Below are 57671 nucleotides of genomic sequence, written 5' to 3'. Positions count from 1 at the left end.
CATTCTCTATTTTTACCATATCAACCCATAAAAAATCCGCCCAGTTTTTACACTGGGCTGATTTCAATTTGAATGAAATTTATAACAACAACATTCAAATATAGTTCGGTCTTACTTTGAATCTACTTGACTTTAAAACTATCTTTTAAATCAAGAATACGGTTGAACACAGGCTTTTCAGCTTGATGATCATGTTGATCCGCAACAAAGTAACCTTCACGTTCAAACTGGAAACGATCTTCAGGTTTCGCTTGCGCTAAAGCTGGTTCAATCACCGCCTGTACCACTTTCAATGATTCAGGATTAAGATTTGCTAAGAAATCATCATCTGCATCTGGTGCAGCTTCGGTAAATAAACGATCGTAAATACGAACTTCAGCAGGTACACCTTTCGTCGCAGAAACCCAATGAATCACACCTTTTACCTTACGACCTTCAGGATTTTTGCCTAAAGTTTCAGGATCAATTGAACATTTAAGTTCAACCACTTCACCATTTTCATTTTTGATCACTTCATCGCATTTGATCACATAAGCATGGCGTAAACGTACTTCGCCTTCAGGAATTAAACGCTTAAAACCTTTAGGTGGTACTTCCTCAAAATCTTTACGATCAATATAAAGTTCACGCGTTAAGGGAATAATGCGTTCGCCCATATCCACGTTTGGATGACGTGCGTGAGTTAAATCTAATTCTTCGGGTAAATTGGTTAAGGTCACTTTCAACGGATTCAGTACTGCCATGCCACGAGCTGCGGTATTTTCCAAAGACTGGCGAATACAGAACTCCAGCATTGCCACATCAACAATACCATCCGTTTTCGATACACCAACTCGCTTACAGAAATCGCGTAAGCCTTCTGCAGTAAAACCACGACGACGCATCCCAACGACTGTTGGCATACGCGGATCATCCCAGCCATGTACATGATTGCCTTCAACCAATTTACGCAATTTGCGTTTAGAGGTAATGGTATAATCGATGTTTAAACGAGAAGACTCGTACTGACGTGGTACAGCTTGCGAGTGTACTTTCTCTACAATCCAGTCATAGAATGGACGGTGATCTTGGAATTCTAAAGTACAGAGTGAATGGGAAATACCTTCAATCGCATCAGACAATGGATGAGCGTAGTCATACATTGGGTACATTTTCCATTTATCGCCCGTTTGGTGATGTTCTGAATGCAATACGCGATAAAGAATCGGATCACGCATATGTACATTCGGGCTTGCCATGTCGATTTTGGCACGCAGTACAGCACCACCTTCTTGGATTTCACCATTACGCATTTGTTCAAAACGTGCAAGGTTCTCTGCAACATTTGCATCACGGTATGGCGAGTTTTTACCAGGCTCAACGAAATTACCGCGGTTCAGCTTGATTTCTTCTGGGGTTTGCAAATCAACATAAGCATCACCTTGTTCAATTAATTGAACAGCCCATGCATAAAGTTGATCAAAATAGCCAGAAGCATAGCGTGGCTCACCATTCCAGTTAAAACCTAACCATTTCACATCGTTGGCAATACCATCAACATATTCTTGTTCTTCAGCATCTGGGTTTGTATCGTCAAAACGTAAATTACATACGCCGTCGAATTCTTCAGCAATACCAAAGTTTAAACAAATTGCTTTGACATGACCAATATGCAGATAACCATTTGGTTCAGGTGGGAAACGTGTTACTACTTTTTGGGTACGCCCTTCTTTAAGATCGTCGGTAATCACTTGACGAACAAAATCTAAGCCTGCCTGTTGTTCTTGCTGCGCGGCATCGACAGAGGCATGGGTATTCGGCGTCGGGGTCTTTGGCAGTTCAGAAACAACATCATTTGGCTTCATAGGGTGTAAATCACTTCTTACAGTTAAAAATGGGAAATAAAAACGCAATCTTTACTATTTATGAAAGATTTTAACGTTTTTTACTTGCCTTGTAGTTTACAGTTTGCTTATGCTTCTCTCAACCAAAAACCCATGGTCACAAGACCATGTTTAGGAGATTAATGTAATGAGTTTTCCTCAAGTCGAATTAAATACCAACAAAGGTCGTATTGTTCTTGAGCTTAATGCTGAAAAAGCACCAAAAACGGTTGCAAATTTCTTAGAATATGTACGTGACGGTTTCTATGACGGCGTAATTTTCCACCGTGTGATTGATGGTTTTATGATCCAAGGTGGTGGCATGGATGAAAACTTCAAAGAAAAAGCAACGCGTGATTCAATCGAAAACGAAGCTGATAACGGCTTAAGCAACGATGAAGGCACAATTGCAATGGCGCGTACTCAAGCTCCACACTCTGCATCTGCTCAATTCTTTATCAACGTAAAAAACAACTCTTTCTTAAACCACACTGGTAAAACAGCACAAGGCTGGGGTTATGCAGTATTTGGTAAAGTTGTTGAAGGTCTTGATATTGTAGAAGCGATCAAAGGCGTACGTACTGGTAACCGTGGTTATCATGCAGATGTTCCTTTAGAGAACGTTGTGATTGAATCTGCTAAAATTATTTCTGAGTAATAATCTCTCCTGAGTAGTATCGCTACGCAAATCCCTTATAAAGGGAGGAAAATCCCTCTTTGTTAAAGAGGGATTTAGGGAGATTAAAAAAGGATAAAAATGTGACCTACCTGTTTATCTCAGATCTACATTTGTCACCTGATCACCCTCGACTCGTTCGAGGGTTTTTGGCTTTATTGGAACAATATCAAGATAAAAACACACAACTCTATATTTTAGGTGATTGGTTTAATGCTTGGATTGGTGATGATTACACTGCCCCATGGTTAGATGAAATTATAACTGCCTTACAAAAATTCACTGACGCAGGCAATCGAATTTACTTCCAAGTGGGTAATCGCGATTTTGCTTTGGGTCGAAAATTCTTAAAGCAATTCGATGGGATTTTATTACCTGACGTTTATACCCTAAATATTCATCAGCATAGATTCCGACTGGAACATGGCGATGCACTCTGTACTGACGATGTTGCTTATCAGCGTTTTCGCAAAGTGATTCGTAATCCTATCTTATTAGGGCTAATAAAACGTACCCCTCTCAGCTTTAGACAAAAACTTGCAAATGGTTTCCGTAAAAAAAGTAGCGAAACCAAACAACTGAAAAGCTATGACATTATGGATGTAAATGCTCAAGCAGTAGAATCTGTCATCACACAAGTTGATTATTTAATTCACGGTCATACCCATCGTCCAGAGATTCACCATATCCTCAACAAACAACGTATTGTTTTGGGAGATTGGCGTGCAGATTCAGCTTGGATTTTAGAGATCAATGAGCAACAAAATGATCAATTAGATTTTAAACAGTGGTTCTATTGATCATTATTGAATAGTCGTACTTATCTGTTTCTTCATCTTCAACCATTTTATAAAACATTTGTTATTACTTCGCTAAACCTTCAGTCGGTTTAGTGATCATAGCTCACTCACATACGACTTAAATCTATATAGAAATCACATTTAGCTACTTTTCGTGAAATTTATATCAAGTAAAATAAATTAAAATTTTAAATCGAGTTAGTGACGGATGGATACTTTAGCTACAGCAAAAACACGTTATGCGACAAAAGCTTATGATGCAGAGAAAAAAATTCCTCATGCACAATTTGAAAAACTACTGGAAATTCTACGCTTCAGCCCTTCTTCGGTAAATATTCAACCTTGGCATTTTATTGTCGCTGAAACAGACGCTGCAAAACAAAGAATCGCAGCAGGTTTAACAGGCAACTATATCTATAACTCAGCCAAAGTTCTCAATTCATCTCACACTATCATCTTTTGCACACGTACAGATATCTCTGCCGAATATTTAGAACAATTATTACAGCAAGATGAGTTAAGTGGTCGTTTTAAAGATGAAACTGCCAAACAAGGTCAACGTGACACACGCCAAGGCTATGTTGAATTTTATCGTAATGAATTGAAAAATCTTCCTGCATGGATGGAAAATCAAACTTATCTAGCACTTGGACAACTGCTTTTTGCTGCAGGTCTAGAAGGAATCGACGCAACACCAATGGAAGGATTTGATAGAGACCTCATTAATCAAGAATTTGATTTAGCTGAAAAAGGCTTAAAAGCATCTGTAATTGTATCGCTTGGTTATCGCAGTGAAACGGACTTTAATGCAAAACTTCCTAAATCACGCTTGACGGATGACGTCATTTTTACGCGTTTATAAATTTTAGGCAAATGGCTGTAATCTAAGCAAAATATTAGAAGATTGCAGCCATATTCCATCAACAACAACTGAGCTATTTTATCACTAAAACATCTTGATCTAATTGATTGAAAAAGTCCTGTAAACCATCTGATTGTATAAAATCTGCTCCATAAAGAACTGATGTTTGCACATCCTGAAGCCCGCAAAAACCAAATATACCTTCTACGATTTGTGTTTGTATTGCCTGAGTATAACCATGTTTATCGTAACCAGCTTTATCCCCTGTTCCTGTAGCAATCAGTTTGACTGGAATATTTTTTAGACTCCCCAATAGATTCCCCTGTTCATCATATTTATAGGCCCAGCCCTGACTAAATACACGTTCAAACCAGCCCTTTAAGAAAGCAGGAATCGACCACCAATACACAGGAAAAATAAAATAGACCACATCCGCACGATCAAAGCGTGTCTGTTCAAATTGAACATCAGCATCCAAAGCTTGACGACCACGATAAGCTTCAACATCGGTAAGCATCATCGCAGCTTGAAAACCTTCCTTATACAAATCTGCAATTTCTACTGAAATTCCCTTTCCAGTTAAATCATTAGAAATATGCTGTGCAATCTGGTGAGAAAGTGACTCTGTATCTGGATGCGTTATGACTATCAAAGCATTTTTATATTGTTTAGAAATTGGCATGAGATTTCTTCCAAGTGTTATTATAATGTATAAGTTACCATTAGTAACTTATGCAAGCAATGTTCTTGGTTATTTTTGTCTAGTATTTAAATAATCATTTAATATGAGTAAAGTTGATTTTTCCATAACACACTGTGCCATCTCGACATCAATCACACCATTACTCGCTGCCACACAAATTGTTTCCATCAAACCTGTTATCGCAATGATGATAGCTTCACCTTCTTGACCTTCAAGAAAAACAAAAGGATGAATGCTATGTCTAAAAATTTCGATAAACTCCTGCTGACATTGCAGCAAATAGTTTTGCAACAGATCTGTACCAGAGAGTGCAGCAACGACCAAACCAACTTCAGGACCTGTTGCGATATAATAATTCAAACAAGCATTGCAGAAAATATGAATGGTATGGTCTAAACTAGCAATATTTTGTTCCAAGGAAGTAGATAAGTCCTGCTTCTGCTTGTCACTAAACTCTTGATAAATTGAAATCAGTAACCCTTCTCGGTCAATAAAATGTCGATATGCTATTGGCTTAGTAATACCAGCTTGCTCTGCTAAATATCCAAGAGTTAAAGCTTCTACGCCCTCTGTGCGAATAATTGAACGGGCTACTTGCAACAATTGTTGTCTGCGCTCTTCTTTAGTCAGTCTCTTACCCGTCATAATTCTACTTCCATCAAATTTAACCAAATCGCTTTACATCATTGCTTTGGCTAAACACATTACTGCAACTACACCACTAATCAGTCCAATCCATGTATATGCTTTTAAACGTTCTTTGAATAAAATTACACCACTTAATACACCTAGAATAACCACTAGTATATTCATCCCAGCAAAAACAATGGCTGGCGTTTCTTTGAAAATCATATGTGCTTTGACATATAAGGCGATATTGGCAAAATTCAGTACACCTAAAAATAAACCTGTAAAAATATTTTTAGGCTGCCAATTGGGTTGAGTAATTGCGATATAAGCGATGGATAAAATAAAGGCTGCAATAAACGTTAAATTCAGTGTGACTGCAAACTGTAAACCTAAACTACTACTATATTTAAGTAATATATCTACAGCAGCATAACCTGCCCATACACTAAACAGAAATAAGGCTGATTTTAAATTCATGCCTTTACTTGCCTGCTCAGTGGCCTGTCCGATAATAATCACTAAAATTGCAATAATCCCTAGTACGGCACCAATTAATTTTAATTGGCTAAATTGCTCCCCAAAAATAAAATAGGCAGCTAATAACGACAGTATGACTGCAAGTCGCTGAGCAATTTCTGTTTTCAGAATGCCTGCAAACTGCAATGACTTTGCCAAACATAAAAATATGCTGGGTAATAACACGGCTAAAATAAGAATTAACCACCAAGGGGTATAATTCAAAGAGATATGCGTAATATCGGTTTTAAACCAATAAAAACATAAAAGACTTGCGCTCAAATAATTCCACGCAATCATTTGAAAAACATCAAATCCCTTTGCCTTTAAGTATTTAAGCAAAATCGAGACCAATACACTACAACACGCCGCCGCAACAATCATTTCCATAATATTTATTCTAGCTTTTGAATAGACAAAAAAATGCCAGTCTAGCGTGAGACTGGCATTTTCTTAAAGATCATTAATCAATTAACGATTATTTTCGTCTTCTTGACCATCTTCAAATTTAGTTTCGCCATCGAAGCCACCTTGATGACCAAAGCCACCTTGACCACCGAAGCCGCCACCTTGACCACCGAAGCCGCCTTGACCACCGAAGCCGCCGCCTTGACCACCGAAGCCGCCTTGACCACCGAAGCCACCACCTTGACCACCGAAGCCACCTTGACCACCGAAGCCGCCACCTTGACCACCGAAGCCGCCAGTCGTACCTTGACCACCGAAGCCACCAGTCGTACCTTGAGCTGGGAAGCCACCAGCAGTACCTTGAGCACCAGCTGGACGAGGGTTGCGTGCAGGAACAACAGTAGAAATCGCGTGTTTATAAACCATTTGACTTACAGTGTTTTTTAATAAAACAACATATTGATCAAAAGACTCAATATGACCCTGTAATTTAATACCGTTCACAAGGAAAATAGAAACTGGAATACGTTCTTTACGGAGAGAATTTAAGAACGGATCTTGTAAAGTTTGACCTTTAGACATTTTTAACTCCAAAAATTTTTAAATCAGCGCAAAAAAACTATCTTTATTTTTCAACTAAAAATTATAAAAAGACAGTTTGCGAATTTTGCTTTATCCAAAGAAGTTTCGCAAGTCTTCTTTCGCCTGCTTTATCGTCACGTAAGTTTTAAAATCGTGTAATTCTTGCAAAGAACGTAACCATGTGTATTGACGCTTTGCAAGTTGTCGTGTCGCAAATAGCGACTTATTCTCCATTTCTAATTTACTTTTGAGACTCAAGTCACTTTTTAATAAAAATTCTAAAGCTTGGCGATAACCAACAGACCGCATGGATGGTAAATTATCATCTAAATCGTATTTTCTAATTAACTCCTCCACTTCATTTAAAAAACCAATGCTCCACATTTTGCTCAATCTTTGCTCTATGCGTTGATGTAATTCTACCCGATCTGGCATCAAAGCGTAGTTATGAAATGTGTAACGATAAGGCTGATTTTTTGGTTGCTCAGCTTGTAATGTAGTGATTGGCTGACCCGTTATTTTATAAACCTCTAATGCGCGAATAATTCGTTGTTTATCAGAAACTTTAAATTTTTGACCTGCAATAGGATCAACTGCAACAAGTTCATCATACACAGCTTGCCAGCCTTGTTGTTCAGCTTTCGTATTTATTTCATCACGTATTGTCTGATCAGCATTAGGTAAATTATCGGCTAAACCTTCCAACAAAGATTTAAAATACAGCATCGTTCCTCCCACTAAAATCGGGGTTTTACCACGAGCATGCATTTCATCAATTAATGGACAAACATCTTCAACAAATTGTGCGGCTGAATACACTTCTAAAGGTGTAATAATATCAATCAAATGATGCGGATATAGTGCTTGTTCTTCCTGTGTAGGTTTAGCTGTTCCAATATCCATGTCTTTATAGACGAGTGCTGAATCAACAGAAATCAGTTCAAAATTACCGCGCTCATAGAGTTCACATGCCAATGCTGTTTTACCACTTGCGGTAGGCCCCATTAAATTGATGACGGGCAATTGATTTGACATGTAAAACTACTCTCCTCGAGCAAATAATTTATCTAGTTGATTTAATGGAAAAGCACGCCAAGTCGGACGGCCATGGTTACATTGACTCGCAAATTCGGTTTGTTCCATTTGACGTAATAAGGCATTCATTTCTGAAAGGCTAAGTTGACGATGAGCACGTACTGCACCATGACATGCCATACCTGCTAACAATTCATCACGTTTTTGCAGTAAGCCTCTCGCCTCATCATTGGGGTCAAGATCATTTAATAGTTCAGGAATTAAATTACCAAAATCGGCTTTATGCAAAATAGCAGGCACGCCGCGTACAATTACCTGATCATCACCACATTGATCAATTTCCAAACCCAAGCGTTGTAACTGCGGTTGTAAATCTTCAACACGAGTGGCTTGCATACGGGTAATTGATACAATTTTCGGAATCAATAATTGCTGTGAAGTCCAAAACTCTGGCTTATCCCAAGCAGTTTTCATTTGCTGCAACAAAATACGCTCATGCGCCGCATGCATATCCACAATAATTAAGCCCTCTGTATTTTGGGCTAAAATATAAATACCATGAAGTTGAGCGATCGCAATACCTAATGGAAACTCATCTACACGAGAAGATAAAGCTTGATCGTCTATTTCAGTATTTTGAGGAATTTCTACATCTCGTAAAGGTGCTAAATAGGTTTTTAAAGCATTATTTAGTTGAGCTGAATTATTATAACGAGGCTGTTGTGGTTGCGCTGAATGATATTGAACTGCTTGAGGACGACTTTTTTGAAACTCATCCAGTAAATTTGTTGATACGTCTAATTGCTGATTTAATTTTGGTTCTTGCTCTAATGCAGCCCGGTGTAAATTAAATTGTTCTTGATATTTAGGTTGCGGCTGATGATTAGAATTTTCTGCACTATTGTCATCCGATTTCATGGCTTGAGCTAAATCTGCGCTCGCAGTCTGAAATTGAGACAAAGTCGCTTTGGCATAATGACGTACAAACTCATGTACTTCACGCTGATTTAAAAATCGAATTTCGTGCTTAGTTGGGTGAACATTCACATCAATATTTTCAGGATCAACTTCTAAAAACAAGAGATAAGAAGAATGTTGATGGCCATGCAAAATACCGTCATAAGCCATTCGTAAAGCATGCGAAATGGTTTTATCTTTGACAATACGACCATTTACATAAACATATTGCATATCAGCTTGCGCACGGGCATCTGAAGGATGCCCTAACCATCCAGACAAACGCATATTGATACTATCAGAATCAATCCAATAAGCATTTTGAATAAATTGCTGCCCCAATAACTGTTGCACCCGCTGATAACGTAATTCACCACTATCAGCGACAGGCAGGTTTAAACGAATATTATCATTATGCTCCAATACAAAACGAATATCGAAATGGGTTAAAGCCAAACGGCGGACAATTTCTTCAATATGATTAAATTCTGTGGTTGGTTTTTTTAAGAATTTACGGCGTGCTGGCACATTGAAAAATAAATCCTGCACACGGATATGCGTACCTTTTTGCGCTGCAACAGCTTGGATTTGTTGGTGATCAAAAGCCGTTCCATTCACTTCAACTTGATAGCCTACGCCTTGTTCATCTTGGCTACTGGTTAACGTTAAACGAGATACCGCAGCAATCGAGGCTAAAGCTTCTCCTCGAAACCCCAAACTCACAATTGCATGTAAATCCTCAGCTGTTTGAATTTTGCTAGTGGCATGACGCATCACAGCCAAAGGTAAATCTTCTGCATGAATACCTTGACCATTGTCAATAATCTCAATTAATGTCGAACCACCTTGTGCCACCCGAATAATCAGCTCAGTCGCTCCAGCATCAATCGAGTTTTCTAATAATTCTTTGACTACAGATGAGGGACGCTCAATCACCTCACCCGCAGCAATTTGGTTCGCTAAAGCAGCATCGAGAGTATGAATACGACGCTTTGAATCATGCACCATTCAATTGTTCCTGCAACGTTTGTGCTAGCAATTCTGAATTTACAGTTAAAGTGACTAATCGAATCAATTCATCATCAGACTTTTGAATATCAATCACAACATCAGGTTGCGGAATTTCATCACCACCTTTTGACGGCCATTCAAATAAAAAAAGCCCGTCAGGTGTATCTAGATAATCTCGAATTCCCATTAATTCAAGTTCATATGGATCGTTTAAGCGATATAAATCGAAATGGAAGATTTCTTTGCCTTGTATGGTGTACGGCTCAACCAAGGTATAAGTTGGGCTTTTTACTGAACCTTGATGTCCAAGGCTTTGTAGAAAATAACGTGTAAAAGTTGTTTTCCCAGCACCTAAATCACCGATTAAATAAATAATCCCTGAATGTACTTGCTTTGAAAGTACTTGTGCAAAATGTTGAGTGTCTTGTTCATGATTTAGAGTAAATTTCACTGAATACGACATGGCAAATAAAACAAAATTGGGATGTCAGCTATGATAACATTGCCCTGCTTTAAAGCCTAATAAAGTCCTTTTAAAGTGTTTTATTACATCATTTTATTAAGTTGATTTCGTTGTATGCCATCAATCATTGAGTTTACACCGCCATTAATCAATGGCGTCAGTGCGAGTAAAGTCTTTTTGCCCAATGATGTTTCAGCAGTGACTATTTTTGATTACTTATGCCAGCACTTTCCACATATTCAGGTTAACGAATGGCAACAGCGTTTTACGGATGAGTTAATCTACTCTGCGCAGGGAGAAAAATTAAAATTAAATAGTGTCTACACTCCCAATACCCACATTTATTATTATCGTTTTCTGGCGCATGAAATACATGTGCCATTTAAGCATCAAATTCTATTTGAAAATGATGATTTGCTTGTTGTCGATAAACCACACTTTTTGACTATGAGTCCTACAGGTCAATACGTTCAAGAAACATTATTGGTAAGACTAAAAAAACAAACTGGCTATGACGATTTAACGCCAATACATCGACTAGACCGTGAAACTGCCGGCGTTGTGTTATTCTGCAAAAAAGCATCATCAAGAAATGCATACCAACAACTTTTTGCAGAGCGCAAAGTTCAGAAAACATATCATGCGATTGCAGAATATAGACCAGAGATTAATTTTCCTTTGACTCTTGAGTTACATTTAGAAAAAGGACATCCTTTTTACACCATGCAAATCAATTCTGAGAAAAAAAGTAATACTGAGACTATTATTTCTATCATTAAACATAATGAAAATTATGCAAAATACCAACTACAACCAAAAACGGGAAAACAACATCAGTTGCGAGTGCATTTAAATTTTTTATGCATTCCCATCCTTAATGATACTTTTTATCCAAAGGTCAAACACAAGGCTGATGATGATTTTAGTCAACCGCTACAACTACTCGCCAAGCAAATTCAATTTATAGATCCATTTACAAATCAAGAAATGAACTTTAGTTCACTTCAAGAAATTTCATTGTAAACACAACGTAATGACAAAAAAAACCACTTTTCACTGCAAAAATATTGAAATTACATTACGATCGTTTAAAATACATGACGATAAATATAAATATTTGGTTTAAATCTTCATGCGAAAAACAGAAGTTTATCAGGTTCGCCTAGATTCACAGGAAAAAAAGCAGGCTTTTGCTGTTTTTAAGCAATTGGGTATATCCCCTGCTCAAGCTGTTCGTCTTTTCTTTAAGCAGGTTGTACTGACTAAATCAATTCCATTTGCAATTGAAAATCAAAATATCAATATGGAGCAGTTACTTAAACTGCGTAAATCTAAAGCTGCGAATTCAGTAGAAAATCCATCTGCTGTAGATATAGAAGATGATCACGAAGATTTATTTGAAGAGTTGAACGCTCTTCTAGGTGAAAGTGACAAAACTTAACAATGTTGCATTTATAAACAAGTTTTTATTTTTTAAGCTGAATTTTTTTCGTTATCCTGACAGTCCAAATAAAATTATAAATGTAAGGATCAACAGGAATGATTGTTAAACGAGCAATAAAGGAAGATCTCCATCAGCTTGCTGTCTTGTTTGATGAATATCGCCAATTCTATGGGGCATCATCAAATATTGAACAATCTTATCAATTTTTAAAACATCGTTTCGATAATAAAGACAGTGTTATTTTCATCCATGTTAAAGATGATGTATTTACTGGCTTTGTATTACTTTATCTTGCATTTTCTTCCGTGGCTTGTGAAACCTATTACATTTTAGATGACGTTTATGTCACACCCTCATACCGTAAACAAGGTTCTGCAAAACAGTTGATTGATACTGCCATTCTGTTTGCACGCCATGAAAACGCGCAACGAATTAGCCTTGAAACGCAAAAAAATAATTATCAATCTCATCAACTCTATGAACAAATGGGGTTTATTCAAGATAGTGAATTTAAAACTTTTCATTGTTTTTTAAAATAATCATTTATCTACAGCTATGTTTTGGCTTAACTGTTTTTGCGAAGGAGTTAAATACAGCCACTCTCCTTCCGCCAACTTTGGTAATTCAAGTAAACCAACCTGATGTCGATGCAAAGCCTCAACTTTATTCCCAACAGCTGCGAGCATTCTTTTAACTTGATGATACACACCTTGATGAATGGTCATTGATAGTTGATGAGTTGATATCAATTCGACATCAGTCGCAGCAAACACCCCTTTTTCATTACGAAGCTCTACTCCAATCTCTAAAGCATGCTTTTGATCCAGTGTAATAGGATCAGCTGTAGTAACGTGATAAACCTTGGGCACGTGCTTACGTGGATTGGTCAAAGCTTGTAAATATTGACCATCATCCGTGAGTAATAACATACCTGTTGTGTCCTGATCTAAACGACCAACACATTGGATACCACGATGAAGTAAAATTTCAGGAAATAAACTAAAGACACTTTTGTGATGCGTTGCTTGATGGGAACATTCGTAATCTTGAGGCTTATTAAGAACAATATAGACCTGCTCTCTATATTGGTATTCTTCACCAAATACCTGAAAACAGAGTTGATCAGTAAGAATTTTCTGCTTTGGATTATCGTAGACCTGATGATCAATTTCGACAGAACCATTTTTTATTAACTGCTGACAATACTTTCTTGAACCAAAACCTTGCGATTGTAAAATTTTTTCCAGCAGCATAATTGCATCCTAATCCGAACTACAACTATTGTACTCGATTCCTAGATGCACCGTTGGCTGTTGCTTATTCATTCTCTGTTTTTATAATTTATTCACAATCTCTTCACTTGTAATAGAACACCTACAAAACCATCGTTAAACTCTCTCAATCGTAGTATTGCGCTCCATATTTTCACTAGAAAATCTTGTTAAATTTGTCACAAGCAAAAAAATATTGTCCAGATAGATGGATAAGGAGTTTCACTATGAAATCGAATATATGGTTATGCAGCCTTATTTTAGCAACTTCGTCGATGGCAACAGTCACATATGCTGATAACGCGACACGTGTTGCTGCTACTTCTGCTCTAGGCAGTGTTGTAGGTACAGCAATTGGGCAACAATTAGGCGGACAAACAGGTGCCATGATTGGTTCAGCCATTGGTGGTGCTGGTGGTGCTGCGGCATCTAGTAACAAGCGTGATCGTACTGAAGCTGCAATCGGTGGAGGCTTAGGTGGTGCAGGTGGATATACAGTTGGTCGTAATGTAGCTGGAACCAATGGTGGTTATATCGGTGCAGCTCTCGGTGCGGCAGGTGGTGCGGCATTAGGTCAAAAGGTTGGACAAGATCGAGATGCTGATAACCGTTACGATGATCGTCGCTATGACCGCCGTTACGATAATCGTCGTTCTTATGATGATCGCCGTTACTACAACTCTCGTCATAAAAATCGTCATGACAATGGTTTGCATCGTGGCTGGTATAAAAACCGATAATAGATTGTTTTGTATAAAGCACCTTCGGGTGCTTTTTTGTTGGTTAAATATAAATATCGATTAAAATCGATATACAAAATCCAATTCATATCGTATTATTTCGATATATAATATTGAGAATTTATGATGAAATCACTACAAGATATAAAGTTTTCTATCCTAGAACTCGCGCCAGTTCGTGATGATAAAAGTATTGAGTTTTCACTCCGTCACGCACTTAAACTCGCCCAACATGCTGAAAATTTAGGTTATCAACGGTTTTGGCTCGCTGAGCATCACAATATGGATGGGATTGCCAGTTCTGCTACAGCCGTTTTACTCGGATACATTGCGGCAAACACTCAAAGTATTCGTCTAGGTTCAGGCGGTATTATGTTACCAAACCATGCACCGCTAGTGGTGGCAGAACAATTTGGAACCCTAGCGACACTATACTCAAATCGTTTTGAACTTGGTTTAGGTCGTGCACCTGGAACAGACCAAATGACAATGCGTGCACTACGCCGTGGTCGTCAGGAAACCGAAGATCAATTTCCACAAGATGTAATGGAAATTTTGCAATACTTTAAAGCGCCGCAACCGAATCAAAAAATTATAGCTACGCCAGGGCAAAATACGCATGTCCCCGTTTGGCTACTTGGCTCAAGTTTATTCAGTGCTCAATTAGCTGCAAAGTTAGGACTTCCCTATTCTTTTGCTTCTCATTTTGCGCCAAGAATGTTAGGTCAAGCGATCGAGATTTATCGTGATAATTTCCAAGCATCTGAATATTTAGATAAACCTTATGTGTCAATGGGCATCCTAACAGTTGTTGCTGCAACGGATGATGAAGCTCAATATTTAGCGACAAGTTCTTATCAGAGAATTTTAAATTTAATTCGTGGTCACAGTTTAAAACTTAAACCACCGATTGAATCGACTCAGGGTCTTGCAAGTAGTGCTGAACAATTAGCGATTCAAAATTTTTATGCGATGGCGCAAATTGGTTCTCAAGAAACGGTTAAATCAGGTTTAAATCAAATTGCGGCACAATATGATGTAGATGAATTTATATTCACCTGTGATATTTATGATACACAGAAACGTTTAGATAACTTTAGCTTGTTAATGGATATTAAACAGAACTAAATTCAATTTACAGGCAAGTAGGTTGTTATTTAATTTTAGCGACTTGCTTGTCAGACTAACCGCATCACCATTGATTGATGATGATTTTGAATATTTCATTTATTTTCAATCATTAAAACAGCAACTTAAAATCACAACATCTCAAAATTATACGGTTTTGCCTAACATCAAAGTCGCTTGTTGATGACTTACGGCTTGGCTAAATAGGAACCCTTGACCAATCGTACAACCAGATAGTTTAAGCAACTCTAATTGCTCAATATTTTCAATGCCTTCTGCAACAATATCTAGGGACAATTTTGGTCCTAATGCAACAATCGCTTCTACAATAGCTGAAATGGCAGGATCATGATTCATTCGTCTAATAAAATCGCAATCAATTTTCAAGCAATCAACTGGGTAGTCCCTTAATCGGGTTAAAGATGAATGACCTGTACCAAAATCATCAAGTGCTATTCGCACTCCATTTTGTTTCAATAAAGTTAATGCTCTTACCACATAATCCGAACCCCGATCATCCAAAATTTGTTCAGTAATCTCAATTTCAATCAGATGATGTGGAATTTTATATTGACTTAAACGATGCAATAAACGCTCAGCATAATTATCTTTCAGAAACTCAACTGGTGCAGCATTAATTGAAACTGGCACAAGTTGAAGTTTTTGCTTCATCCAAGTTGAAATATCCGCGAACACTTTGTTTTGTATTGCATCACTTATTCTTGTCGCCAAAACATAGTCTTGAAAAGCTTGTTCAACATTTTTTGGGAAATGAACCTGATTATCTGATGTTTGCCAACGCAATAAAGCTTCAAACCCGACTACTTTAGCATCCGACAATCTAACTTTAGGTTGATAAAACGGAATAATTAGATCATCACGAATGATATGACGTGCTTTATTAAGCTGGATTGCAACATCTTGAGCAGCGACTAGCATATGAGAATTGAACATGCGAAAGCCACCTCGTCCTGTGGCTTTTAAATCATTCAATGCAGTGTCAGCACATTTCATTAATGTAGATGAATCTTTGCTATCAAGTGGATAAATTGCACAACCAATACTCATACTTCCGTTAATTAAATTTCCAGCATATGTAATCGGTGCATCTAACAATTTATTGACATCAATTGCTATTTTTTCGAGATCACTTCCATCTTCAATCTCGTTCACAACAATTGCAAACTCATCTCCGCCAAGACGTGCGACAAAAGTATTGGCGGGAAGTATGTTCTCTATTCTCTTTGATAATATTCTGAGTAAATGATCACCTGCGGCATGACCCAAAGTATCGTTAACATGTTTGAAATAATCTAAATCAAGCAGCATTAAACCTAAGCGCTTTTTATTGTTTTTATGTTTAAGCAAAGTACGTTTAAGCTGTGATTTGAAAAAACGACGATTATACAACCCAGTTAATTCATCTAATTCACTGGCAATTTGAAGCCGCATTTCTGTTTCTTTTTGCGAAGTTACATCACGAGAAATACATAAGATACGCAACGTCTCGCCTGTATCATTAAATATTGGTGTAAGCAAATTATCCCAATACTGCTTTTTATTGCCACTTGTACTCATTCCACGAAATCGTGATGGTTTACCCTGCACGGCAACCTTTAAAGCACGTACTGCCTTCGAGCGAATCTCTGCAGGTAAAAGATCAACCCATTTCATCCTAGAGTATTTATTGTTTTCAGATATATTTAATGCAGTACAGCCTGATTTATTGATATGTAAAAGTGTTCCATCGACTTCAAGTAATTTAATACAATCGATACTGGTATCTAGCATATTGGTTTGTGTGTCGATACATTTGACTAAGTTCTGTTGATGTTGCTTAGTTTCATGAATATCTGCACAGTTGATAAACCAATATTTTTTTTCAACATTTGTATTTTCAATAAATTTTGCGGACAACAAGAACCATCGATATGTACCAGAATGATGTTGTATTCGGCATTCAAATTGAAATTCATTTTTATGAATGAAAGCCTGTAACCATTCATTTTTATATAATTTTGAATCTTCTTGATGAATTACATTATCCCAGCCATTGATCAATTGATGTAATTCTTGTGCGCCTATATATTCTTGGCTTAATTTATTGAAAAAATAAGCATCGCCTTGTTCTGTCAATAACCAAACTAAACTGGGGATATTATCAAAAACGTTTTTTTCAATATCACTCATTTCTTGAAAGCATCGAAAAGCCCTAGTCGCATTGACATTTGTGTCATGCAACTCCAAAGATTTTATTTCTTTAGGGAACTCTTCATTTAAAAAATGACTAGCCAAAAGCAAAGTCATATACCTATGCTCACAATACGATTTAATTCACACATATCATATCAAAATGTGATGCAATTATCACTAAAACACACAACCCAATAGTCATATTTTGTAGTAATTTAAATTTTAAAATAAATTCAAAAAGTTATGATTTCATCAGTGACGTATGTCTTTGATATTAAGTTTTTGATTAAAATAAAAACACGTTATTTTATGTGATTTTTCGTATGAAAGGCTAAGTCAATTAAGGATTCACTTAGCCAAATTAGATTAACCAATACGTCGCTTCAGACCTGTCATCTGTAAAACTCGTGTAGAGATTTCCTCTATCGACATCTCAGTAACATTCAAATATTTAATCCCTTCGGAGATATAGATACCCTCAATCGCACGTAACTCCATTTGACATTGACTAAAGCTGGCATAACGGCTATTCGCTTTTCGCTCACTACGAATAGCAACTAACCGCTCTGCATCAATCATTAAACCAAAGAGTTTATTTTTATGCTCTTTGAGTACCGCAGGTAAGCGATTGTCATCCAGGTCTTCTTCGGTCAAAGGATAGTTTGCCACTCGAATACCAAATTGTAATGACAAATAAATCGAAGTTGGTGTTTTACCTGAGCGAGATACTCCAACTAAAATAAGATCAGCTTTGTCATAATGTCGAGTGCGTGCACCATCATCGTTATCTAGTGCAAAATGAACTGCATCAATACGTGCTTTATAAGATTCGGAATCTGTTACTGCATGCGTTTGACCCACCAATGTTGTTGGAGGTGTACCCAATTCTTGTTCTAATTTACTAATTAAGCCTTCAAAGACATCCAAATTTACGGCTTTAGCAGTATTAATGATTTCACGTACATCTGGATCGACCAAAGTATCAAAAACAAGTGGTAAAGAACCGTCACGTTTCTGGCACGCATTGATCTCTACAGCAACATTCATTGCCGCCTCTTCTGTGGTGATATAAGGCATGATATGAATATCAAAATCAACGTTGGGAAATTGCGCAAGTAGCGAATGTCCAAGGGTTTCTGCGGTGATTGCTGTACCATCTGAAATAAAGAATACACTCCGTTTAATTTGTTTACTTTCGGGCATCAAAATTCTCCTTAAACATTTGTCTTAGTGCTCTATAATCTTTATAGTAAACTCATCTAACATGGCTGTCGCTTAGTAAAACGCTAAATCTAGGCACATTCGTATAATTTCATACCAATGATGGTCATTCATACTGCAAAAAAAGTGGAGTAAATACTTTGGAAGCGCGCGTAATCGGTCTGGAAAAATTAGGAAAACACGATGTCGAACTCGTAGGTGGGAAAAACTCATCTTTGGGTGAAATGATCAGTCATTTATCAAATGCTGGCGTATCGGTACCTGGTGGATTTGCAACAACTGCAGCTGCCTATCGTGAGTTCTTGGATCAAAGCGGCTTAAACGCTCGTATTCAGGCTGAACTTGCACAGCTAAATGTTGACGATGTTATTACACTTGCTGAAACAGGCGCTAAAATTCGTAAATGGATTGTTGATACTCCACTTACTACGACATTAGAACAAGAAATTCGTGAGGCTTTTGCAGCACTTTCAAACGGCAACCCAGACATTGCTGTTGCGGTACGTTCTTCTGCAACTGCAGAAGATCTCCCTGACGCTTCATTTGCAGGTCAACAAGAAACATTTTTAAATATTCGCGGTATTGATAATATTCTTATTGCGATTAAAGAAGTTTTTGCATCACTTTATAACGACCGTGCGATCGCTTATCGTGTACACCAAGGTTTTGAGCATAGTGTTGTTGCCCTTTCTGCTGGTGTTCAACGTATGGTTCGCTCTGAAACTGGCGCTGCGGGAGTCATGTTTACACTCGATACAGAATCAGGATTCCGTGATGTAGTCTTTATTACTGCATCATATGGTTTAGGCGAAATGGTTGTTCAGGGCGCAGTTAACCCAGACGAATTCTATTTATCTAAGCCGCTGCTCAATAATGGCAAACACTCTGTTTTACGCCGCAACCTTGGTTCTAAACACCAAAAAATGATTTATGGCGAAGAAGGTTCAGCAGGCAAATCAGTGGTTGTGGTTGATGTTGAAAAACCAGAACGTCAACAATTTGCGTTGAATGATCATGAATTGCATGAGCTTGCTAAACAAGCATTAATTATTGAACAACACTACGGCTCACCAATGGATATTGAGTGGGCAAAAGATGGTGATGACGGTCAAATCTATATTGTACAAGCGCGTCCAGAAACTGTAAAAAGTCGTCAAAATGTCGGCACAATGGAACGCTACCTGTTAAAACAGCGCGGTACTGTCATCTGTGAAGGACGCTCAATCGGTCAACGTATTGGTTCAGGTCGCGTACGTGTTGTGACTTCAATCAAGGAAATGGATAAAGTACAAGATGGTGATGTACTTGTATCTGATATGACTGACCCAGATTGGGAACCAGTGATGAAACGTGCTGCTGCGATTGTAACAAACCGCGGCGGTCGTACTTGTCACGCAGCAATTATTGCTCGTGAACTTGGTGTACCTGCCATTGTTGGCTGTGGTAACGCAACAGAAGTATTAACTGATGGCCAAGAAGTAACTGTTTCTTGTGCTGAAGGTGATACAGGCTTTATTTATGAAGGTGCGTTAGACTTTGAAGTACAACGTAATTCAATTCATTCAATGCCTAAACTACCGTTCAAAATTATGATGAACGTGGGTAACCCAGACCGTGCATTTGACTTTGCTCAAATTCCAAATGAAGGGATTGGTCTTGCTCGTCTTGAGTTCATCATCAACCGTATGATCGGTGTGCATCCAAAAGCATTATTAAACATCGAAAGCCTTCCTCGTGAAACACGTGCTGCTGTAATGACACGCACGGCTGGCTACACTTCTCCGATTGAGTTTTATGTTGAAAAGTTAGTCGAAGGTATTTCAACACTCGCCGCTGCCTTTGCAAATAAGCCTGTGATTGTGCGTATGTCTGACTTTAAGTCAAATGAATATGCGAACTTAATTGGCGGTAAGTTATACGAACCTGAAGAAGAAAACCCAATGTTAGGTTTCCGTGGCGCTAGTCGCTATGTATCTGACAACTTCCGTGATTGTTTTGAGCTTGAATGTCGTGCATTGAAAAAAGTGCGTGATGAAATGGGCTTAACCAATGTTCAAATCATGATTCCATTTGTTCGTACAGTTTCTGAAGCGAAACGTGTGATTGAGCTGCTTGCTCAAAATGGTTTAAAACGTGGTGAAAATGGCTTAAAAGTCATCATGATGTGTGAATTACCAACCAATGCATTATTGGCTGAGCAATTCCTTGAGCATTTCGATGGTTTCTCGATTGGTTCAAATGATTTAACACAACTTACACTAGGTCTTGACCGTGACTCTGGTATCGTTTCACATCTGTTTGATGAGCGTGACCCAGCAGTCAAAGCTTTATTATCGATGGCTATTCATGCCTGCCGTAAAGCAGGAAAATACGTCGGAATCTGTGGACAAGGTCCTTCAGATCACCCAGATTTAGCTAAATGGCTGATGGAGCAAGGTATTGAATCTGTTTCACTTAATCCAGATTCTGTCCTTGACACGTGGTTCTTCCTTGCTGAAGAGCAGATCAAAAAAGCCTAATCTTTTATAAAAAAAGACCCTTCCGTGGGGTCTTTTTTCATCTTTAGTCATTGAGATTTTTTTATTATGCAAATTTACTTGGCTCGTAACAATCAACAAGCTGGACCATATAGTTTAGAACAAGTGAACCAAATGCTGACCAGCCAACAGGTTTTACTTACCGATCTTGTTTGGCATGAAGGTATGACTGAATGGAAAACACTTGGTGAATTAACACAAGGTAAACTTGTTTACGAACCTGTAGGATACTCTCCTTTCAGTACGCAAATTAATAATGAAACAGAAAAAGCCTCTTTTAATATTAAAGTGGAACAAAAAGCACCTGAGCTTGCTGCTTTTCACTCACGAGCACTTGCCAAAATTTTAGATTTAATGCTTTGGTTACCGATGGCTGCAATTCCATCATTTTTCTTTAATGAAAGCCAATATAAAGAACTATTTGATATTCAGAAACAGTTACAAGCTACCCAAATGGCTTCGACCAAAGCTGTCGAATTACAGCAACAGTTGATGCAACTCATTCCAAATGAAGCATGGATGACGATGTTTGCCTACTTGATTATCATGCTGATGATTCAAGCCTTCTTTATTGCTAAATCAGGACAAAGTATTGGTAAGAAAATAGCGAAAATAAAAATTGTTGATGTAGAGCAAAATACTCAGGTGAATAGCATTCGTGCATTTTGGCTAAGAAGTGTCTTGTTCATTATTCTCAATTTATTATTTATGCCTTTTATTACACTTATTGACTATACTTTCTTCGTTTTCAATAAAAATCGTCAAACATTGCACGATAAATTGGCAAAAACCAAGGTCGTAAAGCAATAATCACAAATCAATAAACAAAAGAGGATTTAATCCTCTTTTTTTATATATTAAATTGATATCTAAAAGAAAAACACACTACCAAACAATAAACCCTACAAAATAAATCGGGTTTTAAAACAAGTATTTCTGACCCTGTTATGTGTAGCTTAGTTTTTCAATATGAGGCATAATGCCCAACAACGTAGCGGTGTCGCATGATTGCTAAGCATTTCACAAAAAATTCTTATCAATCATGCGACACTTTAATCGCTATCCCATAATTTAATTAGGGAATGGGACTCTTCACCGAGGTTGTAAAATGAGACAAACGATTTTAGCTGTATTGTCTTTATCTACGATGGCTGCACTCTTGACTGGGTGTGGCGGTGATATGGTACTTCTAAACAATAAAGGTCCAGTAGGTCAAGGTCAAAGTGACCTGATGATGACTGCGATCTATCTAATGCTATTGGTGGTAATTCCATCAATCGTAATGGCATTATGGTTTGGTTGGCAATATCGCGCATCGAATAAAGATGCAGACTATAAACCTACTTGGGCACACTCTACGACAATTGAGATCGTTGTTTGGGGTGTTCCTGTCATTATTATTGGTATTTTAGCTTGGTTAACTTGGTGGGGTTCCCACAAGTACGACCCTTACCGTCCGTTAGAATCAGATAAAGCACCATTAACTATTCAAGCTGTCGCTGAACAGTTTAAATGGATTTTTATCTATCCTGAGCAAAATATTGCAACGGTAAACGAAGTACGTTTCCCAGAACAAACGCCTATTAGCTTCAAGATTACGTCTAACTTTACGATGAACTCGTTCTTCATCCCACAGTTAGGTGGGCAAATCTACGCTATGGCGGGTATGCAAACTCATCTTCACTTATTAGCAGATGAACCAGGTGTATTCCGTGGTTTCTCAGCAAACTATTCAGGTTATGGTTTCTCACAAATGCGCTTTAAAGCACACAGCGTGACTGAACCAGAATTTGCACAGTGGGTTGAAGCTGTAAAAGCTGGTAATGGTACAAGCATTAATGCTGAAGCGATTCAAAAAGGTACACTTGACCAAGCTGAATTAGCAACACTTAAAGATGGTGATCGTTCTAAACATCAGATCGAAATTCTTGTTAACCGCGCTAAAGCTGCGGGTGATGAAGAAGCTATCGCTAAAGCTGAAGCAATGAAACCATTCCCAAATAAGCCACACCCTGTAACGTATTACTCATCAGTTGAACCAAAATTGTTTGAAACAATCATCAACCACTACATGAGTAACTATCACGGTGCTGACCACTCTGCTGCTGGACATGCAACAGCAGAAACTCATGCTGCAGCTGAACACGCTGCTCAAGGGGAATAAGACATGGATATGATTTTTGGCAAATTAGGTTGGGACTCTATCCCAACAGAGCCGATTGTACTCGTTACCATGGTCATGATGGCTCTTGGTGGCATTGCGGTTGTTGGTGGTATTACCTATTTCAAGAAATGGGGCTACCTTTGGAAAGAATGGTTTACATCTGTAGATCATAAAAAGATTGGTATTATGTATATCATTGTATCTGTAATCATGCTGTTGCGTGGTTTCGCAGATGCGATCATGATGCGTCTACAACTTTTCCTCGCTAAAGGCGGTGGTGAAGGTTACCTACATCCTGACCATTACGATCAGATCTTTACGGCACACGGCGTAATCATGATCTTCTTCGTAGCAATGGGTCTTGTTGTTGGTATGATGAACATCTCTGTACCTTTACAGATTGGTGCTCGTGACGTTGCATTTCCATTATTAAACTCTTTAAGTTTCTGGTTGTTTGCTGGAGCTGCTGGTTTGATGATGGTTTCACTTGTATTAGGTGAATTTGCTGCTACAGGTTGGATGGCTTATCCTCCATTGTCTGGTATTCAATATTCTCCTGGTGTTGGTGTTGACTACTATATTTGGGCACTTCAGGTTTCTGGTCTAGGTACGCTTTTATCAGGTGTTAACTTCTTCGTTACCATCATTAAAATGCGTGCTCCTGGTATGAAACTGATGGACATGCCGATCTTTACATGGACTTCTCTTTGTACGGCAGTACTCATTATTGCATCATTCCCTGTATTAACAGGTACACTTGCAATGTTGACGCTAGACCGTTACTTCGGCTTCCATTTCTTCACCAATGAGCTTGGCGGTAGCCCAATGCTTTACGTGAACTTGATCTGGACATGGGGTCACCCTGAGGTATACATCTTAGTATTGCCAGCTTTTGGTCTATACTCAGAAATCGTTGCAACGTTCTCTCGTAAAGCGTTGTTCGGTTACAAGTCAATGGTGTATGCAACAATTGCAATTACTGTACTTGCATTCGTTGTATGGCTTCACCACTTCTTTACCATGGGTGCTGGCGCGAACGTTAACGCGTTCTTCGGTATTATGACCATGGTTATTGCGATTCCTACAGGTGTGAAAATCTTCTCTTGGTTATTCACAATGTATAAAGGTCGCATCACCTATACTACCCCAATGTTATGGACGCTTGGCTTCCTTGTGACATTCGGTATCGGTGGTTTAACTGGTGTACTTATGGCTGTTCCACCTGCGGACTTCCTTGTACATAACTCATTATTCTTGATCGCTCACTTCCATAACGTAATTATCGGTGGTGTGGTGTTTGGTATGTTTGCCGGCATCATCTTCTACTGGCCGAAAATGTTTGGTTGGAAGCTCAACGAGGCATGGGGTAAAGCTGCGTTCTGGTTCTGGTTCATCGGTTTCTATTTTGCATTCATGCCACTTTATATCCTTGGTTTCATGGGTATGACACGTCGTTTGAATACATATGATAACCCTGAATGGGATCCTTACTTAGCAATTGCATTGTTTGGTGCTGTGCTTATTGCGATTGGTATTGCATGTTTCTTAATGCAAATCATCGTTGGTTTCTTACAACGTAAGGACAATATGGACCATACAGGCGATCCATGGGATAGCCGTACACTTGAATGGGCAACATCTTCTCCTGCTCCGTTCTATAACTTTGCACATGTACCAGAAGCTAGCGGTGTTGATCGTTTCTGGACTGACAAAGAAAATGGTGTAGCATACGCTCGTGATACCAAATATGAAGACATCCACATGCCGACTGATCGTGCAGCTGGTTTTGTCATTGCAATGTTCATTACTGTACTTGGCTTTGCATTAATTTGGCATATTTGGTGGTTAGTCGTTGTTTCATTCGTTGCAGCTGTTGTTAGCTTGATCGTAAGCTCATTCACTAAGAATGTTGATTACTACGTTCCTGCTGCTGAAGTTGAGCGCATTGAAAACGAACGCTATGCTTTACTTGAAAAACACTTGAAGAAGGACTAAGGAAATGGCTGAAGTACTTCATCACGACAACCACGGTCATGACGGTCATCACGAACATGATGATACAGACTTAACGGTCTTTGGTTTCTGGACTTATTTGATGAGTGACTTGATTCTTTTCGGATCACTCTTCATTGCGTTCGCCGTATTAAGCAGTCATATTCCACCTGGTACTCCAAGTGCGAAAGATCTTTTTGGTGATTCTTTAGGTTTTGTATTAACCGAAACTTTTGCCCTCTTGATCTCTTCGGTAACATTCGGATTTGCAGTTCTTGCATCTTATAAAAAGAATGTAAACCAAGTGATTACTTGGTTATTCATTACTTTCTTATTTGGTGCAACGTTCATTGGTATGGAAATCTATGAATTTCATCACCTTGTACATGCTGGCCACGGTCCGACTCATAGTGCATTCTTATCAGCATTCTTTACTTTAGTTGGTACACACGGTATCCACGTAACTTCTGGTTTAGTGTGGATGCTGGTACTTATGTATCAAATTAAAAAGAATGGTTTGACACTACCGAATACACGTCGTCTTGCTTGCTTAAGCTTGTTCTGGCACTTCCTTGACATCGTTTGGATCTGTGTATTCAGCGTCGTTTACTTAATGGGAGTTCTCTAATGAGTGGTCATGACCATAATGCTGCTGGTGCATCACACGGTAACTTCAAACAGTACACGGTTGGTTTTATCCTGTCTGTTGTCCTCACCATCATTCCTTTTGGAATGGTGATGGCGGGTGGTTTTAGTCGTGGTATTTTAATGACTGTAATCGCTATTACAGCGGTTGCTCAGGTACTTGTACAACTTGTGTATTTCTTGCACATGAATACATCATCTGAACAACGTTGGAATTTGATTGCATTCATTTACACAATCCTATGTATCGCTGTTCTTCTCGTAGGTTCAGTGTGGATTATGAATTACCTACACTACAACATGATGATCTAAACTGATTGTCATGTGGAAAAAGTATCTATTCCTGACTAAACCAGGAATTCTCTTCGGTAATTTTATTACCACCTTGGGCGGCTTCTTTTTAGCCGCTCAAGGCTCCATAGACTTCCTCTTATTATTACTTACTCTGATTGGAACGACATTTGTTGTTGCTTCTGGTTGTGTCGTAAATAATGTAATTGATCAAGACATCGATCAAAAAATGCAACGCACCATGAACCGTGCTCTTGTAAAAAAAACAATCTCCCCTACTATAGCAATGTTTTATGCATTCGTTTTAGGTGTCATTGGTTTTAGCATTCTTTGGTTCTATGTGAATGCTTATGCATTCCTATTCGCTGTGATTGGATTTGTCGTCTATGTTGGGTTTTATAGTTTGTGGACAAAACGTACCACAATCCATCAAACCGTGATTGGTAGTATTTCTGGAGCGAGTCCCCCAGTTATTGGTTACACGGCTGTAAGTCACCAATTCGATATGGCTGCTCTCCTCATTTTTGTTGCATATGCTTTATGGCAAATGCCACATTCTTGGGCGATTGCAATTTATCGGTTTGACGACTATAAAAATGCAGGAGTGCCTATTTTACCAGTAGCACGTTCTATTCTGAGAACCAAAATTGAATCACTGATCTATGTGATTTTATTTACGCTTTCAATGAATGCTTTATATGTATATGGATACACCAATATTATTTTCTTGGTGATTTGCAATGCATTATGTATTTACTGGTTTTATATTGGTATTTTAGGATTTAAAGCTGATAATGATCAGCTTTGGGCAAAACGTTTTTTTCTTTTTTCAGTCATTTTAATTACTGTGATTAGTTTGAGCTTTAGCTTTACATTCTCAAGTCCTGCACCCCTACTCCCTATTTTTTAAAAAGATAGAGACATCTCTGTCTTTTTATTATTCCTTTCTGTTGTTATCATTTCGTGCAATAAAAACATTAGATTCTTATTGCCTAAATGAAATTACACATTGTCCAATTATTCAAACCCTTCTTTTATTCCAGTTTATTTGTGATCTGTTGTTAGTAGTTACAGCACTATAGAATGTTCCAACATGAAAGTTTACTGCGGACAAAAACATGAAATTGCTTGCGATTTAAGCCAAAGGTGTCTAGAATTAGCGCTTCGCAATTTGCGACATAACTTTTTAGTTATGACTCCTTGCTTCTAATTTTTATAATTAGGGGCTGCTTAAACCGTAAGGAGCTGACAATGCGTCACTACGAAATCGTACTATTGGTACATCCAGACCAAAGCGATCAAGTTGTAGGTATGGTTGAACGCTATATCTCTCAGATCAAAGAAGCTGAAGGTCAAATTCACCGTTTAGAAGATTGGGGCCGCCGCCAATTGGCTTACCCAATCAACAAAATCCACAAAGCACACTACATTCTTATGAATGTTGAATGTGGTCAAACGACTCTTGATGAGTTAGAAGAATTGTTCCGTTATAACGATGCAATTATTCGTAACATCATTATCCGTCGTGAAAATGCAATTACTGAAGAATCATTACTTGCTAAAAGTGCTGAAGAAAAACGTGCGCGTAAAGCTCAACGTGAAGAAGCACAACACGCAATTCCAGAAGCTGAATAAGGAGAACCTCAATGGCACGTTTTTACCGTCGTCGCAAGTTCTGCCGCTTTACAGCTGAGAAAGTTGCGTATATCGACTACAAAGATATCGACACTCTAAAACAGTACATCACTGAAAACGGCAAGATTGTTCCTAGCCGTATTACAGGTACTAAAGCTCGTTATCAACGCCAATTAGCGTTAGCTATTAAACAAGCTCGCTATTTGTCTTTGATTCCGTACACTGACAACCATAAGTAAGTGAGGTGAGCTGTGGACGTTATCTTATTACAACGCATTAAAAATCTTGGTAAATTAGGCGACAAAGTATCAGTTAAAGCTGGTTACGGTCGTAACTTTTTGATTCCTCAAGGTAAAGCAGTAGCTGCAACTGAAGCTAACACTTCAGCTTTCGAAGCTCGTCGTGCTGAACTTGAGAAACAAGAAGCTGATATTTTAGCTGCTGCAAATGCACGTGCTGAACAATTGAACGAAGTTAATATCGTTATCACTGCGAAAGCTGGTGATGAAGGTAAACTTTTCGGTTCTATCGGTACTCGTGACATCGCTGACGCTTTAACGAACGCAGGTCTTGTTGTTGACCGTGCAGAAGTTCGTTTACCAAACGGTGCGCTTCGTCACACTGGTGAATTCAACATCGCAATCCAATTGCACCATGATGTTGTTGCTGAAGTTCTCGTTACTATCGTATCTGAGTAATTTCTGCAAAGAAAAAGAGCATGTTTTACATGCTCTTTTTTTATGTCAAAATTTTATAAATAAAGTGCAACTTTTAATTTTTCACCACTTACACAATTTTCACTGAATTAAATTGTCGCGTTTACCTCCATTTGGATTAAGATAGTCACTCGGTTATGTTTCATCTTTTTTATTAGGTCTTGTTATGTCACAGGCGAATGCCAATTTTACAAAAAATTCTCCAAACACAGAGAGTAAAGTGAGTGACTCAGGTCAATTAAAAGAATTTCGCACCCCGCCTCATAATCTTGCAATCGAGCAAGCTGTTTTAGCTGCATTAATGACGGTTGCTGAATCCTTTGAGCAAGTTAGTGACTTACTCAAAGAAAATGATTTTTATGCTACACGTCATAAATATATTTATCGTGCAATTGAAAAACTGGCTCAAGAAAACTCACCTTATGATGCGGTTTTGGTAAATGATTGGTTACTCAAACAAAACTTGTTAGATGCAATTGGTGGCGAAGAATATTTAATGCAACTGATGGCAGATTCTCCTTCAAGTTTTTATAACCTTGAAACTTATGCCAGTAAAATTAAAGAATTTTCAACACTACGTGCAATGATTAAAGTCAGTAGTGATATTTTACAAAATGCTTATGACACCAAAGGTCGACCTGTTAGTGAAATTCTAGATTTAGCAGAAACTCAAATTTTCTCGCTAGCAGAACAGCATAACAATAATAAAAAAGATTCAGGTCCAAAATCGATTAGCTCTGTAACGGCGGATGTTATTTCTAAACTAGATGAGCTTTCTAAATTAGAAGGAAATATCACAGGTTTAACCACAGGCTTTTTAGAACTTGATAATAAAACTTCTGGTATGCAAGCTGGTGATCTAATCATTGTAGCCGCACGTCCATCGATGGGTAAAACCACTTTTGCGATGAACTTGGTTGAAAGCGTTCTGCAATATAATCGTTTACCTGCTTTAGTGTTTTCTATGGAAATGCCAGCAGACTCGATTGCAATGCGTTTAATTTCAGCCATGGGTAAAGTACACCAAGGTCATTTACGTTCTGGTAATTTAGATGCAGATGAATGGACGAAAGTGACGGGTACGATCTTGCAATTACAAGAAATGCATTTGTACATCGACGACTCCTCTGCTCTTCCACCCACAGAACTTCGTGCACGTGCTCGACGAATTGCAAAAATGCATGATGGTAAAATCGGTTGCATTATGGTCGATTACCTTCAATTGATGAAAGTGCCAGGTATGGGTGATAACCGTGTTGGCGAAATTTCAGAAATTTCTCGTAGTTTAAAAGCACTTGCAAAAGAAATGCACTGCCCCGTGATTGCATTATCGCAGCTTAACCGTAGTTTGGAGAATCGCCCAAACAAACGTCCAGTAATGTCTGACTTACGTGAATCAGGTGCAATCGAGCAGGATGCCGATTTAATTATGTTTATTTACCGTGATGAAGTTTATAACAAAGAATCTAAAGAAGCAGGTACAGCAGAAATTATTATCGGTAAACAGCGTAACGGTCCAATTGGTAGCGTTCGTTTAGCCTTCGAAGGTCAATATACTCGCTTCAGTAATTTATCGCCTGAGTTCTATGCTCAGTATGAAGATGACGAATAATATTCAAACTATTTTTATTTTATATACAGTCCAAGTCGACCCAAAGGAGAACTCAGGGTGCGCCAAGCAACAGTTTATATTGACAGTGAAGCACTGCAATATAATTTAAACCGTGTTAAACAACTTGCTCCACATTCAAAAATCGTCAGTATGGTCAAAGCCAATGCTTATGGACATGGAGTCAAAAACTGTTTAGCCGCCTTAGAGGCCACGGATGCTTTTGGTGTCGCCTGTCTAGAAGAAGCTTTAGAGATCAGGCAACTTGGATATACTCAGCCGATTACATTGATTGAAGGTGTATTTGCTGAAAATGAGATGCAACAAGTCATCGAACAGAAGCTTGAATGCATCGTGCATCACAACCAACAAGTAGAATGGTTAATTCAGCATAAAGCTGCTTATAACGCATTAGATTTAAAGGTTTGGGTAAAACTGAATAGTGGAATGAATCGTCTGGGTTTTAAAAAAGCAGAAATTATTGCCGTTATTCAACGCTTAAAAGCTGAAGGTTTTATTTGCGTTTTAACCATGCATTTTGCCAATGCTGATGCAGAACATCCCTTAAATGAACAGCAAAAAAATCAATTTTTAGCAGTTAAACAAGCGTGTGACCCAATATTTGCCTCTTGCTGTAACTCAGCAGCAATTTATAAATATCCAGAACTTCATTTTGATTATATTCGCCCTGGAATTATGTTGTACGGAGCATCACCATTTTCGGATAAAAATGTATCTGAGCTCGATCTCAAACCAGTCATGAGTTTCACTGCTGAGATCATTGCATTAAATCAAATTCAACAAGGTGAATATGTAGGCTATGGCTCAACATTCACTGCCCCAAGTCCTTTGACTATAGCTATTGTCTCTATTGGCTATGGTGACGGCTATCCACGCGCTTACGTGAAACAAAATTTTGTTGCAATTGACCAACAAATGGTTCCTGTTGTTGGACGTGTCAGTATGGATATGATTGCGATTGATGTAACCCATATTCATGCAGAAATTGGCACGAAAGTTGAGCTATGGGGTAAGCAACGTTTAGTTGATGAAGTTGCACATGCAAATGGAACAATTGGTTATGAATTACTTTGCCGCCTTACACAACGCCCTACTCGACGACTAGGTAACTAAACAATACTTGATCATTTTTTGTGTTTTATTTCTAATACAGTTTTAACCATTTAAACTTAAAATGCTAAAACTGATATACGATAATCCGCTTAATAAAATGCCGATTCAACAATTCGTTATTTTTCTGATCCGAATTTCTATCGGCATTTTTTTCTTCACCACAGGCTTCAATAAGCTTTTCGTTGAGAAAAATAAACTGATTATGTTGGAGACAATCATTGATGCAGGCATTCCATTTCCTGAAATTATGAGTACTTTTGTTTCCACTACCGAAATGCTTGCAGGTTTATTTCTGCTCCTCGGATTATTGACTCAGCTCAGCAGCATTCTATTATTCATAATTTGTCTTACCGCATTATATACCATTGGAATCCATACAATTCCAAACGGCTTAGATCTAATTAGCTGGTTCAGTTGGTTCTTCTATACTCACGATTTGCTCTATATGTTTCTTTTAACTGTACTCATTACATCTAAACCTAGTATCCTGTCACTAGATCGAACCTTAAACAAAAAGATAAACCTATGATCATAAAAAAAATAGAGTCTCAAAGTAGGGGTTGAACTACTTTGAGTAGTTCGCTTCTATTTATAGACCATAATCAACGGTAGGTTTTGGTAACTCCTGTAGCCCTCGACGCAGAGTTTCTGACCATTGCTTACTAATTTGACTAAAGTACGGATCTTCCTCTCCGATGCGCTTCCCTTCAGGTATGACAAGACTATCCTTGTGATATATCAACGCATCCAATGGTAATCCAACAGAGACATTCGATCTCAAAGTTGAATCAAAAGAGATTAATGAACAACGTAAAGCATCAGCAAGTGGCATCGTATAATGCAAAGCACGATCTAAAATAGGTTTCCCATATTTACTTTCACCAATTTGAAAATAAGGTGTATCGATGGTTGCACAAATGAAATTTCCTTGAGGATAAACATTATAAAGTTGGATTTCCTCGCCCTTAATTTGTCCACTCACTAAAATACTGCAAGAAAAGTTCATCTGTTCTTGGGTATTTTCGGTAATATCTTCTAAAACCTTACGTAATGTTTTGCCCACTAATTCAGCAACTTCAAACATTGTTTTAACAGTAAAAAGATTTGGCTCTTGATCCAAAGCAAGTGCATTTTGCAAATGCCCAATCACAGCTTGAGTTGTCGCTAAATTTCCAGCCGTTTGTAACGCGATAAAACGCTCACCATCAACACCAAAAGTATGTAATTTACGAAATACAGAAATATGATCGACCCCAGCATTGGTTCGTGTATCACTGATCAATACTAAACCCTGCTCCAATCTTAATGCACAACAATAGGTCATCTTTCTCTCTTTAAACTCAACAAGCCAAAACCTGAACAACAGACATCATGCTTTCTACACCTCCCTGCTCTCGCACACCACGAACAGGTGCTACATCCAAATAATCACGTCCAACTGCAACGTAAATATGATTCTGAGGTGTAAATATCTGATTACTTACATCGAAACAATACCACTCATTATCCACAAATACTTCTGCCCATGCATGACTGGCGAGGTGTGGTTGATTTTGATCATATAAATAACCCGAAACATATCGTGCAGGCAAATTGAGTGAACGGCACATTGCAATTAATACATGCGCATGATCTTGGCACACACCCTGCCCAGCATAAAAGGAATTAATCGCTGAGGTCGTCACAGAAGTACTTTCAGGCTGATAAGGTATTTGTCTTAAAATTTCTTCAGCTAACAGAATCAAATGCTGACGATCTTTGACTTTTACGACACTCTGAGCAAAATCAGCCATAGTTAAATCACAGCAAGTCATTGCTGTTCTTTGTTGAAAAATAATTGGTGAAACATCGCTCTCAAAACTACCAAGTTCAGTATCGAATAAATCGACAATTCCCTGCGCCATAATCGTTAAATAATGATAATCATATCTTTGAGTTGCTGTGATCCATAAGTTATTAAACGAATCCCTCTTACATGAGTATTGCCCAGGTACGCTGACATGCCAATTTTCAACGGTTTGATGTTTGGAACTTTGGGGCATCATTTTAATGGACTGCACGCTATTACGCGCAGTCTGAGTATAACGATAATGCGTTTGATGATTCACCATAAGTTTCATGCATGCACCTCGAATTGATTTTCAAGTTTATAAGTAAAAGCATAAAACTGATTTAAATAAGGTTCTGTTTTTAAAATCTCCCAACTTGGCTCTAAATCATTCCAACCTAAACTAAATAACCGTTTAACTTTAAAATCTACCGCTTCAATCACATGATCAATATTTTGATAAAATCTAAAATAAGTATCAATTTGTTCAACCGCTTGTCCTATGTCAAAAAATAGGAAAATCTCTTCTTGTTCTGCTTTTAAAATAGAACAACACTCTTCTACGACTTGCTGTATTGCCAATGCATCTGAAGGAGTATTTTTAATTAAATAATTGATTTCAGCATATGCTTCAGCAGTCAGCAATCCTCTCAATTCTTGGATATTATCTCTCGCAATCTCAAGTTGACTTAGCAGAGAATATGGCTGAGCTCTTGCTAGCATAAATTGATTCAAATTTTCAGCATCATCGATCTGTAAAGACAGTGCTTGAGCAAATTCCGCTGCTTGTTGATCCGTTGAAAATGGTAAATGACTTGCGACATGACCAATTCTAAATAAATAACGTCCTAACCAATAAATATGTTGAGCGCTCGAGCTAAGTAAAACCATACATGTCCTCCCTTATATATTATTAAATCAGCTCAGGCACTCAGCAAGTGTGATGTGTGCCCGAAGCTTAGAGTCTGTCAGAAAGGTTTATGAACGTAACGTCTCCACCACCCATGTATCTTTAATTCCACCGCCTTGAGATGAGTTGACTACCAGCGACCCTGCTTGCATTGCCACACGGGTTAGTCCACCAGGAACAATTTCAGTACGATACGGAGAGCTCAATACGAATGGACGTAAATCGATATGCCGTTCTGCGACTCCATCTGTGGTTAGCGTTGGAGCAACAGATAAAGCCAAAGTTGGTTGCGCGATATATAGGTGTGGTGTTTCAATAATTTTTTGTCTAAATTCTTCAATTTGTTGTGAATCAGCTTGTGGCCCAATCAGCATGCCGTATCCGCCAGAACCTTGAGCTTCTTTGACTACAAGTTTTTCTAGATTACCAAGCACATAATCTAATTGATCATGATCACGGCACTGATAAGTTGGAACGTTACTTAAAATAGGAGACTCACCTAAATAAAATTCAATCATTTTATCTACATATGGATAAATTGATTTATCGTCTGCAACACCAGTGCCGGGTGCATTCGCAATCACAACATTATTTTGCAAGTACGCCGACATCAATCCTGCTACACCCAAAGTACTATCAGGCTTGAATGTTAATGGATCAAGAAATTCATCATCAACCCGGCGATAAATTACATCCACTTGTTGACGACCACGAACTGTTTTCACAAATACTTTATCATCATCAACAAATAGGTCTCGACTTGTTACCAAAGGAACATCCATCTCTCGCGCTAAGAATGCATGTTCATAATAAGCACTATTAAATCGACCTGGTGTTAAAACAACGATTAATGGATTATCAACATGCGCATTTTCTTCCAAAATTGCTCTTAATAACATTGGATATTGTTCAATGCTTTGTAAATTATTTGTAGTGCATAGATCTGGCATCAGCTTTTGACTAATCTTACGACTTTCCAACATATATGAGACACCAGAAGGTGTTCTTAAATTATCTTCCAATACAAAGAAATCACCTTGTCCATCACGAATAATGTCGATACCACTAATCTGAGAGTAAATTTTTCCTTTAAGATGATGTTTCAACATGTGTGGTTGAAAGGCTTCATGCATCATCACTTGCTGAGCAGGTATTAATCCTTCTTTTAAAATATGTTGAGCGTGATAAATATCGTCTAAAAAATAATTAAGTGCTTTAACACGTTGCTCACAACCTGTAGAAATTTTCTCCCATTGTTTTTTTTCAATCACACGAGGAATCAGGTCATAAGGAATCGTACGTTCTGTTCCCTCTTGATCACCATAAACATTAAAAGTAATACCTTGATATAAAAAATGTTGCTTGGCTTGGGTTCCCAATGTTTTTAATTCATCTAAACTTCGAATGCTTAACCATTGTTCAATTTTTTTTGAAGCCTCTCCGTTAAAGCTTTTATCATCCAACATCTCATTAAAAAACTCTGATTTAAGTTGCTCAAACAAATTGGTACTCACACTGAGCTGAGAAATAAATGAAGACGAATCCGTTGAAACCGTAGAAGCCGTTTGATCTGGCGCGTAATAATCTGTGCTGATATGTAGGTTGTGCTCTTGTTCTGTCATAGAAACCTCGTCTCATCATTTATTCATATATCTAATAAGCAATTTCAATGCCACTTATACAAATTCTAATTTTTCATTTATTAAGTCTCAGATATTCAACTAAATGTGAATTAGATTCAGTCGTAAATGAGTAATCTAGATCAGATGGGCTTGCTAAATACAAAGAGTTTTTTTATTGTGTCTGCTTTAGATCAAACAATTTAGTTATTCGCCTATGTCATCCATACAAGAAAAAGAAACGTCTAATAGTCTTTATCGCCAGTGGCAGATACTTTCTCGTTTATCGACTGGGAAATGGATGGGTACTCGTGAATTACAAGAAATATTAGAAAGAGAAGGCATTGAAATCAGTCTTCGGACGATTCAGCGTGATTTAAATCAAATTGCTCAACGCTTTCCAATTGAAAGCAATAAGACTGTGCCGCAAGGCTGGCGTTGGCGTTCTGATGCTCCGATTCAAAGTTTGCCACACATGACCAGCTCACAAGCAGTAACCTTCATGATGGTTGAAGAGCATTTACGCCACCTACTTCCACCTAGTCTTCTTGAAGAAATGACACCTTGGTTTGATTTAGCAAAACGCAGCTTATCTACACAAAATAATGTCAGACAATGGATTAATCGAGTACGAATTGTCCCTGCAAATCAACCCTTAATTCCACCTATGGTCGATAAACATGCGCAACAAGCAATTTACGAAGGATTGTTACAAGATAAACAAATTGAATGTGTTTATCGCGCCAGAATAAATCAAGGTGAAGATAAAACCTATATTCTCAACCCTCTTGCATTGGTTCAAAAAGGTGCAGTGATTTATTTGATTTGTACTCGAAATGATAAAACTGAAGTTCAAACTTTTGCACTGCACCGTTTTAAAGCAGCTATAGTCTTAGATAGTCGTGCCTTACATCCTGTAAATTTTGATATTGATAATTATATTGAATCAGGTGCACTTGGTTTCCGTGTTGATTATAGTAAACCTACAGAACAGATTCTATTAAAGCTAACGATGACTGAAAGTACAGCTCAAAGTTTTTATGAGAGTCAATTAAGCAAAGATCAAACAATTACACCATTAGAAGAAAATATTGTTGAGGTTAGTGCAACAGTTCCTTTCACTTCTCAACTGGTTTGGTGGTTAAGAAGTTTTGGAAAGAAACTGCTTAATATTGAACCTGCCGCTGCTTATAATGCAGTGAGAGAAGTTGAAGAATAATCTAATAAAAAAGAGAACCTTTCGGTTCTCTTCGTAATTTATCAATTTTTATTGTTAAAAATAATTTTTTTATTTTTATAAAATGTTCAAACCAACTTTTCTCCCCGCCTGATCAAAATTGGTTTGTACCTTTTAAGCACATTGATTTTTAATTAACATCAGCACGCTAATTCATAACCATTGTAGCGGATTCTCTTTTTCGTCATCGTTAAAGCCCTCTTTGTTTGAATGTAAAGCTAATATAACCAGAATTTTTTTAGCTGTGAAATAACAAAGATTGGAATCAAAAGCTGATTTTTTGCTATTGCTGATCTTCCAGTAAAAATCAGCTTATTCTTTATTGGATAATAAAACTTCGAAACGATGTAGATGAGTAAAACGACCTGGTTGTATCTGATATTTATCAATTAACGGCACTAAGCGTTGAAAATGCTCTGACTGTACATGTAAATCCAGCGCTTCGCGACTCATCCATTCCTCAATAAAAACAAAATGTCCTTTCTGTTTGTGATCGTGATAAAGATCATAAGCAATACAACCTGATTCAGATCTAGTTTTTTCAACAAGCTCCTGATACAGAGGTAAAACTGCATTAAGGTGTTCTGGTTGAATAAAGTCTTCGGCAATCAATTTTAATGTCATGTTGTCTTCGATTTTTTAAAATTTTTCCATAAAAAAGCTCTCAAATTCATGAGAGCTTTTCAATCACCACATCAGCTTATGCTGAAAATGGATGACGTAATACAATTGTTTCTGCACGATCAGGACCAGTTGAAACGATATCAATTGGACATTCAATTAACTGCTCAATCCGTTTTACATAAGCCAACGCATTTGCAGGAAGTTGATCAATTTGAGTTAAGCCAACAGTTGATTCACTCCAACCTGGCATTGATTCATAGATCGGTTTTAAACTTTCAAATGAAATCGCATCAGAAGAACCTGCACAGCCTGAATCAACATCTTCATAACCAACACAGATTTTAATTTCTTCCAAACCATCCAATACATCAAGTTTAGTCAAGCAAATACCAGATAATGAGTTTACTTCAACCGAACGGCGTAAGATTTCAGCATCGAACCAACCACAACGACGTTGACGACCAGTAGACGCACCAAACTCATGTCCGACAGTACCTAAATGACGACCAATAGCATCACCTGTATCGGTAGATGCATCATAATGTAACTCGGTTGGGAATGGACCAGCACCAACACGTGTTGTATATGCTTTAGTAATACCCAATACATAATCTAAATGTAATGGACCCATACCTGAACCTGAACTCACACCACCAGCAGTTGTGTTCGAACTTGTTACATAAGGATAAGTACCGTGATCGATATCAAGTAATGACCCTTGTGCACCTTCAAACATGATTGCCTTACCTTCTTTACGGTAATCATGTAGCACTTTAGTCACATCAATCACTAATGGCGCAAGTACTTCACGCCATTCGTTACAAAGTGCCAGTACATCTTCAAACTTAACTTCTTCAACGCCATAGAATTGCGAAAGTTGGAAGTTATGTAGCTCTAACATTTCTTGAAGTTTTTCTTCAAGTAACGCACCACCACGAATTAAGTCAGCAACGCGTACAGCACGACGCGCAACTTTATCTTCGTATGCAGGACCAATACCACGACCTGTCGTACCAATCTTCGCATTACCACGTTTCTTTTCACGTGCTTGATCAAGTGCAATGTGGTTCGGCAAAATAAGTGGACAGTTTGGAGAAATACGTAAACGTTGTTTAACAGGTACGCCTTCTTGCTCCAAGATTGCCATTTCTTTGATTAGCGCTTCAGGAGAAAGAACGACACCATTCCCGATTAAGCACAATACGTTTTCACGTAAAATACCTGATGGAATGAGGTGTAATACAGTCTTCTTACCACCTACGACAAGAGTATGCCCTGCGTTATGTCCGCCTTGATAGCGTACGACCGCAGCCGCTTGATCTGTGAGCAGGTCGACGATTTTACCTTTTCCTTCGTCGCCCCATTGGGTACCAAGTACCACAACATTTTTGCCCATAATAGCCTCATTACATCATGCTGTTAAAATTGGAAACCAAGCCTTTAGCTCGGCAATTAAATTTTCTCAATCACCCATTGACCATTTTGAGACACCATTTGATGGGTCGCATATGGTACTGAGCTTAAATCGTCATTACCTAGCAATTGCACCACACATAAACCTTGGCGACGTGTCTTTGCAATTGTATTTAATAAATCTTGATCACTACCTTTTGGCGCAACAATTGTTTCAATTTCAACAAATTGTGTCGCACCTAAAGCATATAAATCACAACTAAATCCTGTTGCTGGACGTGAACGTCCAAAATGCTCACCAATTCCATCATAACGACCACCTTGAGCAAGTGGCGCAGCGCGGTTTGGCGCATAAATGGCATACATTAAACCTGTATGATAGTGATAACTACGTAATTCAATCACATCAATACCAATATTTAGACTTGGCCAACGTGATTGAATTTGTGCAAATGTTGTTTTCAATGCATCGAATTCATTTTTAAACTCGACATCATTTAAAATATCTTGGCTTAAGTGTGTCTGTAATGCATCTAAATCACTGGCATAGCGACCTAAAGCATAAAAATCTGTTCCCATTGCTAAATCTTTTGTAAATTCTTCTAGCTCTGGTAAAGCTTTACGCTGATATAAATCAGAAAGTACGCTTTCAGTATTTTTATTTAGTCCAGCACGTTTTACTAAACTACGGAATAAACCAACATGACCTAAATCCAAATGAACACCGTGCAAATTATGCGTATGTTCGATTAAAGCCAACATCACATCTATCATTTCAACATCTGCTTCGATGCTGTTATGACCATATAGTTCAGCACCTAACTGTAAAGGCGCACGTGTTGCATTGAAATTTTGCGGTTTTGTATGAAGGACTGTACCTGCATAGCAATAACGAGCCACACCTTCAATCGGACGAACATGTGCATCAATACGCGCAACTTGCGGTGTCATATCCGCACGCACACCAAGCAAGCGCCCAGAAAGTTGATCTATAACTTTAAAGGTGACTAAATCTAAATCTTGATTGGATTCTGATAATGAAGACAACGATTCGATGTATTCAATAAATGGTGTATAAACCAATTGATAACCTCGAACTGCGAGGAAATCTAAAGCTTCTCGACGCAAAGTTTCAACCACTTGCGCTTGTTCGGGCAATACATCTGCTACCCCATCAGGGAGCAACCATGTCTCTGAAATGGTCATGTTTCAAACCTAAAATCTGTTTAACGCAGAACGATCTACGTAAAAAGCAACCACATAAAAAAATCGGGTGAATGCCCGATTCAGCGTAGTGTAGCATGAAGATTTACATGATGCACCTGAGAATTTGAAGAAAAACTGCTTATTCCACCTTATAAAAAATAAACAGCCTTTACATGATTAACTAATAATTTCAATAGATTATTACTAGGAATTTGGCTCAAAAATCCAAGTTCTCATTCCAAAGAACTGCCCAATACCTGAACTATCCCCTTGTTTCCAATTGATCAGATTTAACTTTTTTACAGCATTAATTGCTGTTGAATTATATGCAAAGCAACTTTTTTCAAGCTTGGCAATTTCCATTTTTTGCTCATGTACAAATAAACTCTCAATCGAATTTTCAGGATCAGAAGCTTGAAGAAGATGGCTTTGCTCATAAGCTAAATTTTTATCTACATCCCACAAAGTACTTGGAATAAATTGAATGTTGGCAGTTTGATCTTCACTATTTCCAAGCTCACTTTGTGTTTTGCCTGTTTCTAAATTCTCTAAAGAAATTAAGTTATAGCCATGCCATTGAGTATCTATAAGCTTGAAGTACTTTTTATTTTCAGCCAAGTTATTGTAACGAGAAAGAATTTGCTGTTTCTGTTCCTTAAATGATGGAAATGAATTAAATGTGGAGAAAGATTCAATATAAGGCTGATTCCATTGTGTTTGCTTTAGCCGATAACAAATACTTCCATTTGGAAAAACTGAATTTTTATAATGTTGATTAAAGGCAATGAGTTCTTTATTAAAACGATCATCCATCTTGTTGAAATCTATATTATCACGATAGCCTGGCAACACACGATCAAATATATTTTCCCCACCTAAATTTACTAGTTCAAAATTTAGATTCTGCTTAAGTTCAGGTAGGCGCTCATATGTCCAAACTGTAGGTGAAGCTCTCTTTACAATATTTGTTTGTGGCGTATTTATTTCAAAAACTTTTTGCTCAGTAAGAATACGTTCATCTAATGGTGCATTACGCGATTTTGTAAAGTTGATTTCATTATTTTTTATAGAATACTTGGTGATTTCAAAAGACTCAGGAATATAACCCTCGGATATAATCGGTTTTTGATAATATACTTGATAGATTGCTTCATCACTTTCAGTACTCTTTGCTTGCGAATTTCCCCCACCTCCACCACAAGCAGTTAAGAGTAATCCAGAAAATAAAACAAAGCATCCTGTTATCTTTTTTTTAAATAGTGTCCATATAATCCTGATACATTTATAAATTATTAAGCATCTCGAATCATAACAAAGTGATTTATTAAACCAAACAATAAATTTTAAGATTTTAAATTATTATTTTTTAGCGTTATTTTTAACAACTATTTCCAAAACATTCACCAACTCAGCGTTCTGATTTTCTAAAGCTGCAATATTTGCAATCGTTTTATCTAAAACCTCTTGTTGAACATGCATTTTTTTAGCCATATCTTGCATGATCTCCAATCCTTTTTTTAAATGTAATTCTAAATGAATCACTTTTTCTTCCAATTGAAGAACCTGTTGAGTACTTTGAACCAAATTATTGCTTTTAAACTGGAACCAAAACAAGAAAGCAATCGCAACTGCAAGCAATATAATAAAACCCCAAATCAAAATTAATGTCATTTTTATCCCCAAATGAATTTTTATAAAGATTTAATCACAAAATGACTCACACAAATCTAAAAGGCGATTTGCATAACCCCACTCATTATCGTACCACGCAAAAACCTTAGCTTGATGCCCAACCACCATGGTTTGTGTCAAATCAACAATTAAAGAATAGGGTGAATGATTAAAATCACTAGAGACTAGATCCTCATTCGTTACTTGCATAATTTGCGCATAATCAAATTGAGCCGCTTTAGTCAAAACTTCATTCACTTTATGCACAGTAATCGGTGAATGCGAAACAAAAGTGAGATCAATAGCTGCCACATTTATTGTAGGTACTCGAATTGAATATCCATCAATTCGATTTTCCATTTTTGGCATGACTTGTTTTAAAGCACCTAATGCACTTGAAGTCGTTGGGATAATATTTTGACCTGAAGCACGTGCACGTCGTAAGTCACGATGGGCATGATCTAAAACAGATTGATCTGCTGTGACCGCATGAATTTCAGTCATTAGTGCAGTATCAATACCAAAAGCATCATCAATTATTTTAACCAATGGCACTAATGCCTGTGTGGTACAAGACACGCTTGAAATAATCTGATCAGTTGATTTCACATCATTGTGATTGACGCCATACACGATAGCAGCATCTACTGAGTCAAAAGGTGCAGCACCGATAATGACGCGTTTCGCACCCGCATTAATATGCTTGGTTGCATCAACTCTTGAACGAAATAAGCCTGTACATTCAAGTAGAACATCGATATTTAAATTATTCCAAGGCAATAACTCAGGCTCGGATTGTTTAAAAACTTGCAGTTTTAACTGACGCTGATTGGATTGAATATTAAGAAAAATATCTGAATTTTCAATTTGAATTTCAACTTGTCCTGCAAAGCGTCCGTGTGTCGTGTCATATTTAAATAAATGAACTAAGGTTTGCACATCCGCAATATCATTGATTGCAACGATTTCAAATTGGAACTGTTTTGGATTTTCAAACCATGCACGTAATACATTTCGACCAATTCGACCAAATCCATTGATAGCGATACGTTGCATGCAGAGCCCTTATTCATAAAAACATCATCATTTATATGCTATATGGTAAAACATGAAGCGCGCTGTTGAATATAGATTTTTAGCTTAATCACAGTTTTATATGATATTGCTTGTAAAATCGTTGGTCGGATAGGTATTTTCCGTTATAATTTAGCACCTTTAAAATTATGGACGCTTGGTTGTGAGTACTCGTTTTATGACATCAGCTGAAATTCGTGAAGCATTTTTGCGTTACTTTGAATCGCAAGGGCATACACGTGTCGCTTCGAGCTCACTCGTTCCCGCCAACGATCCTACTTTGCTGTTTACCAACGCAGGTATGAACCAGTTTAAAGATTGCTTTTTGGGGCTCGAAAAGCGCGATTATGTACGCGCAGTTTCATCTCAGAAATGTGTTCGTGCGGGCGGTAAACACAATGACCTCGACAATGTAGGCTACACTGCACGTCACCATACCTTCTTTGAAATGTTAGGTAACTTCTCTTTTGGTGATTATTTCAAACAAAATGCATTGAAATTTGCTTGGGAATTTTTAACCAGTGAACAATGGTTAGGCTTACCAAAAGATCGCTTATACGTCACTGTTTATCATACTGACGATGAAGCTTTTGATATTTGGAATAAAGAAATCGGGATTGATGCAGAACGTATTATCCGTATTGGTGATAATAAGGGTGGTCTATACGCTTCTGATAACTTCTGGGCAATGGGTGACACTGGCCCATGTGGTCCATGTTCCGAAATTTTCTATGATCATGGCGACCATATTTGGGGTGGTCTACCTGGTTCTCCTGAAGAAGATGGCGACCGTTTCATCGAAATCTGGAACAACGTATTTATGCAGTTTAACCGTACTGCGGATGGTGTGATGCACCCTCTTCCAGCACCATCTGTAGATACAGGTATGGGCTTGGAGCGTATTTCTGCGGTACTTCAACACGTCAATTCAAACTATGAAATTGATTTGTTTCAACACTTATTAAAAGCAGCAGCTGACATTATTGGTTTAGATACCTCAGCAATTGAAGCTGAAGCAAAAGCACAAAATAAACCAGTTGAATATCCTGCATCTCTTAAAGTTATTGCGGATCATGCACGTTCATGTTCTTTCTTGATTGCTGATGGTGTAAATCCTTCTAATGAAGGACGTGGTTATGTGTTGCGTCGTATCATTCGTCGTGCAGTACGTCATGGTAACAAGTTAGGTGCAACAGGTTCATTCTTCTACAAGATGTTGCAGCCGCTAATTGAAGTGATGGGTGAAGCTTATCCAGAACTTGCTGCACAGCAAACACGCATCGAAGCGCAACTACTAAAAGAAGAAGAGCAATTCGCTAAAACACTTGAGCAAGGCTTAAAGTTATTAGAAGGTGAATTAGCGCAACTGAAAGGTAATGTAATTGCAGGTGAAACTGTATTCAAACTTTATGATACTTACGGTTTCCCAACTGACTTAACTGCTGATATTGCACGTGAACGTGATCTGACCATTGACGAAGCTGGTTTTGAAGTTGAAATGGCTGCACAACGCCAACGTGCACGTGATGCTGGTAAGTTTGCAGTTGACTATAACAACATCGTTAAAGTTGAAGGCGAAACTCAATTTGATGGTTATGATGCAACAAATGGTCAAGGTCAAATTGTTGCGATCTACAAAGATGGCGTTCAAGTTGATGAAATTAACGAAGGTGACGAAGCACTGATTGTATTGAACCAAACCCCTTTCTATGCAGAAAGTGGTGGTCAAATCGGTGATACAGGTATCTTCAAAAACGATACCGGTATCTTCGAAGTACAAGATACTAAAAAATCTGGTGGTGCATTTGTCCATCAGGGTATCGTGACCATGGGTAGCCTCAAAGCAACTCAAAATGTTGAAGCAACGGTTAAAGCAGATATTCGTGCAGCAACTGCGCGTAATCACTCTGCTACTCACCTTCTCCATGCAGCTTTACGTCAGATTCTTGGTGAGCATGTACAACAAAAAGGTTCACTTGTTGCAAGCGATATTTTACGTTTTGACTTTGCCAACGACCAACCTGTTTCTTTCGAACAATTACAACAGATTGAACGTTTAGTTAATGCAGAAGTGATTGCAAATAGCCCTGTAACGACTGAACTGCTCGATATCGAGTCAGCAAAAGCCAAAGGTGCGATGATGCTGTTTGGTGAAAAGTATGGCGAAGAAGTTCGCGTACTTTCAATGGGTTCAGTGATTGAAGATAAAAACTTCTCAATCGAATTGTGTGGTGGTATACACGTTAAACGCACGGGTGACATTGGTTTGTTCAAAATCACATCCGAAGGTGGTGTCGCTGCGGGCGTACGTCGTATTGAAGCTGTGACTGGCACAAAAGCACTAGAGGCTGTCCAAAAAGAAGAAACTGATATCCAAACCATCAACGGTTTATTGAAAGCTCAAAAAGACCAAACAGTTGAGAAAGTTGAAGCGATTGTTGAAACTGCATCAAGTCTTCAAAAGCAAATCGAACAATTGAACCAAAAGTTAGCGAGCTTTCAAGCGGCTGAACTTTTAGATCAAGTGAAAGAAATTGCTGGCCGTCAAACACTTATCACATCAGTAAAAGGTTTAGATGCCAAATCATTACGCAATCTTCATGACAGCGTAAAATCAAAATTAGAAGATGCAGTCATTATTTTAGCTGGCATTGAAGGTGACAAAGTGAGTTTAATCGCGTCTGTCGCTAAGCAATATGCTTCCACGTTAAAAGCAGGCGACATTATCAAGCACTTAGCTCAAGAACTTGGTGGTAAAGGTGGTGGTAAACCAGATTTAGCACAAGGTGGCGCACCATTAAATGACAAGTTTGAGCAAGTGATGGCTGCTCTTCCTAGTTGGCTTGAACAATAAGTGCAATGCATAAACGAATTATAGGATGTGCGGTTTTTTGAGTTAAACAGTTATGCGAGTACTTTTATCAGCTTACTGCACTAACCAAGCCGCTGCCCTATTGTGAGTTTATGCCATTTGATTATGTTAAAAGAAATATGATCAAAACTGAATTATTCAATCGAATTACAGTAACAAAAGCTGTAACGATTCGCTTTAAACGTCTCTGGTTAAGTTTAAACCATTGACAGGAATAACATTGTGGAATTCCAAAGGCAAGATTCAGGCAATTAAACTGTCTGAGAGAGAATATCAATATAGACTTCCTGCCTCTAACAAAGGAGAAGTTTACGAGTTGCGTGGTATGTTGAAGTTTCCAGTTAAATCTGGTCTTCAAATATGTGTAAGTGCCTTAAGTCGTTAGACTTGTTTAATTGGTAAGGATAGTTATGGCATTAATCGTTCAAAAATATGGCGGTACTTCAATGGGTACTCCTGAGCGCATTTTAAATGTTGCTCGTCGTGTCAAGCGTTGGCATGACCATGGCCATAAAGTGGTTGTGGTTGTATCAGCAATGAGTGGTGAAACTAACCGCTTACTTGCGCTTGCTAAAGCCATTACCAGCACCCCAGACCCACGTGAATTAGATCAAATGGTGTCAACGGGTGAACAAGTAACGATTTCTATGTTAGCTATGGCACTTAATTCAATTGGTGTAGAAGCTAAGTCATATACAGGTCGTCAAGTTGGTATTAAAACAGATAGCGCTTTTACTAAAGCACGTATTGAGTCGATTGATACTGATGTCATGACCACTGATTTAGATGCTGGTCGTGTCATTGTTGTTGCTGGTTTCCAAGGTTTTGATGCCAACGGCAATATCACTACTTTAGGTCGTGGTGGTTCTGATACGTCAGGTGTTGCACTTGCTGCGGCATTGAAAGCTGATGAATGCCAAATTTATACCGATGTAGATGGTGTTTACACCACTGATCCTCGCGTTGCACCTAAAGCGAAGAAAATTGATCGTATTTCTTTTGAAGAAATGCTTGAAATGGCATCTTTAGGTTCAAAAGTTTTACAAATTCGCTCTGTTGAATTCGCTGGTAAATATCAAGTTCCATTACGTGTATTATCAAGCTTTGATAATGATGATGATGGCGCATTTGATGACGAATTCAAACAAAATGTAGGCACACTAATTACCACTGAGGCAGAAGACGATATGGAACAACCAATTATCTCAGGTATTGCATTTAACCGTGATGAAGCAAAATTAACAATTTTGGGTGTTCCTGATGAACCGGGTATTGCCTCTAAAATCTTATCGCCAATCAGCGATGCCAACATTGAAGTGGATATGATTATCCAAAATGTTGAAGAAGATGGTACAACTGATTTTACGTTCACAGTTAATCGCAACGATTTAGCAAAAGCTAACGCAATTTTAGATCAAACTGCAAGCAGTATCGAAGGTTGTGAAGTTGTAACTCGTGATGACATCGTAAAAGTTTCTATTGTAGGCGTTGGTATGCGTTCGCATGCTGGCGTAGCAAGCAAAATGTTCTCAGCATTAGCTGATGAAGGTATTAATATTTTGATGATTTCTACTTCTGAAATTAAAATTTCAGTCATCATCGAAGAAAACTATTTAGAACTTGCGGTACGTTGTTTACATACAGCTTTTGGTTTAGACCGTGAACATGGCGAAAGCAGTGTACGTGCTTAATTAATAGCTCATTGAGTATATTTACTTTTTTAATTTCAAGTAAATAGTAAAAAAAACAGAGCCACTATAGTTTTTATTACAGTGGCTCTGTTATATTAAGCCATGAGGTTTTTCAGATAGTCTGAACAGAATTTACGAAAAAAACTGTTTTTTACATATTTCTGTTCTAATTTTCTGTATATTAAGGCTGTGCTTTCGAACAATGAATTCCCTGTCGCAAGTTTAAGCGTTTAGCAAGGAGATAAACATGCTGATTCTGACCCGTCGTGTCGGAGAAACATTAATGATTGGGGATCAAGTCAGTGTTACTGTGCTTGGCGTAAAAGGCAATCAGGTGCGTATTGGGGTAAATGCTCCAAAAGAAGTTTCTGTGCATCGTGAGGAAATTTACCAACGTATCCAACATGAACGTGCTATGCATGAGCATTTACAACATCTTGATCAAGACTATCAACATTCATATGAAGAAGAGAATAGCGATTTTACTCAACATAATAACTTTAATCGTTAATGTACAGAATTCTTCTCCAATAATTAAAGCGACTAATAATAGTCGCTTTAATTATTTTTGGATTAAGTATTTTAATTCTTATAATCCAAGTGCTTTCTTAATCGGTGCATAACTACGACGATGTTGATCAATTACCCCATGTAATGCAATTGCTTCAAAATGAGCCTTAGTTGGATAACCTTTATGTTTAGCAAAACCAAAATCTGGATATTCTAAATCCAACGCTTTCATTTGATGGTCACGTGTTACTTTTGCCAAAATACTCGCTGCACTAATTTCAGCATGCGTTGCATCTCCGCCTATAATTGCTTCACAAGCAATCTCAATTCCTTTAGGAATTTGATTACCATCAACAATGACTTTTTCAGGTTGAATTTTTAATGTTTCAACAGCACGACGCATTGCTAAAAAAGTTGCTTGTAAAATATTAAATTCATCAATTTCAGCATGTGTTGCTTCAGCAATTGACCAAGCAAGTGCCTTTTCTTGTATTTCTAAAAAAAGTTTCTCACGTTTTTTTTCAGTCAACTTTTTAGAATCATTTAAACCTTCGATCGGATTATTTGGATCTAAAATAACAGCAGCAGCGACAACTGAACCCACTAAAGGCCCTCGTCCGGCCTCATCTACACCAGCAACAAACATTATATTACTCACAAAAATTAGCTGCTTCGGAGCAGCCAACTAAAACTTATTTAAACTGTATTATTTTAGCACTTCTGATACTGAAGCATTCATGGTTTTTGCAACAGCAATGCCACTTAATATATTTTTGTTTTTGTATTTACAACGACTAGAGTAAGCTCGGCCACAAATAAAACTAAAGGGGTATTTTATCGACACATTTAAAATTCATTTTATACATCTTAAAACCTATCCTAGTTCTAAGTATTTTTATAAGTTTATGATATAAAGTGATTAAAATAGTATGCCATTACAAATGGATATAAACTTAATATGAATAGCAGGACTGAATCAAGCTCAGTCCTATCTACTTTATTTTATGGTAGTTATTTGTTTAGAACTTCAGCCACACAAGCATTCACAGTTTCAGAAACCACTTGATTAACAATTGTTGCGCGTGCTGTAGGATCAATCGCAGCTGTAGCGAGCTCTACTGCCGTTACACTATTCGGTGCTTTTTCGCTGACACATCCACATACATTGGTTTGAATAGTTTCACGCTGCTCGACAGTCATTAATCGTGTTGCTGTTTTCCATACTGGTAAAGTGTTTATTTCATTAATACATTTTGCATTCACAGCGACTTTTAAAGCTGCCATACCAAGCTGTTGAGATGTCGTAGCTGTCGAATTATTTGCATTTGGTGCAACACAAGCATTTAGAGCTAATAACATAGGTACAACGAATAGTAATTTTTTCATGTTTTTAAACCTGTCGATAACATTCTTTCAGGCGTATTTTGCACAACCATTAGATTTAATCAAATGACGTTGTAGACAAGTTACATAATAAAACATCGAGCTATCAACATTTAAGCGTTTCAAGCATAAAACGCTCTGTTACACATACGCCGTATGAGGAATTATCAACGATATTTAGAATTGAATGACTCATATCACAGCTAGGATGTTGCGATGTCAACCTCAGCACAGTACTACACTCGCACAGCACAAGTATTACATTGGCTCATGGCCGCTATTTTTATCGTTGCATGGCTTATTGGATTTTATAGTGGGAATTTTTTAAGCTATGAAGTTGATGGAAGTTTCAAAGGTGATGTCATTACCTTACATAAAAATATTGCTACAACGATTATCTTTTTAGTGGTTATCCGAATATTTTGGCGCTATACCCATCCTGTACCTGAATTACCAAATACCATGTCACCCATGATGAAAACGTTCGCTCATATTGGGCATTTCGCACTCTACCTCATGTTACTTGCACTACCCATCACTGGCTGTTTATTTAGTTGGAGTGCTGGACACCCTGCACCTGTTTTATACTTATTTGAAATACCTCGCTTAGTACAAGACAATCCTGACCTATTAGCGATTGTTAAACCAATACATATTTACCTATCATGGTTTGCAGGATTATTGATTGCAGGGCATGTTTTAGCAGCGATTAAACACCATATAATTGATAAAGATAATGTTTTATTGAGCATGTTAAAACAACCTAAGTAATTTGTTAGATAAAAAAACCGCTTCACGCGGTTTTTTTTATTTTAAACTTTCTTTACTTCATCAATCCACTTTTGCTTTTCTTCTTCAGAGATAAATGATGCTTCAAAAGAATTAATTGCCAGTTGCTTTAATTCGTCATTTGATAAATCTAGAGCATTTTGAATCGCGATAAAATTATCATTCATATAACCACCAAAATATGAAGGATCATCCGAATTAACCGTAACGTGTACACCCTTTTGTAATAAACGGCGGATGTTATGCTCAGCCATATCGTTCACGACACAAAGCTTTAAGTTACTCAAAGGGCAAACGGTTAACGGCATTTTTTCTGCGATTAAACGCGTCATTAACTGCTCATCTTCTTCTGAGCGAACACCATGATCAATACGATTCACTTTGAGTAAATCCAAAGCTTCCCAAATATACTCAGGTGGACCTTCTTCACCTGCATGTGCAACGATCAAGAAACCTGCTTCACGTGCTTTCGCGAAAACACGTTCAAATTTTGCAGGAGGATGTCCAACTTCGCTTGAGTCTAAACCGATTGCAATAATGTCATCTTTGAATGGTAATGCTTGCTCTAGCGTTTCAAATGCTTTTTCTTCACTTAAATGACGTAAAAAGCACATGATTAATTGGGAACTGATACCTAGCTTTTCTTTCGCATCTTTACAAGCGCGTTTCAAACCATCTAATACAGTAGCGAATGCAACCCCACGCTCCGTATGCGTTTGCGGATCGAAGAACATTTCGGTATGCACGACTCTGTCTTCAGCACATTTTTCAAAATATGCCCAAGCAAGGTCATAGAAATCTTGTTCATGCACCAGCACATTTGCGCCTGCATAGTAAATATCTAAAAAAGATTGAAGATTGTGAAAATTATAAGCTTGTTTCACTTCTTCAACAGATTGGTAAGGAATCTGAATCTGATTACGCTGTGCAATAGCAAACATCAATTCTGGTTCAAAAGTCCCTTCAATATGCACATGCAATTCGGCTTTGGGTAAAGCACGAATCAGCTCGACTTGATTCATATTAACTCCACGTCTAAATAAAAAAGGGTGTTGCCTAATGAGGTACACCCTTTAAAGGTTTTATTAATGATTTTTAAGTGGTTTAACCACCAAATGCAACAAACTTAAATACCCAAAGTGCTGCAATAATCCAAACCATATAAGGTACTGTTTTTGCTTTACCTGTAAATAATTTTACTAGTGCATAACTAATAAAGCCCATTGCAATACCATCAGCAATTGAATATGTGAACGGCATAAATACAATGGTTAAAAATGCTGGAACAGCTTCAGTAATATCTTCCCAATCAATTTGAGTGATACCTTGAATCATGAGCACGCCAATAAATAACAGTGCTGGTGCGGTTGCAAATCCTGGTACTGACTGAGCAAGTGGCGCTAAAAATAGACATCCAATGAATAAGAATGCCACAACAACTGCTGTTAAGCCTGTACGTCCACCCGCAGCAACACCAGAAGCTGATTCGATATAAGGGGTAGTTGAAGATGTACCTAAAGCAGCACCTGCAACAATCGCTGTTGAATCAGCAAATAATGCTTTCTTCAAACGAGGTAATTTACCATCCTGTAGCAGCCCTGCACGATGTGAAACACCAACCAAAGTACCTGTACTATCAAATAAATCAACAATAAAAAAGACGAAAATAACGCCGACCATACTTGCAGTAAACAGACCTTCAAAGTCCATTTGCATGAATGTTGGTGCGATAGAAGGAATTTGACCAACCACACCTTTAAATTCATTTAAACCTAAAGCGGTCGCAATCGCAGTAACCACTAAAATACTTATAATGATTGCACCACGGACTTTAAACTGATGTAAAACAACAATCATCAAAAAGCCAAAGAGTGCCAACAATACTGTAGGTTGTTTAATATCGCCTAAACCAACTAAAGTCGCTGGATTATCAACAATTATTCCTGCATTTTTTAGTGCAATTAATGCAAGGAATAAACCAATACCGCCACCAATTGCAAATTTAAGCGACATTGGAATGGCATTAACGATTGCTTCACGGATTTTGAAAAAACTGATTGCTAAGAAAACTAAACCTGAAACAAAGACCGCTGCAAGTGCTGTTTGCCAAGGCACACCCATACCCAAGCACACTGAATAGGTAAAATACGCATTTAAGCCCATACCTGGTGCAAGTGCGATCGGATAATTTGCAATAATCCCCATGACCAAACATCCGATTGCAGCAGCCAAACAGGTTGCAACAAATACAGCACCATGATCCATTCCTGTTTCAGAAAGAATGAGTGGATTTACAATAATAATGTAACACATGGTCAAAAATGTGGTTACACCTGCTAGAACTTCTGTTCTAAAGTTGGTTTTGTTATCGCTGAGCTTAAATAAGCGCTCTAACAAACCAACTGAAGCATTAGGCGTTGTCATACCATAGTACCTGTTAAAATCTAAGATCGTAGAATGTGAAATCTATACGCTTGTGTATCAAATATTTTTTGAATGTACACAAATTGGTATACAAGGCTACTAAGCAATCTATATGCCAGTTTTTACCTGTTACTCAGACAACGTGATAAATTTGAATCCGTTTTCAAAATGTAAAAAGCTGCATATTCATATGCAGCTTTTTATTTAATGGTAAATATTTTAACAGATTCTATTCACGACGTGAGCATCACTCGATAAAAAAGCATCAAAGCCCTACTCTCACCAAAACTGAGATGAACATTAATGTGAAAAATCTAAAGCATAGCAACAACTAATTTTTTTGTTGATACGTTGAAAGATTTGCGTGCTTCACATAGTTTGGATTATGTTGAATCGCTTTCAAACTATGTTCTGCATCATTCACAATTTTTATAAGTTCTTGACGCTTTTTATTTTGAGAATCGACATAGCTCGCATAACCCAAAATAAACACTGAACAAACGACAAGTAAGGTAATTACGATCTTCATTATTATTATCTCTAATGTATGCTTTTCTTTAATACTAACAAAAGGGAACAAAAATGAGAACCAATTAACATTAAATAATCACAAATTAAAAATAAGTCACAATTATATAGTTGTTTATACTTTAATTCTGTACATTTTTCACCCAATTAGATACTAGAATATTCCAGCATTTTTAGCAATGGCATTTTATATAATTCAATAGGATAGATATAAATTATATCTATTTATTAGAAAAACTATTAATTTCATCACTTAGAAATAAAAAAGCACTTTTGAATAGGGTGTGTTGACATTTCATAGCGGTAGCCAAATAAATATACAGGCTAAAGCAACTGAATTTTCGTAGTTCCGCTTTAGCTTGTCATAACGTGTTGCAATTCCCCTAAATTGCTTGAGTCTAGCAAAGGTATTCTCCACTAAGTGCCTGATTTTATATAAGTGCCAGTCCATATAATCATTGTTCGATCGTGTATTGGATTTCTTTGGAATATTTGCTTTAGTCGCTGTTTTTTCTATCTGCTCTCTCAATAATTCTGAGTCATATCCTTTATCTGCACAAAGCACATCGGTATCTTTTAAATCAATGCTATCGACTAATGCAGGTGCAACACTCACATCATGGGTGGTGCCATCATGAATGAGAAATTGGATTGGGTTCCCATTTGAATCCACAGCTAAATGGATTTTAGTACTGTTTCCACCGATGCTTCTTGAAATAGCTTGATCCTTGAGTCCTGTAGCATGTTGATGTGCTCGAATATGGCTAGCATCAATAAACACCCATTCTAGATCAGCATGTTTTGATAATAATTTAAATATTTTTAGTAGCTTATTATCTTTAGACCACCTGGTGAATCGTTTAAATATGGTGTTGGACTTACCAAAAGATTCAGGTAAATCTCGCCAAGGACAACCTGTTCTAATTCTATAGAGAATGGCTTCAATAAAATTTCGAAGATTATGTTTGAGGTAGATCCCCAAATTGTGGACAATAGATTTCAGCTTTAACCAGTGTTGATCATTCAGCATTGTACGAGTCATAGCGAGGAGTAAATTTGGTTTGGCGATTGAATTTTACTTTCTCGCTATTTTTTTGCACAGCAAATGTCAACAGACCCTAGTCAAAAGTGCTTAGAATTACAGTAACGTCATTAAATTAGAATTGATAATTCAAACGCACTAAGAAGTTACGTGGTGTACCTGGCATAGAATCTGAACGCCAATATTCTTTATTTGTTAAATTATTAACTGCAATAGTCAAATTCCAAGGATCTGCACTATAACCTATAGCAGCATCTAGTCTTGTAAATCCTTCTAAGTCATAAGGTTTATTATCTAAATTACCATTAGAGTAAATTTTTGCATCCCCAACATAAGTTGCGCCTATTTCCCCATAAATCTTATCTGTCGGTAAATAACGAACAAATAAGTTTCCTGTGTGGCGAGGTGTGTTATTCAATACTTTTCCAATGTTTGCGGTCTTATTGTCTTTTGTCACATCAGCATCAATATAACTATAACCACCGCGAACGAATACATTATCTAAAGCACGTCCAATAAAACTAAACTCGACACCTTTCGATTGATGCTGTCCACCAACAACCCACTCATTTGGCTTATTGTCTGGATCAGGTTGATAACGAATATTATTTTTCCGAATATCAAAAACAGAAAGTTGAGTATTTAAACGATCATTCAGCCAATCACTTTTTACACCAATTTCATATTGTTCGTTATATTGTGGCTCTGCATCAAAAGCATCCACATTTGTATTCGCTGAAACAACACTTACTCCTACACGTCCACCAAAAGGAGCAAAACTTTTACTGTAAGATACATAAAGACTTTGGCTTTCTACAGGTTGCCAAATTAAACCGATGTTAGGACTAAAACTTTCACCTTCTATGCTGCGCTGATAATCTTTGTCATTACTTGTTTTTAATCTATTCGTTGTTTGTGAATGGAAATAATCATAACGACCACCTAACATCACTTTAAAATAATCATTAAAACTAATTAAGTCTTGGATAAATAAGCCATACCCTTCACCTTGGTTATAGTTATGCTGATTAATTACTTTAGCTGAATCACGATTTTTTTGCGTAAGCGCTCCAGTCAATGGATCGTAAAATCCATCAATTCTTAAACCATTTGCATTCTTATTTGCTAATACAGGTTCACGCTGTTCATAAGTCCAATCCCCACCAACTAGAACATTATGTTTTAAAGTACCAGTATTAAATTCACCTCGAATATCAAAGGTATTACTTGTCGTTTTATTATTTGTCTTTTGCCAATAATAAGTCTGTGAAATTTTACCAACATTATTGAAACAACGTCTTTGCTCTTCAGGAGTGTAATTACTATCACTCAACTTACTACTTTCACCATTACTCGTCGTTGATTTTGTAGCGCAATATGTCCCTGCATAAAAATGATCAAAATTCTGCTCTGTTTGACGATAGCTCAATGCCCAATGAAAGTTCCAGTTAGGTGCAAACTCATAATTCAAATCTGAACGAGCAACTTGTAAAACATCATTTACATAGTCCCCCTCTTGGGCAAAACCTGTTTTAATCGAAGTTCCTTTTGGAAGTGCTGTATAAGATGGCCCACGGTCTGGCACACGATGCAATTTATCGTAGGTATATTGCATCGTCCATGTTAAACCCTCATCATTCTTATAAGTAAAACTTGGTGACAGCATTTCAATTTTATTTTCAATTCCCGAACGGAAGCTATCAGATTCTCCATACTCCCCCGTTAATCGAACGGCTAAGTTATCAGAAATAATTTGGTTTAAATCAACTGTAGAGCCGTAGTTATCATAAGAACCTGCATACATTCCGACTGAACTTTTCGAATCAAAATTGGCAAATTTACTGACCATATTGATTACGCCACCGCCCGAACTACGTCCATATAAAACTGAAGCAGGACCTTTTAAAATTTCAATACGCTCAATATTTGCTGTACTTCTTCGTACTTGGCCACTTTCACGAATACCATCACGATAAATATCCCCAGTATCCGCATTAAATCCACGTAAATTAATGCCATCACCACGCATATCGTAGCTTGTAGATACACCAGGCGTACCTTGTAACATCACGCTCAGATCATTTGCACCATAGATTTTATATTTTTGAACATCGATTGTATCAATGGTTTGAGGAATATCTTTTTTCTTTAAACCATTACGTGTCACACTGGCTTGTTCATAATCGATATAGCTCTTGATTGGATCGAGTTCACTCATTGCTTCAATCTTGATGGTTGGCATGACAGCAGTTTGAGTATTTGCTTCATTCGCTAAAACAATTTGAGCTTGAATCAACATTAGACTGAGTAAACTTAGCTTAAAAATAGGTTTACTATTCCCGCCAGTGTGTAAAAAGTTCATAAAATTTCCAAAAATCAGACAAAAATTTAAAAAAGATTAAAAAAATATAAGCGATACAATTTTAATAAAAATAATTCTCATTTTCATCATATTTTGCACTAATTAAGTTCTATTGATGTTTTATTATTCATATAAAGAATATTAGAAATGTATCATCCACTTAGATAAGCCATCATTTTTTATTTTTCAGTTATCCGTTATATATTCGATTTTTCTACATAATTTTACATTACGCTACACACAAAATAATTTGATTGATTTTTCGGGGTATTTGCAATGAAACATCCACTCTATATTGGAAAGTTGAGTGTATTAAGCTCAGCATTGTTTACTATAAGTTCTTCAATTATTGCTGTTGAAAATGATACCAATACAACTTTACCTACAGCGGAACCGACTACACAAGTTTTACCCACCCTTAGTTTCAAAGCATCACCTGAACCCAAAAAACAACAAGATGATGATATTAGTGCTGTTCCTAAAACAATTATAACTAGAGAAGAAATGCAAAAGTATGGTGATCAATCTGTCATGGATGCATTACGCCGTGCCGCAGGATTTCAATTACCAAGCTTTGGGCAAGGTCCGCGTGGAGGCGGTGGAGCTTCGGGCATGCGTTTTCGTGGCGGTGGAGCACCTACATTTTTAATTAATGGTGAACCTGTCCAAGGTGGACCTCGCGGTGGAATGTCGATTATTGATACCATTACACCAGAAATGATCGAGAGGATTGAGGTTGTAAAACAACCAAGTGTTGCTCAAGCTTCGGTAGCTTCCTCAGCCGTGATTAATATTATTTTAAAAGAACCTTTAGATACACGTTTAAATGGTACAGCCAAATTAGGTTATGGCTTACGAGACAATGGTCAACAAAAAAATGAGCGAAAACAAATAAATCTTCAAGCTGATGGTCGTGAAAATCAGTGGTCTTATAGTGTTTCAGCAAACCAAATGTGGATCAATAATACATCTCTTACAAAAACTGAAACAACAACTGGTACACGTGAACAATTACGAACGATAAATCGAAGTATGTTGATGTTTTCACCACGTTTACAATACGACTTGGATGATCAACAAAAATTAATTGCTGAATTATTCTATCGTGACATCAAAATGGATGGCTACTCAGCGAATCAAACACAAGACGATAAAAACGATAGTATTCGACTAAGTACACGTTATGAACGTAAAGATAAAGATTTGAGTGATAAAGTTCGCTTTTCATTTGAAAAGCAAAATGAGACTCAACTCACGCGCACT

At 37.6% G+C, this 57671-nt stretch carries 55 protein-coding genes (1 of these 55 running past the window's edge); 27 read left to right on the top strand and 28 right to left on the bottom strand.

All coding sequences use genetic code 11. From position 1 onward, the window contains the following. Positions 1–122: 122 nt before the first annotated feature. Positions 123–1844: a glutamine--tRNA ligase/YqeY domain fusion protein gene (locus tag NGC85_RS06505; protein ID WP_254805251.1), complete on the bottom strand. Its 1722-nt coding sequence runs from the start codon at positions 1842–1844 to the stop codon at positions 123–125. 166 nt (positions 1845–2010) lie between these two features. On the opposite strand from NGC85_RS06505, the gene NGC85_RS06500 reads away from it, so the two are divergent. The 3 genes from NGC85_RS06500 to nfsB all read left to right on the top strand — a co-directional run bounded on the left by NGC85_RS06500 (position 2011) and on the right by nfsB (position 4200). Continuing rightward, positions 2011–2520 carry a peptidylprolyl isomerase gene (locus tag NGC85_RS06500; RefSeq protein WP_004661403.1) on the top strand — a complete coding sequence of 170 codons (510 nt, stop codon included), beginning with the start codon at positions 2011–2013 and terminating at the stop codon, positions 2518–2520. A 101-nt stretch (positions 2521–2621) separates the two neighbouring features. Then, complete coding sequence (locus NGC85_RS06495) at positions 2622–3338, top strand: UDP-2,3-diacylglucosamine diphosphatase (protein ID WP_254805250.1); 717 nt, start codon at positions 2622–2624, stop codon at positions 3336–3338. Positions 3339–3546: 208 nt separating this feature from the next. Beyond that, the gene (gene nfsB / locus NGC85_RS06490) at positions 3547–4200 is read left to right on the top strand and encodes an oxygen-insensitive NAD(P)H nitroreductase (protein ID WP_254805249.1); all 654 of its coding nucleotides are present in this window, start codon (positions 3547–3549) and stop codon (positions 4198–4200) included. Between the two features lie 73 nt (positions 4201–4273). Here the strand turns inward: nfsB and NGC85_RS06485 are convergent, their stop codons facing one another. From NGC85_RS06485 to tsaE, 7 genes are all read right to left on the bottom strand, one after another. Continuing rightward, entirely contained in the window at positions 4274–4882 is a 609-nt protein-coding gene (locus NGC85_RS06485; protein ID WP_169111104.1) for an NAD(P)H-dependent oxidoreductase, read from the bottom strand. A gap of 69 nt (positions 4883–4951) precedes the next feature. Beyond that, positions 4952–5548: a TetR/AcrR family transcriptional regulator gene (locus NGC85_RS06480; RefSeq protein WP_005062360.1), complete on the bottom strand. Its 597-nt coding sequence runs from the start codon at positions 5546–5548 to the stop codon at positions 4952–4954. A 33-nt stretch (positions 5549–5581) separates the two neighbouring features. Beyond that, a complete protein-coding gene (locus NGC85_RS06475) occupies positions 5582–6439 on the bottom strand; it encodes a DMT family transporter (protein WP_254805248.1) in 858 nt (285 codons plus the stop codon). Between the two features lie 81 nt (positions 6440–6520). Beyond that, entirely contained in the window at positions 6521–7039 is a 519-nt protein-coding gene (gene hfq / locus NGC85_RS06470) for an RNA chaperone Hfq (RefSeq protein ID WP_045503913.1), read from the bottom strand. A gap of 90 nt (positions 7040–7129) precedes the next feature. Next, positions 7130–8074 (bottom strand): tRNA (adenosine(37)-N6)-dimethylallyltransferase MiaA, encoded by a 945-nt coding sequence (gene miaA, locus NGC85_RS06465; protein WP_254805247.1) that lies wholly within the window; start codon positions 8072–8074, stop codon positions 7130–7132. Between the two features lie 6 nt (positions 8075–8080). Continuing rightward, on the bottom strand, positions 8081–10039 hold the full coding sequence (mutL, locus tag NGC85_RS06460; RefSeq protein ID WP_254805246.1) for a DNA mismatch repair endonuclease MutL: 1959 nt from the start codon (positions 10037–10039) through the stop codon (positions 8081–8083). Next, entirely contained in the window at positions 10029–10505 is a 477-nt protein-coding gene (gene tsaE, locus NGC85_RS06455) for a tRNA (adenosine(37)-N6)-threonylcarbamoyltransferase complex ATPase subunit type 1 TsaE (RefSeq protein ID WP_254805245.1), read from the bottom strand. Before tsaE ends, mutL begins: the two co-directional genes overlap by 11 nt. Positions 10506–10619: 114 nt before the next feature. Here tsaE and NGC85_RS06450 point away from each other — a divergent pair, with 114 nt between their 5' ends. From NGC85_RS06450 to NGC85_RS06440, 3 genes are all read left to right on the top strand, one after another. Then, complete coding sequence (locus tag NGC85_RS06450; RefSeq protein ID WP_254805244.1) at positions 10620–11528, top strand: pseudouridine synthase; 909 nt, start codon at positions 10620–10622, stop codon at positions 11526–11528. A gap of 109 nt (positions 11529–11637) precedes the next feature. Further along, positions 11638–11946, top strand: a complete 309-nt coding sequence (locus NGC85_RS06445; protein ID WP_254805243.1) for a type II toxin-antitoxin system RelB/DinJ family antitoxin — start codon at positions 11638–11640, stop codon at positions 11944–11946. Between the two features lie 98 nt (positions 11947–12044). Continuing rightward, a complete protein-coding gene (locus tag NGC85_RS06440; protein WP_005054634.1) occupies positions 12045–12488 on the top strand; it encodes a GNAT family N-acetyltransferase in 444 nt (147 codons plus the stop codon). On the opposite strand, the gene NGC85_RS06435 is transcribed toward NGC85_RS06440, so the two are convergent. Next, entirely contained in the window at positions 12489–13202 is a 714-nt protein-coding gene (locus NGC85_RS06435; protein ID WP_254805242.1) for a pseudouridine synthase, read from the bottom strand. Positions 13203–13447: 245 nt separating this feature from the next. On the opposite strand from NGC85_RS06435, the gene NGC85_RS06430 reads away from it, so the two are divergent. Both NGC85_RS06430 and NGC85_RS06425 read left to right on the top strand, forming a co-directional pair. After that, on the top strand, positions 13448–13960 hold the full coding sequence (locus NGC85_RS06430) for a glycine zipper domain-containing protein (protein ID WP_005054637.1): 513 nt from the start codon (positions 13448–13450) through the stop codon (positions 13958–13960). A 126-nt stretch (positions 13961–14086) separates the two neighbouring features. Beyond that, entirely contained in the window at positions 14087–15088 is a 1002-nt protein-coding gene (locus NGC85_RS06425) for an LLM class flavin-dependent oxidoreductase (RefSeq protein WP_254805558.1), read from the top strand. Positions 15089–15235: 147 nt separating this feature from the next. On the opposite strand, the gene NGC85_RS06420 is transcribed toward NGC85_RS06425, so the two are convergent. Then, complete coding sequence (locus tag NGC85_RS06420) at positions 15236–17278, bottom strand: GGDEF domain-containing protein (protein ID WP_254805241.1); 2043 nt, start codon at positions 17276–17278, stop codon at positions 15236–15238. Positions 17279–17647: 369 nt separating this feature from the next. Then, a complete protein-coding gene (locus tag NGC85_RS06415; protein ID WP_005054643.1) occupies positions 17648–18484 on the bottom strand; it encodes a pyruvate, water dikinase regulatory protein in 837 nt (278 codons plus the stop codon). Between the two features lie 158 nt (positions 18485–18642). On the opposite strand from NGC85_RS06415, the gene ppsA reads away from it, so the two are divergent. The 13 genes from ppsA to NGC85_RS06350 all read left to right on the top strand — a co-directional run bounded on the left by ppsA (position 18643) and on the right by NGC85_RS06350 (position 31754). Next, positions 18643–21021, top strand: coding sequence for a phosphoenolpyruvate synthase (ppsA, locus tag NGC85_RS06410; protein ID WP_005062385.1), 2379 nt, complete (start codon positions 18643–18645; stop codon positions 21019–21021). 66 nt (positions 21022–21087) lie between these two features. Then, entirely contained in the window at positions 21088–21849 is a 762-nt protein-coding gene (locus NGC85_RS06405; protein ID WP_169111130.1) for an RDD family protein, read from the top strand. A 298-nt stretch (positions 21850–22147) separates the two neighbouring features. Continuing rightward, positions 22148–23203 (top strand): ubiquinol oxidase subunit II, encoded by a 1056-nt coding sequence (gene cyoA / locus NGC85_RS06400; RefSeq protein ID WP_005054651.1) that lies wholly within the window; start codon positions 22148–22150, stop codon positions 23201–23203. A gap of 3 nt (positions 23204–23206) precedes the next feature. Further along, entirely contained in the window at positions 23207–25198 is a 1992-nt protein-coding gene (cyoB, locus tag NGC85_RS06395) for a cytochrome o ubiquinol oxidase subunit I (protein ID WP_005054653.1), read from the top strand. A 4-nt stretch (positions 25199–25202) separates the two neighbouring features. Beyond that, a complete protein-coding gene (gene cyoC, locus NGC85_RS06390; RefSeq protein ID WP_005054655.1) occupies positions 25203–25823 on the top strand; it encodes a cytochrome o ubiquinol oxidase subunit III in 621 nt (206 codons plus the stop codon). Further along, the gene (locus NGC85_RS06385; RefSeq protein ID WP_004912170.1) at positions 25823–26152 is read left to right on the top strand and encodes a cytochrome o ubiquinol oxidase subunit IV; all 330 of its coding nucleotides are present in this window, start codon (positions 25823–25825) and stop codon (positions 26150–26152) included. The genes cyoC and NGC85_RS06385 overlap by 1 nt, the downstream gene beginning before the upstream one ends. Before the next feature lie 10 nt (positions 26153–26162). Further along, on the top strand, positions 26163–27041 hold the full coding sequence (cyoE, locus tag NGC85_RS06380) for a heme o synthase (protein ID WP_005054657.1): 879 nt from the start codon (positions 26163–26165) through the stop codon (positions 27039–27041). Between the two features lie 341 nt (positions 27042–27382). After that, the gene (rpsF, locus tag NGC85_RS06375) at positions 27383–27766 is read left to right on the top strand and encodes a 30S ribosomal protein S6 (protein ID WP_005054659.1); all 384 of its coding nucleotides are present in this window, start codon (positions 27383–27385) and stop codon (positions 27764–27766) included. Positions 27767–27777: 11 nt separating this feature from the next. Then, entirely contained in the window at positions 27778–28005 is a 228-nt protein-coding gene (rpsR, locus tag NGC85_RS06370) for a 30S ribosomal protein S18 (RefSeq protein WP_004648825.1), read from the top strand. 12 nt (positions 28006–28017) lie between these two features. Continuing rightward, positions 28018–28464: a 50S ribosomal protein L9 gene (rplI, locus tag NGC85_RS06365; RefSeq protein WP_005054662.1), complete on the top strand. Its 447-nt coding sequence runs from the start codon at positions 28018–28020 to the stop codon at positions 28462–28464. A 184-nt stretch (positions 28465–28648) separates the two neighbouring features. Further along, on the top strand, positions 28649–30094 hold the full coding sequence (gene dnaB, locus NGC85_RS06360) for a replicative DNA helicase (RefSeq protein ID WP_005054664.1): 1446 nt from the start codon (positions 28649–28651) through the stop codon (positions 30092–30094). A 57-nt stretch (positions 30095–30151) separates the two neighbouring features. Continuing rightward, complete coding sequence (alr, locus tag NGC85_RS06355; RefSeq protein ID WP_254805240.1) at positions 30152–31225, top strand: alanine racemase; 1074 nt, start codon at positions 30152–30154, stop codon at positions 31223–31225. Positions 31226–31286: 61 nt separating this feature from the next. Then, positions 31287–31754, top strand: a complete 468-nt coding sequence (locus tag NGC85_RS06350) for a DoxX family protein (protein ID WP_005062397.1) — start codon at positions 31287–31289, stop codon at positions 31752–31754. A gap of 60 nt (positions 31755–31814) precedes the next feature. On the opposite strand, the gene NGC85_RS06345 is transcribed toward NGC85_RS06350, so the two are convergent. The 4 genes from NGC85_RS06345 to NGC85_RS06330 form a co-directional block, all read right to left on the bottom strand. Then, complete coding sequence (locus tag NGC85_RS06345; RefSeq protein WP_254805239.1) at positions 31815–32549, bottom strand: proteasome-type protease; 735 nt, start codon at positions 32547–32549, stop codon at positions 31815–31817. A gap of 16 nt (positions 32550–32565) precedes the next feature. Further along, positions 32566–33345, bottom strand: coding sequence for a transglutaminase family protein (locus NGC85_RS06340; RefSeq protein WP_169111145.1), 780 nt, complete (start codon positions 33343–33345; stop codon positions 32566–32568). Next, positions 33342–33944 carry an alpha-E domain-containing protein gene (locus NGC85_RS06335; RefSeq protein WP_254805238.1) on the bottom strand — a complete coding sequence of 201 codons (603 nt, stop codon included), beginning with the start codon at positions 33942–33944 and terminating at the stop codon, positions 33342–33344. Before NGC85_RS06335 ends, NGC85_RS06340 begins: the two co-directional genes overlap by 4 nt. A gap of 87 nt (positions 33945–34031) precedes the next feature. After that, on the bottom strand, positions 34032–35585 hold the full coding sequence (locus tag NGC85_RS06330; protein WP_254805237.1) for a circularly permuted type 2 ATP-grasp protein: 1554 nt from the start codon (positions 35583–35585) through the stop codon (positions 34032–34034). A gap of 214 nt (positions 35586–35799) precedes the next feature. Here NGC85_RS06330 and NGC85_RS06325 point away from each other — a divergent pair, with 214 nt between their 5' ends. Next, positions 35800–36801: a YafY family protein gene (locus tag NGC85_RS06325; protein ID WP_005062410.1), complete on the top strand. Its 1002-nt coding sequence runs from the start codon at positions 35800–35802 to the stop codon at positions 36799–36801. A gap of 330 nt (positions 36802–37131) precedes the next feature. Here NGC85_RS06325 and NGC85_RS06320 read toward each other — a convergent pair whose 3' ends face one another. The 6 genes from NGC85_RS06320 to NGC85_RS06295 all read right to left on the bottom strand — a co-directional run bounded on the left by NGC85_RS06320 (position 37132) and on the right by NGC85_RS06295 (position 42789). Further along, positions 37132–37443, bottom strand: coding sequence for a putative quinol monooxygenase (locus tag NGC85_RS06320; RefSeq protein WP_254805236.1), 312 nt, complete (start codon positions 37441–37443; stop codon positions 37132–37134). A 76-nt stretch (positions 37444–37519) separates the two neighbouring features. Next, positions 37520–38839 (bottom strand): adenylosuccinate synthase, encoded by a 1320-nt coding sequence (locus NGC85_RS06315; RefSeq protein WP_169111153.1) that lies wholly within the window; start codon positions 38837–38839, stop codon positions 37520–37522. Positions 38840–38895: 56 nt separating this feature from the next. After that, complete coding sequence (locus NGC85_RS06310) at positions 38896–40062, bottom strand: ATP phosphoribosyltransferase regulatory subunit (RefSeq protein ID WP_254805235.1); 1167 nt, start codon at positions 40060–40062, stop codon at positions 38896–38898. 204 nt (positions 40063–40266) lie between these two features. Continuing rightward, positions 40267–41331, bottom strand: a complete 1065-nt coding sequence (locus tag NGC85_RS06305; RefSeq protein ID WP_254805557.1) for a hypothetical protein — start codon at positions 41329–41331, stop codon at positions 40267–40269. 90 nt (positions 41332–41421) lie between these two features. Further along, positions 41422–41733, bottom strand: a complete 312-nt coding sequence (locus NGC85_RS06300; protein WP_254805234.1) for a hypothetical protein — start codon at positions 41731–41733, stop codon at positions 41422–41424. A gap of 30 nt (positions 41734–41763) precedes the next feature. Next, on the bottom strand, positions 41764–42789 hold the full coding sequence (locus NGC85_RS06295; RefSeq protein ID WP_254805233.1) for a type I glyceraldehyde-3-phosphate dehydrogenase: 1026 nt from the start codon (positions 42787–42789) through the stop codon (positions 41764–41766). Between the two features lie 181 nt (positions 42790–42970). Between NGC85_RS06295 and alaS the strand changes: the two genes are divergently transcribed. The 3 genes from alaS to csrA all read left to right on the top strand — a co-directional run bounded on the left by alaS (position 42971) and on the right by csrA (position 47881). Then, positions 42971–45661 carry an alanine--tRNA ligase gene (alaS, locus tag NGC85_RS06290; protein WP_254805232.1) on the top strand — a complete coding sequence of 897 codons (2691 nt, stop codon included), beginning with the start codon at positions 42971–42973 and terminating at the stop codon, positions 45659–45661. A gap of 428 nt (positions 45662–46089) precedes the next feature. Then, positions 46090–47370 carry an aspartate kinase gene (locus NGC85_RS06285; protein ID WP_005054697.1) on the top strand — a complete coding sequence of 427 codons (1281 nt, stop codon included), beginning with the start codon at positions 46090–46092 and terminating at the stop codon, positions 47368–47370. Between the two features lie 247 nt (positions 47371–47617). Then, a complete protein-coding gene (gene csrA, locus NGC85_RS06280; RefSeq protein WP_005054698.1) occupies positions 47618–47881 on the top strand; it encodes a carbon storage regulator CsrA in 264 nt (87 codons plus the stop codon). Positions 47882–47959: 78 nt separating this feature from the next. On the opposite strand, the gene rnhB is transcribed toward csrA, so the two are convergent. Further along, positions 47960–48526, bottom strand: coding sequence for a ribonuclease HII (rnhB, locus tag NGC85_RS06275; protein WP_254805556.1), 567 nt, complete (start codon positions 48524–48526; stop codon positions 47960–47962). Positions 48527–48891: 365 nt separating this feature from the next. Then, the gene (locus tag NGC85_RS06270) at positions 48892–49266 is read right to left on the bottom strand and encodes a hypothetical protein (protein ID WP_254805231.1); all 375 of its coding nucleotides are present in this window, start codon (positions 49264–49266) and stop codon (positions 48892–48894) included. A 213-nt stretch (positions 49267–49479) separates the two neighbouring features. Here NGC85_RS06270 and NGC85_RS06265 point away from each other — a divergent pair, with 213 nt between their 5' ends. After that, the gene (locus tag NGC85_RS06265; protein ID WP_254805230.1) at positions 49480–50034 is read left to right on the top strand and encodes a cytochrome b; all 555 of its coding nucleotides are present in this window, start codon (positions 49480–49482) and stop codon (positions 50032–50034) included. 41 nt (positions 50035–50075) lie between these two features. Here NGC85_RS06265 and NGC85_RS06260 read toward each other — a convergent pair whose 3' ends face one another. The 5 genes from NGC85_RS06260 to NGC85_RS06240 all read right to left on the bottom strand — a co-directional run bounded on the left by NGC85_RS06260 (position 50076) and on the right by NGC85_RS06240 (position 56408). Next, a complete protein-coding gene (locus NGC85_RS06260) occupies positions 50076–51074 on the bottom strand; it encodes an adenosine deaminase (RefSeq protein WP_254805229.1) in 999 nt (332 codons plus the stop codon). 82 nt (positions 51075–51156) lie between these two features. Further along, a complete protein-coding gene (locus NGC85_RS06255) occupies positions 51157–52476 on the bottom strand; it encodes an NCS2 family permease (RefSeq protein ID WP_005062439.1) in 1320 nt (439 codons plus the stop codon). 331 nt (positions 52477–52807) lie between these two features. Beyond that, positions 52808–53005, bottom strand: a complete 198-nt coding sequence (locus tag NGC85_RS06250) for a hypothetical protein (protein ID WP_254805228.1) — start codon at positions 53003–53005, stop codon at positions 52808–52810. A 294-nt stretch (positions 53006–53299) separates the two neighbouring features. Next, positions 53300–54046: an IS5 family transposase gene (locus NGC85_RS06245; RefSeq protein WP_254730381.1), complete on the bottom strand. Its 747-nt coding sequence runs from the start codon at positions 54044–54046 to the stop codon at positions 53300–53302. 115 nt (positions 54047–54161) lie between these two features. Beyond that, positions 54162–56408, bottom strand: coding sequence for a TonB-dependent siderophore receptor (locus tag NGC85_RS06240; protein ID WP_254805227.1), 2247 nt, complete (start codon positions 56406–56408; stop codon positions 54162–54164). A 276-nt stretch (positions 56409–56684) separates the two neighbouring features. Here NGC85_RS06240 and NGC85_RS06235 point away from each other — a divergent pair, with 276 nt between their 5' ends. Further along, a protein-coding gene (locus tag NGC85_RS06235; protein WP_254805226.1) for a TonB-dependent siderophore receptor crosses the window boundary here: on the top strand, positions 56685–57671 show its 5' end (the start). 1083 nt of this gene lie beyond the right edge of the window; only the first 987 of its 2070 coding nucleotides appear in the window; the start codon lies at positions 56685–56687; its stop codon lies beyond the right edge, outside the window.

The organism is Acinetobacter sp. Z1, from assembly GCF_024296945.1.
Lineage (GTDB): Bacteria > Pseudomonadota > Gammaproteobacteria > Pseudomonadales > Moraxellaceae > Acinetobacter > Acinetobacter beijerinckii.
Note: the sequence above shows the minus strand (reverse complement) of the source record. Positions and strands in the feature narration are given on the sequence as shown.

Excerpts from the sequence above, each read along its gene's own strand:
- NGC85_RS06505 (WP_254805251.1), bottom strand. The coding sequence starts at position 1,844 with ATGAAGCCAAATGATGTTGTTTCTGAACTGCCAAAGACCCCGACGCCG.
- NGC85_RS06500 (WP_004661403.1), top strand. The coding sequence starts at position 2,011 with ATGAGTTTTCCTCAAGTCGAATTAAATACCAACAAAGGTCGTATTGTT.
- nfsB (WP_254805249.1), top strand. The coding sequence starts at position 3,547 with ATGGATACTTTAGCTACAGCAAAAACACGTTATGCGACAAAAGCTTAT.
- NGC85_RS06485 (WP_169111104.1), bottom strand. The coding sequence starts at position 4,882 with ATGCCAATTTCTAAACAATATAAAAATGCTTTGATAGTCATAACGCAT.
- NGC85_RS06480 (WP_005062360.1), bottom strand. The coding sequence starts at position 5,548 with ATGACGGGTAAGAGACTGACTAAAGAAGAGCGCAGACAACAATTGTTG.
- NGC85_RS06475 (WP_254805248.1), bottom strand. The coding sequence starts at position 6,439 with ATGGAAATGATTGTTGCGGCGGCGTGTTGTAGTGTATTGGTCTCGATT.
- hfq (WP_045503913.1), bottom strand. The coding sequence starts at position 7,039 with ATGTCTAAAGGTCAAACTTTACAAGATCCGTTCTTAAATTCTCTCCGT.
- miaA (WP_254805247.1), bottom strand. The coding sequence starts at position 8,074 with ATGTCAAATCAATTGCCCGTCATCAATTTAATGGGGCCTACCGCAAGT.
- mutL (WP_254805246.1), bottom strand. The coding sequence starts at position 10,039 with ATGGTGCATGATTCAAAGCGTCGTATTCATACTCTCGATGCTGCTTTA.
- tsaE (WP_254805245.1), bottom strand. The coding sequence starts at position 10,505 with ATGTCGTATTCAGTGAAATTTACTCTAAATCATGAACAAGACACTCAA.
- NGC85_RS06450 (WP_254805244.1), top strand. The coding sequence starts at position 10,620 with ATGCCATCAATCATTGAGTTTACACCGCCATTAATCAATGGCGTCAGT.
- NGC85_RS06445 (WP_254805243.1), top strand. The coding sequence starts at position 11,638 with ATGCGAAAAACAGAAGTTTATCAGGTTCGCCTAGATTCACAGGAAAAA.
- NGC85_RS06440 (WP_005054634.1), top strand. The coding sequence starts at position 12,045 with ATGATTGTTAAACGAGCAATAAAGGAAGATCTCCATCAGCTTGCTGTC.
- NGC85_RS06435 (WP_254805242.1), bottom strand. The coding sequence starts at position 13,202 with ATGCTGCTGGAAAAAATTTTACAATCGCAAGGTTTTGGTTCAAGAAAG.
- NGC85_RS06430 (WP_005054637.1), top strand. The coding sequence starts at position 13,448 with ATGAAATCGAATATATGGTTATGCAGCCTTATTTTAGCAACTTCGTCG.
- NGC85_RS06425 (WP_254805558.1), top strand. The coding sequence starts at position 14,087 with ATGAAATCACTACAAGATATAAAGTTTTCTATCCTAGAACTCGCGCCA.
- NGC85_RS06420 (WP_254805241.1), bottom strand. The coding sequence starts at position 17,278 with ATGAGTGATATTGAAAAAAACGTTTTTGATAATATCCCCAGTTTAGTT.
- NGC85_RS06415 (WP_005054643.1), bottom strand. The coding sequence starts at position 18,484 with ATGCCCGAAAGTAAACAAATTAAACGGAGTGTATTCTTTATTTCAGAT.
- NGC85_RS06405 (WP_169111130.1), top strand. The coding sequence starts at position 21,088 with ATGCAAATTTACTTGGCTCGTAACAATCAACAAGCTGGACCATATAGT.
- cyoA (WP_005054651.1), top strand. The coding sequence starts at position 22,148 with ATGAGACAAACGATTTTAGCTGTATTGTCTTTATCTACGATGGCTGCA.
- cyoB (WP_005054653.1), top strand. The coding sequence starts at position 23,207 with ATGGATATGATTTTTGGCAAATTAGGTTGGGACTCTATCCCAACAGAG.
- cyoC (WP_005054655.1), top strand. The coding sequence starts at position 25,203 with ATGGCTGAAGTACTTCATCACGACAACCACGGTCATGACGGTCATCAC.
- NGC85_RS06385 (WP_004912170.1), top strand. The coding sequence starts at position 25,823 with ATGAGTGGTCATGACCATAATGCTGCTGGTGCATCACACGGTAACTTC.
- cyoE (WP_005054657.1), top strand. The coding sequence starts at position 26,163 with ATGTGGAAAAAGTATCTATTCCTGACTAAACCAGGAATTCTCTTCGGT.
- rpsF (WP_005054659.1), top strand. The coding sequence starts at position 27,383 with ATGCGTCACTACGAAATCGTACTATTGGTACATCCAGACCAAAGCGAT.
- rpsR (WP_004648825.1), top strand. The coding sequence starts at position 27,778 with ATGGCACGTTTTTACCGTCGTCGCAAGTTCTGCCGCTTTACAGCTGAG.
- dnaB (WP_005054664.1), top strand. The coding sequence starts at position 28,649 with ATGTCACAGGCGAATGCCAATTTTACAAAAAATTCTCCAAACACAGAG.
- NGC85_RS06350 (WP_005062397.1), top strand. The coding sequence starts at position 31,287 with ATGCTAAAACTGATATACGATAATCCGCTTAATAAAATGCCGATTCAA.
- NGC85_RS06345 (WP_254805239.1), bottom strand. The coding sequence starts at position 32,549 with ATGACCTATTGTTGTGCATTAAGATTGGAGCAGGGTTTAGTATTGATC.
- NGC85_RS06340 (WP_169111145.1), bottom strand. The coding sequence starts at position 33,345 with ATGAAACTTATGGTGAATCATCAAACGCATTATCGTTATACTCAGACT.
- NGC85_RS06335 (WP_254805238.1), bottom strand. The coding sequence starts at position 33,944 with ATGGTTTTACTTAGCTCGAGCGCTCAACATATTTATTGGTTAGGACGT.
- NGC85_RS06330 (WP_254805237.1), bottom strand. The coding sequence starts at position 35,585 with ATGACAGAACAAGAGCACAACCTACATATCAGCACAGATTATTACGCG.
- NGC85_RS06325 (WP_005062410.1), top strand. The coding sequence starts at position 35,800 with ATGTCATCCATACAAGAAAAAGAAACGTCTAATAGTCTTTATCGCCAG.
- NGC85_RS06320 (WP_254805236.1), bottom strand. The coding sequence starts at position 37,443 with ATGACATTAAAATTGATTGCCGAAGACTTTATTCAACCAGAACACCTT.
- NGC85_RS06315 (WP_169111153.1), bottom strand. The coding sequence starts at position 38,839 with ATGGGCAAAAATGTTGTGGTACTTGGTACCCAATGGGGCGACGAAGGA.
- NGC85_RS06310 (WP_254805235.1), bottom strand. The coding sequence starts at position 40,062 with ATGACCATTTCAGAGACATGGTTGCTCCCTGATGGGGTAGCAGATGTA.
- NGC85_RS06300 (WP_254805234.1), bottom strand. The coding sequence starts at position 41,733 with ATGACATTAATTTTGATTTGGGGTTTTATTATATTGCTTGCAGTTGCG.
- NGC85_RS06295 (WP_254805233.1), bottom strand. The coding sequence starts at position 42,789 with ATGCAACGTATCGCTATCAATGGATTTGGTCGAATTGGTCGAAATGTA.
- NGC85_RS06285 (WP_005054697.1), top strand. The coding sequence starts at position 46,090 with ATGGCATTAATCGTTCAAAAATATGGCGGTACTTCAATGGGTACTCCT.
- csrA (WP_005054698.1), top strand. The coding sequence starts at position 47,618 with ATGCTGATTCTGACCCGTCGTGTCGGAGAAACATTAATGATTGGGGAT.
- rnhB (WP_254805556.1), bottom strand. The coding sequence starts at position 48,526 with ATGTTTGTTGCTGGTGTAGATGAGGCCGGACGAGGGCCTTTAGTGGGT.
- NGC85_RS06270 (WP_254805231.1), bottom strand. The coding sequence starts at position 49,266 with ATGAAAAAATTACTATTCGTTGTACCTATGTTATTAGCTCTAAATGCT.
- NGC85_RS06265 (WP_254805230.1), top strand. The coding sequence starts at position 49,480 with ATGTCAACCTCAGCACAGTACTACACTCGCACAGCACAAGTATTACAT.
- NGC85_RS06260 (WP_254805229.1), bottom strand. The coding sequence starts at position 51,074 with ATGAATCAAGTCGAGCTGATTCGTGCTTTACCCAAAGCCGAATTGCAT.
- NGC85_RS06255 (WP_005062439.1), bottom strand. The coding sequence starts at position 52,476 with ATGACAACGCCTAATGCTTCAGTTGGTTTGTTAGAGCGCTTATTTAAG.
- NGC85_RS06250 (WP_254805228.1), bottom strand. The coding sequence starts at position 53,005 with ATGAAGATCGTAATTACCTTACTTGTCGTTTGTTCAGTGTTTATTTTG.
- NGC85_RS06245 (WP_254730381.1), bottom strand. The coding sequence starts at position 54,046 with ATGACTCGTACAATGCTGAATGATCAACACTGGTTAAAGCTGAAATCT.
- NGC85_RS06240 (WP_254805227.1), bottom strand. The coding sequence starts at position 56,408 with ATGAACTTTTTACACACTGGCGGGAATAGTAAACCTATTTTTAAGCTA.